Here is a 57,671-nt window from a genome sequence, read left to right on the forward strand (position 1 = left end):
AACGAATAAGGCACAGCCACTCAGTAAAAGGAAAGTACAAAACATCAGCCGGGCAGCGGATTTAAGCACCAAATTAGATCGTTTCATTTTTCACTCTCCGCGATACCCCATGATGGCAAACAGCGTTTCCCCTCCTTGTACACCGCTGGCAAGGAACCCGTCGGCGGTGAGCGCCAACGGGCGTCGTGTCACCGAATTACCAACATTACCGCCAATAATTTCAATCTCATTAGTGCCAACGGAAACAACTAAGTCGGTGTGACTGCTGTAGTTACCAAGATGCTGATGATCGTAATCAACGACCTTATCGGGATCGCGATCCCAACACACCAGGTCCCCAACCTGCGGTTTACGTTCGTTCAGTCGGTATCCCCAGTACAACGCCGTGGCGTTACCCTGATTTCGGTCGCGGATAGATTTGCTGATATACGTCGCATGCGAAGCAGAGTAGGAAAAACGCTCTCCCGCGCCAGCCTGACGCATGACCCATGAAATAAACGCCGCCGACCACGGCCAGTCATGATCTCGCCCGTCCAGGTCGTCCCGCCCGATTTTTGCCCAATACAGGCCAACACGTTGCCACCAGTCATCCTCACCTTCTTTGTGTCCGGAATGAATAAGGCCACCATTACGGTTGTAGCGCTGTTCGCCAAAAAAATGCCACTCTTCAGCTGCGAACGACGCGGCGTTATCCGCAAAACCAGAGACGGGTGCTTCCTCTCCAAAATACGGAACGCTGGGTTGTTCCACCGGAGGTATCGACGTCTGAGGGACTGATATATCGGGTGAGGGCCCGACGAGTATACCGTTGGCGTTAATGGGGACCTGCGAAAGATCCCAGTTGCCACGATCTATTTCAAATCGCAAACATTTTGTACGATAAACGGTAGGATGAAGTTCGGGGTTGCTATGGTTGGCTAACCATGAATTTCTCACTTCAACATACTGAGAAATCCAGGTGTGCTCATCACCGCCACTGGCTGGAGGCACCTCACGAAACTGGGCGCGCAAGAACGTCAAAATAGTGCCGCTATGAACAAACGAGTCATAGATAACCAGCAGTGAGAGCGCATCTTTAAAACCAAAGTCCTGTGCCCATTTCAGCGCAGGCAGATAATAGCGCTCATCAAAGAACCGATCCTGTACCGATTTCATTATCGGGTCATCGCGCCCTGCTCGTCGTAATAAGTCCTTAAACGGTTCATTGTCAACCAGTGCGATATTGCCTATCTTTGGAACAAACGGAGCAAGATCGGCACTGAATCGCCCGTTTGCATTAACGTAACGGGTCACCAGATCCTGCAATTTGCTGTATTCCGTAGTTTGTGAACGACCGTAAGTGATCTGCCTGATCCCGTGAGGACCATCATGGAATATTGCAATAGCCGAGTAATCGCCTTCGGCCGAGCCGGTTTCAAACGCATTCAAAACTCGTTCACAGAGACTTTTCTGTGCTGGCGTAAGTATCATGATGCCCTCTCTGTCGATAGTTAATCGTTACACTTCATTTACTTTTCGGGCTGTCGGATTTACCCGGCTCTGCGGGTTTTGGGCCTGTGGAACGGACTTGCATAACCCGTTGAAGAATATCGAACCAGAAAGGTCCGCCGAGTGAGACGGCGAAAATAGTCACCAGCAGTCCCACCACTTTTGCCAACCATTCAGCAGCCCCTTGCGGCCATCCTTTCCAGCCCAGTTCGAAGCCTGCAGACTGCATAACGGCAATCGCGTGGTTATATTTATCTTCAGCTGTCGTGATGCGGTCCTGGTCCTGAACCTGATTTTTCGCCTCATTGACTTCTTGCCGCGCGATCGCCACCATTTTTTCTCGAACATCAGGATTGGAGGCCAGCACCGTCGCAAGATTGAGGCTGTCAATATTCCCCCCCAGAACCAAAGCGGTGGCGACAATCAACGTGATGGTCTGCATTTTTCGCTTATACCAACCCGAGGCGCGATCCATTACCGCATCAAACTGTTTTGCGACCGCGTTGCGAAACGTGACCGCGTTATTGCCCGTTTGCGCCACCACTGTTTCGAGGATGCCTTTGATCCGATTATTTTTGGCATTTCCCGGCAGGGCGTTCACTCCAGCAGAGAGCGTTGCCATCGCACTTTTGCTGACAACTAACGCCTCCACGACTTGCGCGACAATGTCTGGGGGAATATAGGAAGGACGCCCCTGCTTTCCTTTACTTAGAGACTGAATTAACGGATGTTCAAAAAACTGAGTAATAAATTGCTGATTTTGCGCCAGATCGCCTGAAAGGAACTCGTTCAGCGCCACGTCAAGATTTTGACTACGAATACGGGTCCACGCAGAAATAGCTTCAACAATCGCGGTACACGCTATCCCAAACATGAAATACACAGTCATCATCCCAATTAATACATCAAGCGTCTCAAGTCCAAACATGGTGTCTCCCTCATGGTGAAGAACGTTTGGTCAGCCTCCAGCAGAACCATGCTGGTTGCTTCCTGAAAATATGAGTCAGAAGCAGTGAGTATTCGGTAAGAAGTTCGTAGTAATTACTGGTGCGGTATCAATCAGAAGTCGTATGTCCTTTGGCTAACCACATGCGTTATCTAATAAATAGACACTAATAAAATATTATTATTCTGTCGGCTCAAATTAAAACCATTTTATTAATGTTATTCCCTGCAGAAATACGTAAATCTTAATTACCCGTTTAATTTTAGGCGGTAATACTCAGAAAAACACCAATAAGGCAAAAACACTCCAACCAAATTTAAAGCAAGGTTAAGTCAAATGAAAACATTAAAATACATATGAAAACATTAAAATACATAGCACTCAGTATTTTTATAGCTATACTAAGTGGTTGCGGTGCGTCTAATACTGGCGTTACCAGTATGGCATCTAACAGCAATGAAATAAATATATTAGCTAAAAAACCAGATTATGCCATTGTCAAGGTATTGTATGCCACCGATAGAAATTATAACAGCGGCGCACCACCCAACCAATCATATGGAACCAATAGAGCCTCAATCTCCTATGGGTTATGTGAAGTTAGCATTCCTCGACACCACATTACAGGAATAACTGAACAACCTTCATTTTTTAAACTTGAGTTCAAAGAAGATCCCAAAAAACACGTAGCCTTACTTGGTGTAACACCTTTAGCTAAAAATATTTTTTTCAATTATCTTGCATCCACAGTAAAAAACACACCAGAGAAAAAGACTTTCATTTTTATTCATGGGTATAATGTTTCATTCGCCGAGGCAGCCAGAAAAACAGCTCAAATATACTATGATTTAAGTATCGATATGGTTCCTGTTTTTTATAGTTGGCCTTCACAGGCCAGAACCTCTGCTTATACTATTGATGAGCAAAATGCTGAGTGGACACAAACCAACCTAAAACATTTCCTTATCGATTTTCTTGAGAAATCCGATTCAAAAAATATCTACCTGATAGCCCACAGCATGGGTAATAGAGTTTTATCGCGGGCGGTTATTGATGTATTGAATACAAATCCAGATTATCGAAATCGTATAAAAGAGGTCATTCTAACTGCTCCTGACATAGATGCCGATGTTTTCAAACGAGACATTGCCCCTGCACTGGTGGCACAAGGAGAACCTGTTACTTTGTATGCTTCATCAACGGATAAGGCGTTAGCCGCATCCCAGGCGATACACCGTTATCCGCGAGCGGGTGATTCGTCTACTGGTTTGATTTATTATCCTGGAATAGAATCGATTGACGCAACCAGCGTTGATACTAGCTTTATAGGCCATAGTTATCCAAGCGAAGAACGTTCTGTGCTTTCAGATATTTTTTATCTTATTAATGATAACAAGCGGGCATCCCAACGCATCGGGCTAAGCTACGTTGAATCTGGACAATACTGGAAAATCAATAAATAGGTAATGAATTCAAACGTTCTGAATACCACAGGTATACCTTGTTCGGCGATAGTAGACTCCTGGAGACAAGAGTCTACTATCAGTACGAATGTCCATAGCCAGGAACGACCATGTAAAAGCTAATCCTCATGTATCGGGCCAAATTTAACTTTATGTATTTGCTATTTTTCCAGTTATGTTAAGGCATCGCCCCAAGGAAGAATATAACTATGCCCCACTTTCGTCTGGCCCTTATCCCATTACTTACCGCATTTTGTCTGCCCGCGTTTGCCCACCCGACAACGCTGAATAAAGTCAAAGAAGCAGAAAGCCAGCTCACCGCACGCGTCGGTTATGCCGAGCTGGATCTCACCAGCGGCGAGATTCTGGAAAGCTATCGCCTGCAAGAGCGTTTTCCGATGATGAGTACATTTAAGGTTTTACTCTGCGGCGCGGTGCTCGCACGCGTTGACGCAGGAAAAGAGCGGCTGGATCGTCGCATCCCGTTCAGCCAGCGTGATCTGGTCGAATACTCGCCAGTTACAGAAAAACACCTGACCGATGGCATGACCGTCGGCGAATTATGCGATGCCGCCATCACAATGAGCGATAACACGGCGGCAAATCTACTGCTTACGGCCATCGGCGGTCCGCAAGGATTAACCGCGTTTCTGCGCACAACCGGCGATCGGGTGACCCGACTCGACCGCTGGGAACCCGAATTGAACGAAGCGCTACCCGGCGATAAACGCGATACGACGACACCTGAAAATATGGCGCAAACGTTGCGCCAACTGCTCACCGGAAAAATCTTGACGACGACATCACAGCAGCAACTCACCCACTGGATGGTGACGGATAAAGTCGCGGGGCCACTGTTGCGCTCGGTACTTCCGGCAGGCTGGTTTATAGCCGATAAAACAGGTGCCGGGGCACGCGGTTCTCGCGGGATCGTCGCGGCGTTAGGGCCGGACGGTAAGCCTTCCCGTATCGTGGTGATTTACGTCACCGAAAGCCAGGCAACAATGGAGGAGCGAAACAGACAGATTGCGGGGATTGGGGCGACGCTGATCCAACACTGGGATGAGTAAAGTTGCCTCAAGACAACGGTACGTTGTTACGCGCGACAGCGGAAATATAAAAAATCAGGGAATTGAGTTGAGTCATCTGTAGTGCATCGCGCGATTCCCCGTTGTTCTGTCTGCTCTTAAGACATCATATTAACGGGGACGCGGAAGCGTTCAGACTCAGTGATGGCGCAGTTGTCCATCGCTATGTTTAGGTCCGATACGACCTGCTTCTATCAGAATTTCCTCTATGAGCTCTTCGAGGCACGCCTTACCATGATGATCGCAGACAAGATGCACCTGCCGGGAAATTTCTTCAGGTTTCATACCATCACATAATGCAGCCTTCAGCATTAAGGTGGCCCAGCGTTTTGCTTCAGAGTGAGTTAACATGACCCCTCCCGATATGTGATACCTGTATAAGCGTAGCTGCCTGAAGGTAATTCACCTGGCTTTTTATCCGCGTTACAGGCTTAACGAGCATGGAGGAGATCGACGTGTCGGATGCTGTTACGGCACGACAACACCACACGGTTTATTGGACTCGGCGGTGGGGTACTTAGGCCCCGTCCATGTCACCCTCACACATGATCAGCATGAATGGAGCACGGGCAACCAGCGACGGTAATCAAGCATATTGCGAAGCGGTAGAATCAGCAGCGTAAAAAGCCAAACTCCCAGCCTTTACCAATCCGGAACTATATCGAGAGTTTTAAAAATCCGGTTTCAATATGAGTGGATAACCACGTTAAGGCGATGAAAAGATGCGCCTCTCGCTCATCATTTCCGAATCTGCCCAACATACCCAAAGGTAGCAATGCTTAACGGCAGGACGCCCAAAAGAGTACATATACTAAGACGAGTGGTTTAAATCCAGCAATGTGCCCACATTAAGAAGAGATGCTCTAGAATTATTCATTATATCTATGACTATCAATTGTTTTTTGGATTTTGTAAAATAATTTGAATTGGATTAATGTGATTTCAGAATCACTGGAGAAAGTCTTATGAAACTCGCCATCTATAGTACAAAACAGTACGACAAGAAGTACCTGCAACAGGTTAACGAGGCTTTTGGTTTTGAACTTGAATTCTTTGACTTTCTGCTGACCGAGAAAACGGCCAAAACAGCCCATGGCTGCGAAGCCGTGTGCATCTTCGTCAACGACGATGGCAGCCGCCCGGTTCTGGAAGAACTGAAAAAGCACGGGGTGAAGTACATTGCCCTGCGCTGCGCCGGATTCAATAATGTCGATCTGGACGCCGCCAAAGAGCTAGGTTTGCAGGTTGTGCGCGTTCCGGCCTATTCGCCGGAAGCGGTCGCCGAGCATGCGATTGGTATGATGATGACGCTGAACCGTCGTATCCACCGCGCGTACCAACGCACTCGTGACGCCAACTTTTCTCTGGAAGGCCTGACTGGTTTTACCATGTACGGTAAAACCGCCGGGGTGATCGGTACCGGTAAAATTGGTATTGCCGCGCTGCGGATCCTGAAAGGCTTTGGTATGCGTTTGCTGGCGTTTGATCCCTATCCAAGCGCTGCTGCTCTTGAATTAGGCGTTGAGTATGTCGATCTCAACACGCTGTTTGCGGAGTCAGACGTCATTTCCCTGCACTGTCCGTTAACACCGGAAAACTATCATCTGCTCAATGAAGAAGCCTTCGCGCAAATGAAAAGCGGCGTAATGATCGTTAACACCAGTCGCGGGGCCCTTATCGACTCACAGGCTGCCATTGATGCCCTGAAAAACCAGAAAATTGGTTCTTTGGGTATGGACGTGTATGAAAATGAACGCGACCTGTTCTTTGAAGATAAGTCCAATGATGTTATCCAGGATGACGTATTCCGTCGCTTGTCTGCCTGTCATAACGTGTTGTTCACCGGGCACCAGGCATTTTTAACGGCCGAAGCGTTAACCAGCATTTCGGAAACAACCTTACAGAATTTGGCCCAGATTTCCAAAGGCGAAACCTGCCCGAACGCCCTCTTCTGAAAATGCCGCTCCCCTGCATTCGGGGGAGCATTTTCAGATAACCTCTGATGATAAATCCGACAGTATCATTATTATATTGATTGTATTCCCGTCACTAACGTAGAGAAATTCAATGAAGAAAATTGTCACGTTGATTGCGCTCAGCATGCTTATGGCTGGCTGTGTGAGCAATGGAAAAGTTTCCGTTAATCGCGAACAGTTACAGCACCACCGTTTCGTTCTGGAGAGCGTGAACGGCAAACCGGTCACCGTTGCGAAAAATCAACCCGAATTGAGTTTTGGTGAAAATATGACGGTGTCGGGAAAAATGTGTAATCAATTCACGGGCCAGGGCAAGCTGTCTGACGGCGAATTGAAGGTGAAAGACCTGGCGATGACCCGCATGATGTGCGCCGACCCACAGCTGAACGCACTTGATGGCGTTATCAGCGACGTGTTTAAGCAAGGCGCACAGGTCGATTTGACGGCTAACCAGTTAACACTGGCGACGGCAGAGCAAACACTGACGTATAAACTAGCAGACTTAATGTAATTAACGCGGAGACTTAATAGTTTCCGCAACTCCCGGCGGCAAGCGACTGTTCACTGCAGCGTTTGCCGTTAGGTAAAGCACACATCCCGATGGCGGAACCATCCAGTTGACGTGCAATCGACAACGAACCGCCAATCATAGCGCAGTTGGCCTCACCAGAACCCGACATTGCAGCCTTCATGCCCGGCGCGACGTGCGCGGCCGTTGCCTGCTGAACAGGTTCACTGCTGCAAGCCGATAATAATAACGCGGCACACCCTACCCAAAACGCTGCGCGCATCTCACTCCCCTCTAAAAAATACCCCAACGACACAGCCCTAAATAATAGGCAGCAGAAACACTGTCGTCGAGAGGTAAAGTGCGCATTTATGCGCCCTGTTTACATTTTCTGGCAATTTTTTGACGGCTCCTTTGATCAAACCATTCATTCTGTTTATTACAGGGACACAAATGCGAAAATGTGTCCAGATGGCTTTTGCTAAAATAGAAAGATAACTACAGGACTCGTCGTCGTTTTGCGGGTCCCTCTTTTTGCGCAATGTAAGGGTGTCAGTATGCAAACAATTGACGGTAATGGTGCGGTTGCTTCGGTTGCATTTCGTACCAGCGAGGTTATCGCCATCTACCCGATTACGCCGAGTTCGACGATGGCGGAGCAGGCCGATGCCTGGGCCGGGAACGGGCTAAAAAACGTCTGGGGCGATATACCTCGCGTTGTGGAGATGCAGTCGGAAGGCGGTGCCATTGCGACCGTCCATGGCGCGTTACAAACCGGGGCGCTGTCTACATCTTTTACCTCATCGCAAGGTTTATTGCTGATGATCCCGACGCTGTACAAACTGGCCGGTCAACTGACGCCGTTTGTATTGCATGTTGCGGCACGTACGATTGCCACCCATGCGCTGTCGATTTTTGGCGACCATTCCGACGTGATGGCCGTTCGCCAGACCGGCTGTGCAATGCTGTGCGCCAGCAGCGTTCAGGAAGCGCAGGATTTTGCCCTGATTTCGCATATCGCCACGCTGAAAAGCCGCGTCCCGTTTATTCATTTCTTTGATGGTTTCCGCACCTCACATGAAATCAATAAAATCGTACCGCTGGCCGATGACACCATTCTTGGACTGATGCCGCAGGCGGAGATCGACGCCCATCGTTCTCGCGCGCTGAATCCGGAGCATCCGGTGATTCGCGGCACCTCGGCTAACCCGGATACCTATTTCCAGTCACGCGAAGCGACAAACCCGTGGTACAACGCGGTTTACGAGCATGTCGAACAGGCGATGAACGATTTCGCCACCGCAACGGGTCGCCAGTACCAGCCGTTTGAATACTATGGACATCCGCAGGCAGAGCGCGTCATCATTCTGATGGGCTCCGCCATCGGCACCTGCGAAGAAGTCGTGGATGAGTTACTTACCCGTGGCGAAAAAGTCGGCGTACTGAAAGTCCGTCTGTTCCGTCCGTTCTCAGCCCGACATTTACTGCAGGCCTTGCCGGAAACCGCACGCAGCATCGCCGTTCTGGATCGCACCAAAGAACCCGGGGCACAGGCTGAGCCGTTGTATCTGGATGTCATGACCGCGCTGGCCGAAGCCTTTAACTGTGGCGAGCGTGAAACGCTACCGCGTGTAATTGGCGGGCGCTATGGCCTTTCCTCGAAAGAGTTTGGCCCGGACTGCGTGATGGCGGTGTTTAATGAGTTAAGCCATGCCAAACCAAAATCGCGCTTTACCGTCGGCATCTATGATGATGTCACCAATCTGTCACTCCCCCTGCCAGAAAACACCCTGCCCTCCACCGCAAAGCTCGAAGCCCTGTTTTACGGATTAGGCAGCGACGGCAGCGTGTCAGCGACCAAAAACAATATCAAGATTATTGGTAACTCGACGCCGTGGTATGCGCAGGGCTATTTCGTCTATGACTCGAAAAAAGCCGGCGGCCTGACGGTGTCCCATCTGCGCGTCAGCGAAAAACCGATCCGTTCGGCGTATCTGGTGTCGCAGGCGGATTTTGTTGGCTGCCATCAGCTGCAGTTTATCGATAAATATCAAATGGCAGAACGCCTGAAGCCAGGCGGTATCTTCCTGCTCAATACGCCGTACAGCGTGGATGAGGTGTGGTCACGTCTGCCGCAAGAAGTTCAGGCAGTTCTGAACCAGAAGAAGGCCCGTTTTTACGTGATTAACGCTGCCAAAATCGCCCGTGAATGCGGCCTGGCAGCACGTATTAACACCGTAATGCAAATGGCGTTTTTCCATCTGACACAAATTTTACCCGGTGATAGCGCACTGGTGGAACTGCAGGGCGCAATTGCAAAAAGCTACAGCAACAAAGGTCAGGATCTGGTTGAACGTAACTGGCAGGCGCTGGCGCTGGCACGTGAGTCGGTCGCCGAAGTGGCTCTTCAGCCGGTTGATCCGCACAGCGCCAACCGACCGCCAGTGGTCTCCGATGCCGCGCCTGATTTTGTGAAAACCGTGACGGCGGCGATGCTCGCGGGTCTGGGTGACGCACTGCCCGTCTCCGCACTGCCGCCAGACGGTACCTGGCCCATGGGCACCACGCGCTGGGAAAAACGCAATATCGCCGAAGAAATCCCTATCTGGAAAGAAGAACTGTGTACACAGTGCAACCACTGCGTTGCCGCCTGCCCGCACTCGGCAATTCGTGCCAAAGTGGTTTCCCCGGAAGCAATGGCAGACGCCCCGGCTAGTTTGCATTCGCTGGATGTGAAATCCCGCGATATGCGCGGTCAGAAATATGTTCTACAGGTCGCGCCTGAAGATTGCACAGGCTGTAATCTGTGCGTGGAAGTCTGCCCGGCGAAAGATCGTCAGAATCCAGAGATCAAGGCCATCAATATGATGTCCCGCCTGGAGCATGTCGAAGAAGAAAAAGTGAACTATGATTTCTTCCTCAACCTGCCAGAGATCGACCGCAGCAAACTGGAACGCATTGATATTCGCACCTCACAGCTGATCACCCCGCTGTTTGAATATTCCGGTGCCTGCTCAGGCTGTGGCGAAACGCCGTATATCAAGCTGCTTACCCAGCTGTACGGTGACCGCATGCTGATCGCCAACGCAACCGGGTGTTCATCGATTTATGGCGGAAACCTGCCCTCCACACCGTATACCACCGATGCAAACGGCCGTGGGCCAGCCTGGGCAAACTCTCTGTTTGAAGATAACGCCGAGTTTGGTCTGGGCTTCCGCCTGACGGTGGACCAACACCGCGTTCGCGTCATGCGCTTGCTGGAACAGTTTGCCGATAAGATCCCGGCTGAGCTGAATGATGCCTTGCACGCAGAAGCCACGCCGGAAGTTCGTCGCGAGCAGGTCGCCGCACTGCGCCAACATCTGCAAGGTGTTGATGGCGCACAGCAACTGTTAACCGATGCCGATGCACTGGTTGAGAAATCAATCTGGCTGATTGGCGGTGACGGTTGGGCCTACGATATTGGCTTTGGCGGGTTGGACCATGTCCTGAGCCTGACCGAGAACGTTAACATCCTGGTGCTGGATACCCAGTGTTATTCCAACACCGGCGGGCAAGCCTCGAAAGCGACACCGCTTGGCGCGGTCACCAAATTTGGCGAACACGGTAAGCGTAAAGCACGTAAAGATCTGGGCGTCAGTATGATGATGTACGGTCATGTTTACGTCGCACAGATCTCGCTGGGAGCGCAGTTAAACCAGACGGTGAAAGCGATTCAGGAAGCAGAATCTTACCCAGGTCCGTCGCTGATTATTGCCTACAGCCCGTGTGAAGAACACGGCTACGATCTCGCCCTGAGTCACGATCAGATGCGCCAGCTCACGGCCACCGGATTCTGGCCACTGTATCGCTTTGATCCGCGTCGCGCTGACGAAGGTAAACTGCCGCTGGCACTGGACTCTCGCCCGCCGTCAGATGCGCTGGCTGAGACTTTGATGAACGAACAGCGCTTCCGCCGCCTGAATGCACAGCAGCCGGAGGTGGCAGAGCAGTTGTGGAAGGATGCGACCGCAGATTTGCAAAAACGCTATGACTTCCTGGCGCAGTTGGCGGGAAAAGCCGAAAAAAGCAGTACCGATTAATACGTTCAGTTAAGTATTAATCTGGAATAAAAAAAGCCCGAACAGATGTTCGGGCTTGTCAATTTATTCGCTGGCTAATCAATTCTGGGACAACTCTCCAACGAAAAATAAAACGTGACAATAAAGGCATATAACCCGCGCAGAATATCCCAACAAAATTAACTTGTATAATATTTATTTTATATATTTAATCGCTAATTCATTCACCACAATTATCATCATTTCCGTGGAATTATTTGTTTAAGATTTTACTTAAGACGTAACAATTCATATTTATCTCTTTACGGAACTTCTCCTTTAGCATGCGTTAACACCCTACATGGGTCGTCGCAGGTAAATAAAAAAACTAAAGGATTATTTCAATGAACAGAAAAGTATTGGCCCTTGTAATTCCTGCTCTGTTAGCTGCAGGCGCTACTCACGCTGCTGAAGTTTATAATAAAGACGGCAACAAGTTAGACCTCTACGGAAAAGTAAACGCCCTGCGTTATTTTTCTGACACCCCAAGCAACGATGGTGATCAGACTTATTTCCGTGGTGGTTTCAAAGGCGAAACTCAGATCAACGATATGCTCACCGGTTATGGTCAGTGGGAATATCAGGTCAATGCTAACACCACCGAAAGCAATCGCAGCAACAACTTTACCCGTCTGGCCTTCGCGGGTCTGAAATTCGGCGACTACGGTTCTTTCGACTACGGTCGTAACTACGGCGTGATGTACGACGTTGAAGGCTGGACCGATATGCTGCCAGAATTCGGCGGTGACTCTTACACCAAAGCTGATAACTTCATGACCGGTCGTGCCAACGGTGTTGCAACTTACCGTAACACCGATTTCTTCGGCATGGTGAATGGTCTGAATGTGGCGTTGCAGTACCAGGGCGCGAACGAACAGAGCAGCGATGAGCTTGATAACTTCGACCAGGAAGGTACCGGCAACGGCGGCGATCGCAACGTTCAAAACTCTAACGGTGACGGCTTCGGTCTCTCCACTACCTACGATCTGGGTATGGGCGTTAGCCTCGGTGCAGCATACACCTCTTCTGACCGTACTAACGAGCAGACCACTGCCGGTGGCGACGTTGCTGGTGGCGACAAAGCTGACGCATGGACTGTCGGTATGAAATATGATGCAAACAACATCTATTTCGCAACCATGTACGCTGAAACACGTAACATGACCCCGTACGGTGATGCTGGCGTAGCTGACAAAACTCAGAACTTCGAAGTGACTGCACAGTACCAGTTCGACTTCGGTCTGCGTCCGTCCGTCTCTTTCCTGATGTCTAAAGGTCAGGATCTGGGCGCCAACGGTTCTGATGGCGACAAAGATCTGGTTAAATATGCTGACGTAGGTGCGACTTACTACTTCAACAAAAACTTCTCTACCTACGTTGATTACAAAATCAACCTGCTGGATGAAGACGACAGCTTCTACGCTAGCAAAGGTATTTCTACCGATGATATCGTAGCACTGGGTATGGTTTACCAGTTCTAATCTGTCAGCCCGCTGGAAACAGCGGGCTACTCCCCCCCCTGCGCCGTAATTGCGTTTTATCTAGATCAAAACATTATATCTGTTGCGTTAAAACACATCCCTGATAGATGATATATTGCCTTCACACTCGCCGCAGAGGATGCCTGCAATGAATCATCACCCCGTTAAATCATCCCGTATTGCATCCGTCGGTTATGACGAATCATCCCGCACGTTAGAAATTCGTTTTCACCATACGGAAATCCTGCAATATCACTCGGTCCCGGCGCGTATCTTTCGAGATTTCCTGACAGTGGTCTCAAAAGGCCGGTTTTACGATGGCGTAATAAAAGGCAAGTTCCCTGAACTCAAAATAAAGTGATGCCAAAATGTGATCTCTGTCATTGTACATAAAGTGCCATTACGCGGTAAGCTTTAGGAGGATACTTAAACAGGAGGTTTTATGAACAGAACGATTCTTGTACCCATCGATATTTCAGACTCAGAATTAACTCAACGTGTTATTGCCCATGTCGAAGCCGAGGCAAGAATTGACGATGCACAGGTCCATTTTCTGACCGTTATTCCGTCATTGCCCTATTATGCTTCGCTTGGACTGGCCTACTCGGCTGAGTTGCCGGCCATGGACGATCTTAAGGCCGAAGCGAAATCTCAACTGGAAGAGATGATCAAGAAGTTCAATATCCCGGCAGACAGAATTCACGTTCATGTCGTTGAAGGTTCGCCAAAAGATAAAATTCTGGAGCTTGCCAGGAAATTACCCGCAGATATGGTCATTATTGCCTCGCACCGACCTGACATCACCACTTATCTGCTTGGCTCCAACGCCGCAGCTGTAGTGCGGCATGCGGAGTGTTCGGTTCTGGTCGTCCGCTAAGCTTTCTGGCCCGCACATCGCTGCGGGCTTTTCATTTCTACCTCTTTTACCCCGCGATTCCTGACCTAAATGTGCTGACATTTTTCCCGCTTATCCGTACCATACACGCCACAGTTTTTATATCAGACTTCTTTTGCCGGACAATCCGGCGTGATGCATTCTCTTTTGATGCCACACTATGAATTGAGCCTCTATTAAATGTCGCAAAATCAAGATATTAGCAAGAAAGATCAGTATAACCTGAACAAATTACAAAAGCGTCTGCGTCGTAACGTGGGCGAAGCGATTGCCGACTTCAACATGATTGAAGATGGCGATCGCATTATGGTGTGCCTTTCCGGTGGGAAAGACAGCTACACCATGCTGGAGATCCTGCGCAATTTGCAGAAAAGTGCGCCGATCAGTTTTTCTCTGGTTGCGGTTAACCTGGATCAGAAACAGCCCGGTTTCCCGGAACACATTCTGCCGGAGTATCTGGAACAACTGGGCGTCGAGTACAAAATTGTCGAAGAGAACACCTACGGGATCGTCAAAGACAAAATCCCGGAAGGGAAAACTACCTGCTCACTGTGCTCTCGCCTGCGCCGCGGCATTCTGTACCGCACGGCAACCGAACTCGGTGCCACGAAAATTGCGCTGGGACACCACCGCGACGATATCCTGCAAACGCTGTTTTTAAACATGTTTTACGGCGGGAAAATGAAAGGTATGCCACCGAAACTGATGAGCGACGACGGAAAGCATATCGTCATTCGTCCGCTGGCCTATTGCCGTGAAAAAGACATTGAGCGTTTTGCAGAAGCCAAAGGCTACCCGATTATTCCGTGTAACCTGTGCGGTTCACAACCGAACCTGCAGCGTCAGGTGATTGCTGACATGCTGCGTGACTGGGATAAACGCTACCCGGGCCGTATTGAAACCATGTTCAGCGCAATGCAGAACGTGGTGCCTTCGCATCTTAGCGATATCAATCTGTTCGACTTTAAAGGTATTAAGCACGGCTCAGCGGTCGTTGACGGCGGTGACTTAGCGTTCGATCGCGAAGAGATCCCGCTGCAACCTGCTGGCTGGCAGCCGGAAGAAGATGAAAATCAGCTGGATGAGTTACGCCTGAACGTGGTTGAAGTGAAGTAATTTATCATGCCGGATGGCGACGTAAACGTCTTATCCGGCCTACGACGTGCATAAACGCCTGTAGGCCGGATAAGTAGAGCGCCATCAGGCACTCCAACGGACATTTATTTCAACAGACGAACCCGACAGGTTTTGCCTTTAATCTTACCGTTTTGTAACTGCTTCCACGCTTTATGCGCCACGGACTGACGAACGGCCACATAGACATGCATCGGATGCACGGCAATCTTGCCAATGTCGGCCCCATCCAGCCCCATATCACCAGTCAATGCCCCCAGAACATCACCCGGACGCATTTTTGCTTTTTTGCCGCCATCAATGCACAGTGTCACCATCTCGGCCTCAAGCGGCACAATTGAACCGTTGCCAGGTGCAGGTAGCCAGTTCAGCTTAAGTTGCAGCATTTCAGAAAGAATATTGGCACGCTGGGCTTCTTCTGGCGCACAGAAGCTGATGGCCAGGCCGCTGTTACCCGCACGCGCAGTACGTCCAATACGGTGTACATGCACCTCCGGATCCCATGCCAGTTCGTAGTTCACCACCAGCTCAAGCGATTTAATATCGAGGCCACGTGCTGCAACATCGGTTGCCACCAGCACGCGCGCGCTACCGTTAGCGAAACGAATCAGCGTCTGATCGCGATCGCGCTGCTCCAGGTCGCCATGTAGTGACAGCGCACTTTGCCCCGCGGCATTCAACGCGTCGCACACGGCCTGGCAATCTTTTTTGGTGTTACAGAAGACAACGCACGATGCCGGCTGATGTTGACTGAGCAACTTTTGCAGCAACGAAATTTTGCCGTGTGTGGAGGTTTCAAAAAACTGTTGTTCAATCGCCGGTAGCGCATCTACCGTATCGATTTCAATCGTTAACGGGTTTTGCTGCACCCGGCCACTGATTGCGGCAATCGCTTCCGGCCAGGTCGCCGAAAACAGCAGCGTTTGGCGTGACGCAGGCGCAAAGCGGATCACCTCATCAATGGCATCGCTAAAGCCCATATCCAGCATGCGATCGGCTTCATCCATTACCAGTGTATTCAGGGCTTCCAGCGACACGGTACCTTTTTGCAGGTGGTCGAGCAATCTGCCCGGCGTGGCGACAATAATATGTGGCGCATGTTGCAAAGAATCACGCTGTGCGCCAAAAGGTTGCCCACCGCACAACGTTAATATCTTGGTATTCGGCAGGAAACGCGCTAATCGACGCAGTTCGCCCGCGACCTGGTCAGCCAGTTCACGTGTGGGGCATAAGACCAGCGACTGCGTCTGAAACAGCGCGGCATCAATGTGCTGTAACAGTCCAAGACCAAACGCGGCCGTTTTGCCACTGCCGGTTTTTGCCTGCACGCGAACATCTTTTCCTGCCAGGATCGCCGGTAGCGCAGCGGCCTGAACAGGCGTCATTTCAAGATAACCCAGCTCGTTAAGATTCTCGAGTTGAGCGGCAGGTAAAACATTCAGAGTAGAAAAAGCGGTCACAATTTAATCTCGCGGTAAGAACTTATAATTAGCAGGCGCGTATCCTCGCAGATCTGCGCCCGTGATGCGACAATTTAATCGGTTCTTCATCCGGCGGTGGATCAGGCATCGGCTGCGGACGAGGTATCGGGTCAGGAATAGGTACCGGATCGGTCGGTACAGAGTCGGTGTTGAGTGTGGGCAACGGTAGCAATAGCGTGAGACGGGTCATATTCCCTCCAGTCATTCAGGTTGACTCTTTTAGGGTAGACGCTCATTTCCTGCAGGCAAAAAAAAGCCGACTAATCTAAGTCGGCGTCGTACGAATCAATTGTGCTATGCAGTAATTCAAAAAAGGAAGTAAGACAATATGGAGCGCAACGCCCATCGCTTGACGTTGCATTCACCTGCGAGAGAGATATTGCCCCGAATAGGTAGAGAGTTTATTGACCTCGCTCAAAATATTAAACGTTTTCGCCCATCAGAGGCGGTAAAAAACGTTGCTGTTACAACCATTTACTACGATGCAACCATAAAGTAACACCACCAATCAGGAGCACTAACAGAATACAGAACAATGAGAAACCAAACTGCCAGCCGCCACCGGGAATTCCCCCAAGGTTAACGCCAAACAATCCGGTTAAGAATGTGCTGGGCAGAAAGACCATCGCCATCAACGACATGGTATAGGTTCTGCGAGCCAACGATTCCTGCATCACCTGCGCAATTTCATCCGCCATGATACCGGTCCGGGCAATACAGGCGTCAATCTCATCCAACCCTCTTCCCAGCCTGTCGGCGATATCCTGCATCCGACGCCGCTGATCGTCGGTCATCCACGGCAGTCGTTCGCTCGCCAGACGTGCATAAGCATCTCTCTGTGGAGCCATATAGCGCCGCATGACGATCAGTTGCTTACGCAACAGTGCCAGAAAGCCACGCGGTGGGATTTGTTGATCGAGTAAATTGTCTTCCAGATCGATAATTTTGTCGTGCAACTGTTCAATAAACTCACTGGCATGATCGGTTAACGCGTCACAGACATCCACCAACCAACTGCCACAGTCATTCGGCCCCGTTCCTTCTTGCAAATCGCTGATCACATCATCCAACGCCAGCACTTTACGCTGACGCGTCGAGACAATCAGCCGCTCATCCATATATAAACGCATTGCCACCAGTTGGTCCGGACGCTCATCCGTGCTGCCATTAATACACCGCAGGGTGATCAGCGTGCCTTCCCCTATCCGGCTGACTCGTGGGCGCGTACTTTCACCGGCCAGCGCATCGCGCACAATATTAGGAAGCAGAGGCGTCGTCGCCAACCACTTCGCGCTATCAGAATGGGTATAATTAAGATGCAACCAGCAGGGATACTGAGCATCGATCACATCGTTATCTTCCAGCGGTTTTACTCCGCCCTGGCCATCCAGTAGCCAGGCAAACACGGCATCCGGCACATTAACGTCCGCTCCCTTAATGGCTTCCACAGCGCCTCCACAGTCATTCAGTCTTTTTCGTTAGTCTAGCCTGCAGATTATGTTAAGCAATATCTCATTATCCCATTGTGCTGAAATGATTCAGAAAAGTTAAATAAAAATGAAAACGCCGACGACGTCGGCGCGGGTGACGACAGGATTAGAATGAATGACCGTATTTATCCCGTCGGCTGAACCCCGAAGGTGTTACGGTGCCGTGAGGTTGTGGGAAAAATTCTTTTTCCGGAGTGTTACTTAAATGAAATTTATGTGTTCGTGACTGCAGGTCGTTTACCTGATTTTTCAGAATGGCAGATGAATCCGATAACTCATCGACCATGATGGCATTACTTTGAGTCACGTTTTCCAACTCTGCCAGGGCCTGGGTAATCTTAACGATACCCTTCTCCTGTTCCCGCGTGGTGGTTAATATCTCCCCCATCAATTGGTCCAATTGCCCGGCGCCGCCCACGATATCCTGCATATTTTTTTCGGCTTCGCGGACAATAGCCGCCCCTTCGCGCACGTTATAATGAGTTTCATCAATCAGCCGTTTAATACTCTTTGCTGCTTCAGCACTACGATGGGCCAGCGTCCTCACTTCTCCCGCTACCACGGAAAACCCCTTGCCGTGCTCACCTGCTCGTGCTGATTCCACAGCTGCGTTTAATGCCAGAATATTCGTCTGAAAAGCAATGCCATCGATCAGGGCGATGATTTCCGTCATCTGCTGCGCGCATTCGGTGATAGAGCGCATATTGGTCGCAACCTGTACCATTAATTCGCCCCCCTGACGGGCAGAGTGTGTAGCGATATTCGCCTGGGCACTGGCCAACTGCGTATTCTCAGCATTATTACGTGTACTGATGGCTATCTCATCCATATTGGCAGAGGTTTGCGTTAACGCCCCTGATTGCTGCTCCGTTTTAACCGACAGCGCTGCACTGCGGTCCGCAAGTTGTTCAGAGAGCATCATCGCCGTGCGTGAAGAAGTGCGGATTTCGCTGACTAACGCAGAAATATTACTCGATAAGCTATTGATACCCGGAATAAGTCGCCCGGCGCAATTATTTCCGAACTCAGGAATACTGATCGCCAAATTCCCTGACGTGACCTCTTCTATGCTTTTTTTGACGGTATTGATTGGTTCAACGAGATATTTTGTCATGTACCACCACAGACATAATATCGAGATCAGACTCACTACGTCAGTATAAATAATAATATCAATCTCTGTGGATAATAATAACTCCATCACATTGAGAATAAAAAGTGTTAATGTCACAAATGAAATAATAAATGTCCTGACGCTTATATTCTTCAACATTTCAGCTCTGCTCACCAAGAAATAATATAAATACGGGTAGTAATTTTTATAGCAGTTGCGATACAGATTACCATTCGCTTACGCAGAAACCTTAATTTTCAATTGGACCCTACCCCACTTTCACTTAAGGCGTATTATTACAGTTTAAATTTTCATTAATGCCGCATTTTTCTCTGCCAAAGCGGGTCACCGCACCAACGTTCAGATTATTGTGATGAGGAGCACACCACGAACACAAAATGCGCAAAAACATAAATATGGTGAATGTTTACATAAGCGAAAATAGAATATTTCCTATTTTGAGAGGTTCAAGCTAATACTCATGATGAAATATTAAGACTATTCCTGGTTTTATCGGGTTAACTTGACAAAACCTGCTAGATTTAACATCACGACTTTTTATCTATAGGTAGTACGATGTTGCACGTGTCGTGGGACCCTGTACTGATTGGGATTTCCTTTGTAGTCGCTTTTATTGCCTCTTTTATTGCTCTCGACAGTGCGGGAAAAGTGGCAATCTCCAGTCGACGAGAATCGACCTTCTGGCGGTTATCCGGTGGTGCGACGCTGGGTCTGGGGATCTGGTCAATGCATTTTATTGGTATGCTGGCCATGAAAATGAGCATGTCGATAAATTATCATTTCGTACTCACCGCGTGCTCTTTTCTCATTGCTCTTGTAAGTGCAACGTTTGCCATCAATATCGCCATATCGGGTCAGACGCTTTCAACAAAACGCCTGGTTGTCGCCACGAGTCTATTAAGCACTGGCGTAGTGGCAATGCACTACGTTGGCATGGCGGCCATTATTGAACATGTGGCAATTATCTGGGATCGCAGGCTTATTCTGCTTTCTGTGGTCATTGCCGTCGTGGCGTCGGGCGTGGGTTTATGGCTGGCGTTTCATTTACGCCAAAATACCCGGCGCGCGTTGATCAACCGCCTTATTGCCGCGCTCATTATGGCGCTGGCTATTGCGTCTATGCATTACACCGGGATGAGTGCTGCAACTTTCACTCACGTCACGCACACCGCGCACGAGGGGATCTCCACGCTGGAACTCTCCATTTGGGTCAGCGCCATAACGATGGTGATCCTGGGGATAATGCTGGTGATTTCGATGGTGGACGCCCAACTACGGACATCACGACTGGCAGATAATTTGCATCAATTAAACTGTCAGCTCGAACATCAGGTCCACTTTGACCCGCTGACTGGGCTTGCCAACCGCACCCAGATCGATGCCTGCCTACAGGCCTGCCTGCAGTATTCCAGGCTGCATCAACACCCTTTTGCGCTGGTCTTTATTGATCTCGATCGGTTCAAAGTGGTCAACGACACCTGGGGTCATCACATGGGTGATCAATTGCTGATCGCCAGCACTCAACGCATCTATACCTGTCTCGATGAGACCATGACCCTCGCAAGACTGGGTGGGGATGAATTTATGCTGCTGGTTCCGAATAGCGGCAGAGAGGCTATCTCCGACCTGCTGACCCGTGTTGCCAATGTTTTCAAAGAGCCGTTTTCGTTATGTGGACATTCTCTTCGGGTGTCGTTAAGCGCAGGAAGCAGTATTTACCCTGGGCATGGTACAACGCTGCATGAGTTAAAAGTGAAGGCCGATATAGCGATGTACCATGTCAAGCAGGCAGGCAGAAACGGTTGGGCAATATACACGCCAGAAATGGAGGCAATCGCAGATACGCCACCGACGTTTTTACAGGAACTGTCGCAGGCGATTGAGCGTAATCAATTCGAGCTATGGTATCAGCCTAAATATACCACAGGCGATCATACGCTGACCGGATTTGAAGCACTCCTTCGCTGGCACCACCCCGAGCGCGGCATGCTGCTGCCTGCTGAATTTCTTCCCGCGCTTGAGGAGACAGGTCTGATCATTCCAGTCGGTGACTGGGTTATTCATCAGGCCTGTTTTCAGTTACACCAATGGGCGTCGCAAGGTCATAGCCAGTGGACGCTCGCCGTAAATCTTTCATCCGCCCAGTTTGAACAGCATGATATCGTCGATATTGTCTGCAATGCTCTCGCGCAATATCAGCTATCACCGACACAATTAACGCTGGAACTGACTGAAAGTACAGCCCTTAAAAATTTAAAGCATAGCGTCGACGTTTTGAATGCATTTTCTGCACTCGGCATCACCATTTCTATTGATGATTTTGGCACCGGTTATTCAAATATCCTGATGTTAAAGTCACTCCCGGCGCGGGAATTAAAAATTGACAGAATATTTGTCAAAGATATTAGTGAGAACAGCAAAAATACAAAAATCGTGTCTACTATTATTGACATAGCCCACTCGATGAATATGTGCGTAGTGGCTGAGGGTATAGAGACACATGAGCAGGAAATACTCCTCACCCAAATGGGATGCAGAGTTTTACAAGGTTTTCTGTTTGCTAAGCCCCTGCCCGCACATCAGATCCATGAATTGATGCACACAGAAAACAGCGTAAAACCGATACTGGCCGCACAGGCATTGTCTCACCAGGAATCAATATCGTGTGAGACTGAAAAAGAAATATTAGTTGCCAGTCGGTCGGCAACATAGCCAATGAAGATAACGGGATTATCGATGAGCACAAACGAACTGCATTCACTGGATTTATTAACCATTCCGGTCTGGCTCGTTTCGCCCTATACCGAGGACCTGGTATTCGCCAATACCGTAGCGCGGGAAATCATGCAAGCTGCGGATTTCTCACGCCTCAGGAAGGGGGTGTTTTCGACCCATGCTCAGGCAGACTTAACCCAGTATCTCAGCGACCTGAAAAATCAGCATGACATTGTGGAAATTCTCACAGTTTGCCGGAACGGAGAGGAAATTGCCCAGGCCTGCCGTCTGTCGATCAGAGATCTGGCTAATTGCGGTGACGTCATTCTTTTTGAAGGTATTGAAACCCCGGCGGCACAAGGGCTTAAAGCCAGTCGTTCCGCCAATTACCAACGTAAGAAACAGGGATTTTACGCGCGTTTTTTCCTGACAAACTCAGCGCCGATGCTGCTCATCGATCCGTCTCGCGATGGGCTGATTGTCGACGCCAACCTCAGTGCACTGAATTTTTATGGTTACAGCCATGACGTGATGTGCCAGAAACATACCTGGGAAATTAACATGCTGGGGCGTCACGTCTTACCGGTGATGCATAAAATTGCGCATCTGCCTGGCGGCCATAAGCCCTTACATTTTGTCCACAAACTGGCCGACGGCAGCACTCGTCACGTGCAAACCTACGCTGGCCCCATCGAGATTTACGGTAATAAACTGATGCTGTGCATTATTCACGATATTACCGAGCAAAAACGCCTTGAGCAGGAACTGGAACGGGCTGCACTGCGTGACGCCTTAACCGGATTATTCAATCGCAGGCATTTTTATCACATCACTGAAGCTGAACAAACGCACGCTATGCCGCTGACGCAGGACTATAGCTTGTTACTGATCGACACCGATCGTTTTAAAAGCATTAACGATCTCTTCGGTCATTTGAAGGGCGATGAGGTGCTTTGCGCGCTGGCCCGCACGCTGGAAGCCTGCGCGCGTAAAGACGATCTGGTCTTTCGTTGGGGAGGTGAAGAATTTTTACTGCTCCTGCCACGTACATCTCTCGATGTTGCACTTAATCTGGCAGAAACCCTACGTGCGACGGTTGCCCGTGTCAGCCTGCCGGGCCTCCCCCGCTTTACCGTCAGCATCGGCGTGGCACGACACGAAGCGAATGAAAGCATTGATGAATTGTTCAAACGCGTGGACGACGCGTTATACAAAGCCAAGAACGAAGGCAGAAACCGGGTGCTGGCAGCCTGAGATCGCAGCCGTTAACGACTGCGTTTTGCATGGCGCTCCCAGTTTTCCTGTTTGGCCTGCGCTGTTTTGCGAAGTGCAACATAACATGCCCCGCTACCACCATGGTGCGGCAGTGCACTGCAGTACGCCTGCACGTCGTCAAACTCCGTCAACCAACGCGCCACGTAGCTGCGCACGATATTGGCATGGGAATTATCGTCTCGTCCCTTGCCATGAATAATGAGAACGTTGCGCAGCCCCTCCTGTAGGGCCTGATGGATAAAACTGAATAACATCTGACGACATGTTTCGACCGGCTGACGCAAAAGATTGAGACTCGCCTGCTGGGGATACTTTCCGCTCCTCAGCTTATCGGTAACGCCCTGCTGTAACCCCTCGCGATGAAATGCCAGCGGTTCGTTCAACGGTATGATCTCCAGAAAACCCGTCGAGAGAAAATTATCCAACTGCAGCGTATCAATACGCGCTGGCGCACGAGGATTGCGCGAAGGCTGCCAGTGGATATCAGTACAGCCTTTCAGAGGTTCAACATCCCCCATAGCGTCCAGAAACAATGATGCGTCATCAGGGTTCATGTTTCATCCTCCAGCATTTTGCGACGGTCATTATCATAACTGCGCACTATTATACCGACAACTATACCGACAACGGTTTACAGCTATTTCCAATAATCAGGCGATTCTACTCGGTGGTTTAAGTCGTGGATCTTAGGGGGTATAGCTGTGAATATCCTTGGCGTGATAAGGTGTAAGCCCGCCAGATGACACGGGTATTGTCCCGCCGGTATTGAGAGAAACGGATGCTTAATTTACTTGAAGACACCATTGCAACACCGCTAGGTCCACTGTGGGTGATTTGCGATGAACAATTTCGCCTGCGCGCCATCGAATGGGATCAGCACAGCGATCGTATGGAACAGCTGCTGGATATTCATTATCGCGCTGAAGGCTACCAGCGCATTGCCGCAAAAAACCCCGGGGGGTTAAGCGATAAGTTGTCTGAATATTTCGCGGGGAATCTGGGCATTATTGACACACTGGAAACGGCCACCGCAGGTACCCCGTTTCAGCGGGAAGTCTGGCAAGCACTACGCGCGATCCCCTGTGGTCAGGTGATGCACTATGGGCAACTGGCCGAACAACTGGGGCGTCCCGGTGCCGCCAGGGCCGTGGGTGCGGCAAACGGTTCTAACCCAGTCAGCATCGTTGTTCCCTGCCATCGCGTGATTGGACGCAACGGTACCATGACCGGATATGCAGGTGGCGTGCAGCGAAAAGAGTGGTTATTGCGCCATGAAGGCTATTTGCTACTCTAGAATCCAGGCAATTAATGCCTTATTCATCACACTTCCACATAAAGCAACCGCAGATAAAGTGCGGTTAATCAAACAGATACAAACATTCAACTCGCTTATGCCTGAATTATTCTCTCTTAGGGGTAGGTCAGGCTTACGTGCTCACCAAAAAGATGTTAAAATTGACAAATATCAATTACGGCTTGAGCAGACCTATGATCCCGGAAAAGCGAATTATACGGCGCATTCAGTCTGGCGGTTGTGCTATCCATTGCCAGGATTGCAGCATCAGCCAGCTTTGCATCCCGTTCACACTTAACGAGCACGAGCTTGACCAGCTCGATAATATCATTGAGCGCAAAAAGCCTATCCAAAAGGGGCAGACGCTCTTTAAAGCAGGCGATGAACTTAAATCACTCTATGCTATCCGCTCCGGAACGATTAAAAGCTATACCATTACCGAACAAGGCGATGAGCAAATTACCGGTTTCCATCTGGCCGGCGATTTAGTCGGTTTTGACGCCATCGGTAGCGGTCATCATCCGAGCTTTGCACAGGCGCTGGAAACCTCAATGGTCTGTGAAATCCCATTCGAGACCCTGGACGATCTGTCCGGTAAGATGCCGAATCTGCGTCAGCAGATGATGCGTCTGATGAGCGGCGAGATCAAAGGCGATCAGGACATGATCCTGTTGCTGTCTAAGAAGAACGCAGAAGAACGTTTAGCGGCCTTCATCTACAATTTGTCCCGTCGTTTTGCCCAACGTGGATTCTCGCCTCGCGAATTCCGCCTGACCATGACTCGCGGAGATATTGGTAACTATCTCGGCCTCACGGTAGAAACCATCAGTCGTCTGCTGGGTCGATTCCAGAAAAGCGGCATGCTGGCGGTGAAAGGCAAATATATCACTATCGAGAATAGCGACGCGCTGGCTGTTCTTGCTGGCCATTCGCGCAACGTAGCGTAATCGTTCTGCAAGCATCGCTATTACCCTTCTGTCACATCGCTAAATGTTCCCAATTTAACGATCTGGCAGAAGGTTCTCTTCTGCTCTAATCATCATTCATCGACTCTTTTCCGCTTTGCCCGTCTGGTATCCGTTTCCGCTTACACCAAGTGCATCCGCTATGAGTCAGTCACAATACAAAGGAATGTTATGAATTATATTCAAAGGGAAAAGCAGTGCTCAGCTCTGCAATTACATACAAGTCTGGACGCTGACCTGAAGGGCTATCAATGGGCGCGTGATCATGTCGGTCAATCTGGCGCAGCCATTTATCGATTGTATATTGTATAGTAAAGCTGGTGCGCCGGAATTGTACCTGAAGCAAGGTAGAGGGACCGTTGCCGATGATATTACAGATGAAATGATCCGACTTAATTGGCTGAAGGCTTATTTACCACTTCCGGCTATCAAGCATTTTACCCGCACAGGTGATGACGCGCTGCTACTCACAACAGCGATACCCGGCAAGACTGCGTTCCAGATGTTAGAAGAATACCCTGCTGCACAGAATAGTATTGTTGATGCACTTGCTGTATTCCTGCAGCGGTTACACCAGATCCCTGTAAGCCACTGTCCTTTTAACAGCGATCATTTGTTTCGGCTCGCATTGGCGCAAACACGAATGAATAGCGGTCTGGTTGATGCTGATGATTTTGATGATGAGCGCAAGGGGTGGTCTGTTGAACACGTCTGGAATGAGATGCAGTCCCTTTTACCCTTCTCGCCCGACTCCGTGGTGACGCACGGAGACTTCTCACTGGATAACCTTATTATTAGCCAGGGTGAAGTGGTGGGTTGTATTGATGTTGGTCGCGTTGATATCGCCGATCGATACCAGGATCTTGCCATTATCTGGAACTGTCTCGGTGATTTTTCACCGTCTTTACAGAATAGACTTTTTCATACATATGGCATCGCAACCCCTGATCTGAAAAAGTTGCAGTTTCATTTGATGCTCGATGAGTTTTTTTAAATTGACGAGAAATCTCAACCCGTTCTGGCATCAAAGGGTTACAACGGCTAAGAACAGTTGCTCTCATTTCGTGGGATACGGACAAAAAACCGGGATTCTCCCGATTTATTGATCTGGCAGGAGGGTCTCCCCTGTTTCAATCCACATTATTGGGTTACTCTTTTAATGACAAACTGCGGTGACAGTTGTAAGGAGACCCTGTATGGCTATGTATCAAAACATGCTGGTGGTCATCGATCCGAACCAGGACGATCAACCTGCATTACGGCGAGCTGTTTATTTGCATCAACGGATTGGTGGCAAAATTAAAGCCTTTTTGCCGATCTATGACTTTTCCTATGAGATGACTACCCTGTTGTCGCCCGATGAGCGGACGGCAATGCGTCAAGGCGTTATCAGTCAGCGAACGGCATGGATACGCGAGCAAGCGAAATACTATATTGATGCAGGTATTCCTCTTGATATTAAAGTGGTCTGGCACAACCGTCCCTTCGAAGCCATCATCCAGGAAGTCATCAGTGCTAAGCATGACCTGGTCCTTAAAATGGCGCACCAGCACGACCGCCTGGAGGCGGTGATTTTCACCCCAACCGACTGGCATTTATTACGTAAATGCCCAAGTCCGGTGTGGATGGTCAAAGACCAACCATGGCCGGAAGGCGGGAAGGCGCTGGTTGCCGTCAACCTGGCCAGCGAAGAAGCGTATCACAACGCGCTTAACGAAAAGCTGGTCAAAGAAACGCTGATGCTCGCAGATCAGGTTAACCATACCGAAGTACATTTGGTGGGGGCTTACCCTGTTACCCCAATCAACATCGCCATTGAACTGCCTGAGTTTGACCCTAGCGTTTATAACGACGCGATTCGCGGACAGCACCTGCTGGCCATGAAGGCATTGCGTCAGAAATTCAGCATCGATGAGAAAGTCACGCACGTTGAAAAAGGATTGCCTGAAGAGGTCATTCCTGATTTGGCAGAGCATTTACAGGCGGGTATCGTAGTACTGGGTACCGTGGGGCGCACCGGCATTTCTGCCGCATTCCTTGGCAATACGGCGGAACAGGTCATCGACCATCTACGCTGCGATCTGCTGGTCATTAAGCCCGATCAGTATCAGACGCCGGTTGAACTGGACGACGAAGACGATTGATCACGCAGCAACCTGCCGGATGACGATGTCATCCGGCATCATAAGCGCTTAGTGCTTATCCTCGCCGCCAAGGAAATAGATCCCAAGCGGGATTGCCAGCAGAATAGTAAACACCATACTGTAGACGCCAATCATTGCCGATTGGATGGCATACATGGAAGCCGTCCAGTCAGACAGCGGGATATTGTACTGTTCAATCACCCCACCTATAGTGGCACGCGTCACCACCGATGCGGCGATGATAAACACCCCAAGCAGACACAACAGAAATTTTCTTCCCTTAGCTGTCTTCAGCTTAGCCATGATCATAGTCTCGTCCTTTTCTTGTGTAGATGAAAACATTGTCACTTTGCAATAACAATACCATGACATCAACTCACTGTCTGCTACATAAACTGCCTACGGGGTTGACACCCGCGTTATTCAACTGAAAATAGCGCTAATTGTATTATTTCTATCTCCTCATGATGAATGATATGACAGCCTGTTACAGGTAAAATACCTGAGGATCAGGATGTCAGATGATATTTTGCTAACACGGAGTAGCCAGGGAGAATCATGATCGCTAAATTGTTTATGAATAATGCCTTTAATCTGACGGTCATTCTCAGTTGCTGTGCAGCATTAGTGCTGATGAGCGTCTGGTTTCATCGTAGTGAAAAACACTGCAAAGGATTTATATTCCACGCGGCGCAGTTTTTCGTCTATGCCATTATTATCGGTACGTTTGGCAGCATCGCCAATAACGTTATCGACAGCTATAAACTGACATTTGTCTCGCCCAGCGTGGTCGATTTTCTTTGTACCTCGTTGATTGCATTGATTTTAACCACAAAGCTCTTTCTGGTGATTAACCAGTTTGAAAAAACGCAGATCAACAAAGGCCGGGACATTACCAGTGCGCGGATTCTGTCGCGTATTATTAAGATTACGATCGTCGTCGCCATCGTTTTACTGTATGGCGAGCATTTTGGTATGAGCCTGTCTGGCCTGTTAACCTTCGGCGGTATCGGTGGTATTGCTGTCGGTATGGCGGGGAAAGATATTCTGAGCAATTTCTTCTCAGGTATCATGCTGTATTTTGACAGACCGTTCAGCATCGGTGACTGGATCCGCTCCCCGGACAGAAACATCGAAGGTACGGTGACCGAAATTGGCTGGCGGATGACCAAAATAAACACCTTCGATCATCGTCCCCTGTATGTGCCCAATTCGATTTTCTCATCAATTAGCGTAGAAAACCCGGGCAGGATGAGCAATCGACGGATAAAAACGGTGATCGGGTTGCGGTATGAGGATGCCGATAAAATAAGCACGATTGTCGATGCGATCAGACAAATGCTGCAAAATCACCCTGGAATTGACCAGAAGCAGACCCTACTGGTCTACTTTAATGAGTTTGCCGATTCGTCGCTGAATATTATGGTTTACTGCTTCACCAAGACAACCGTGTGGCAGGAGTGGCTTGCCGTACAGCAAGATGTTTATTTGAAAATTATCACCCTGGTCCAGGAAAACGGCGCTGACTTTGCTTTCCCCAGCCAGACGCTGTATATGGACAATCCTCAGCCTCAGGCTTCTGCTCATTAAAAGGCATAAGGCGCGGAACCCCGCGTCTTATTAGTCTATCAATCAGGGAAGTTGGTTGTATTCTTCGTCGGCCACGGGTTCCAGGCATTCGTTCGAGGCGCCTGGAGCCGGGATTTCCACCGCGATATGCGCAAACCAACTCGCGTTATGCAACAATCTCAATTAAATTGCCGTCGGGATCGTGAATGACCGCTTCGTAATAGCCATCTCCAGTGGTACGCGGACCGGAGACGAGGATCCCCTGCTGTTTGGCGCACATTGATATTGAGTCGACGTTCTCTACCCCACCAACAGAGATCGCCAGATGTACCCACCCGGTGGTGTTATTGTCGGGCACCACCTGGCTCAGGCTGGGTTTAGTCATTAACTCAATCGCAATACTCTCGCCAATTTTGACAAAATAGGATTCAAACCCGGGATTAGTTTTACTGGCGTATTTTTCGTTAATCTCACCGCCAAAAAAGGTGACCCAGAAACGGGCCTGCAGCTCGAGATCCTGTGTCCACAGCGCCATATGTGCAATCTTCATCACCTGCCTCTCTCAAACACGCCCATTAAGGGACATTGACAATACCAGTCATAATGCACGATCATGATTATTGTTGCTCGATATTTATTTTACCAGGAGTTTTGATGCTCGATTATGCTGCATTCCCGGAACAACGTCAGTCGCTGATTTATCAAATCCTGCAGGAAAACGGTAGGGTTGTCTGTTCCGAGCTTGCCGGTCGACTCGGCGTGTCAGAACACACAATTCGTCGGGATTTGCATGAGCTAAGTAAAGAAGGTGTCTGCAAAAAAGTGTACGGTGGCGCCGTCATTTCTTTGCCGGAATCTGATGATATGTCGGTGAGGAAAACGAAAAATACGGCGAAAAAGAGTAGCCTCGCGCAACGCTGTGCCCGACTGGTCAAATCCGGCAGCTGTATCTTTATTGATAGCGGAACCACCAATCTGGCGATGGCTGAAGCGTTACCCGCCGAGCTTGCTTTGACCGTCGTGACTAATTCTCCGGAAATTGCCACCGCTCTGCTCAAGAAACCGTTGTACGATGTCATAATCCTCGGTGGCCCGATACAGCGCTCATCCGGTGGAAGTGTAGGCACCACCGCGATAACCCAGGTGCAGGGCATTTTGTTTGACCAGGGATTTATTGGCGGCTGCGCAATGGCACCGGAATCCGGTTTAACCGGGTTTGATTATGCCGACTGTGAGTTCAAGAAAGCGGTGATTAAGCAGTGCAATGAAACCATTGTCGCGCTGACGGCGGATAAGATCCCCGCAGTGGCCCGATATGTGGTCGCTCAGAGCAGCGAAATCGATGTGATAGTGGTAGAGGAAAACATAAGCAAACAGTATGGCACCGCTTTTCAGGCGCACGACATCCGGATTTATACCGTGTAACGCTCTCTCTGTGACGTCAACGAGTCACAGAGGCAAATAGCACAGTGCTAAATTTCGCCCCTGCCGTTAACGCAGTGATGGCTGACAGGTAATCCAGACGAATGTTTTGCGGACTTTCCTGCCTTTCAACCACCAAATACTCCTCTTTACCTGCCGTTGTTCGTGTCGTCACGGCTCTGGCATCAAAGACTGTGCCGTCGGTGAGCACAATACGCAGCATATAGCGGTATAAGCAGGCGATCTCCAGATAATCATGAAGGTCGCAATCAACAGGGTGATACTTTTCTGTGGAATACATAACGGCCCCTGACCATTCGATCGGATGTTCGGGAAATTGCCCACGCAACGCCCCGAACGCTTGTGTTATTTCAAGGCTTCGATAGGTGCGCCGAAGTTGATATGCAGCACATTGCCATCGATGACCAACGCCGGAACAGACTTCACGCCAGCCAACTCAGCCTCTGCCACCCGAGCAGGCTGTTCTCCCAGGTGAATGACATCAACCTCCACATCAGGGGACAGATGTTGTAGCAGCGTTTGTTCTGCGGATACGCACACCGGGCAACCAGCATGATAAAACCGGGCTTTGCTCATAATATCTCTCCTGTAAATTATAGTATCGATTCGATACTATAATTTATACTACGATAGATTTAGACTTTGTCAATATAGTTTTTAGTCGATACTATATGTCGAGGAGGATTTTGTTATGCACGATATGTCACTTTTCGACGTTATGGACAGGCTTTCTAGCCTGATGCGGATGTGGTTTCGCCAGCATCCATTACTGTCGGAGCTGCAACCAGTACAGCTCAGCGCGTTAATGTATCTGGCGCGCTGCAACCGCTATTCCAATACGCCGCTCGGCGTGACGGATTACCTCGGTCTCACCAAAGGTACGGTATCCCAGTCGCTTAAGCTTCTGGAAACCAAAGGGTTGATCGTGCGCAAGCAGGATGATCGCGATAAACGCAGCGTTCATCTGCAGTTAACTGAGTCAGCCAACACCTTACTGGATGCGCTGCTTCCCCCCACATTTTTAGTGGCAGGCGAATCGGCAATGGGTGAACGCGCGACGCAGCTAAAAGAACTGTTGTTCGAACTACTAAGAGAAATTCAGCGGACCCACAATGTGCCAGGCTTTGGTCTGTGCCATAGCTGTCGGTTTCACCAAAAAATAAAGGGTCAGGGATTTTGTAATCTGACGAAAGAGGTGTTGAGTGAAGATGATTCAATGCTGATTTGCCGGGAGCACCAGCCCCCGGAATAACAGGAAAAGGCTGGCACGAAAATTCCCCAGCCGATACCAGATTTAATGCTTCTCAATATACATGCTGCGGCTGTATGCCACATCTTCAGGGTTGGTAATCGGATACCCCTTCAGCCATGGCTTAATTAAACGACCATTGGTGTACTGATAAATCGGAGCAATTGGCGCCTGCTCCATCAGTATTTTTTCTGCCGCATTATAGTCCGCATTACGGGCTTTTTCGGTGCTTTCCATCGTGGCCTGGGTCAACACTTTATCGTACGCGGGATTATTAAACCGCGAAATATTGCCCGTGTGAGTCGAGGTTAATAACGACAGGAAGGTAGACGGCTCATTGTAATCCCCCACCCAGGAAGCACGGATAACATCGAAATTACCGGTATTACGACTGTCGATGTAGGTTTTCCACTCCTGGTTTTGCAACTTCACATCAACGCCCAAGTTTTTTTTCCACATTGACGCGACGGCGATGGCAATCTTCTGATGGTTTTCTGACGTATTATACAACAGCGTCAGATTTAGCGGTTTTTGTGGTCCATAGCCTGCCGCACGCAGCAGCGTCTTCGCCTGCGCGTTCAGCTCTTCCTGACTCATTTGCTCAAACGGTGAAGGTTCAGGCGTAAATCCCGCCGTGACATCCGGGGTAAAATGCCAGGCTGGTTTTTCGCCGGTTCCGAGGACTTTTTCCGCCATCAGACGACGATCGATAGTCATGCTGAGCGCCAGACGCACGCGTGAATCAGCCGTCGGGCCTTTCTGGGTGTTAAACGCATAATAATAGGTGCCGAGCTGCGGCGGGGTATAAACCTGTCCCGGAATATCCTTCAGTAGTTTCTGATACATGTTTTTCGGGAAGGATTCCGTAATATCAATATCGCCAGCCAGATAACGTTTTGTTGCCGCAGATTCCTGGTTAATCGGCAGGAAGGTGACTTTTTGCAGCACGGTATTGGCGTTATCCCAATAATGCGTATTCGGTACCACCACCAATTTTTCGTTAACCACGCGGTCTTTTAATACATACGCGCCGTTACCGATTAAATGACCCGGTCTCGTCCACTCTTTACCGCTTTCAACATTGGCTTTCTGTACCGGATAAAACGCAAAGTTAGCCGTTAAATTTGCAAACCACGGCAGCGGTTTATCCAGCTGAATTCTTAAGGTGCGGGCATCTACCGCGCTAACGCCCAGCGTATCGGGAGTGGCTTTACCATCGATAATCGACTGCGCATTATTGATCCCGGCTAGCGCCGCAAACCAGGCAAACGGAGACAGTGTTTTCGGATCAACCAGACGCTGCCAGCTGTAAACAAAATCTTGTGCCGTTACCGGCGTACCGTCGGCCCATTTGGCATTATCACGCAGCGTAAACGTCCAGACACGGTTATCGTTACTCTTCCACTGGGTGGCAACGCCAGGCACAATTTCGCCCTTTTCGTTTTGGTTAACCAGCCCTTCAAATAAATCACGAATGACCTGAATTTCTGGTAACCCCACGGCCTTGGCCGGATCGAGCGAGGCCGGTTCATCTTTGATATGACGCACCAGTTCTTGTTTCTCTGCCAGTACCGTACCGCTGGGTACATCCGCAGCCCAGGACAAGGAAATGCTGCTAACCAACAGCGCACAACAGGTTACTGGAACAGAATGCCGCATAAGATACCCTCAAATCTGGCCATTAAGTGAATGTGTAATTATTTGTATCGCCAGCAGGAAATGCAATTAACTTCGGACAAGAAAGTGATATTACACCTGAAAAGATAAGTGTGTGAAAACGATTTGATTATCCATACATTTTGCACAACACTGCGAATAACAATTTATGCATTCAGAGATGACTATGACCGTTACCCGTCCCCGTGCCGAGCGCGGCGCATTTCCGCCAGGAACCGAACATTACGGACGTTCACTCTTAGGTGCCCCGTTAATTTGGTTTCCCGCGCCGGCAGCCGATCGTGATAGTGGACTCATTCTGGCGGGTACCCACGGTGACGAAAACGCATCAATTGTCACGCTGTCCTGCGCCTTGCGTACGCTTACCCCTTCCCTGCGCCGTCACCACGTGGTACTGGCGGTAAACCCTGACGGGTGTCAGCTCGGCCTGCGCGCCAATGCTAACGGGGTTGATCTCAATCGTAATTTCCCGGCAGCAAACTGGAAAGCAGGTGAAACTGTCTACCGCTGGAATAGCAGTGCAGAACAACGTGATGTCGTGCTGTTGACGGGGGATCATCCGGGCTCCGAACCGGAAACCCAGGCGCTGTGTCAGTTGATTCACCGCATTCATCCCGCCTGGGTGGTCTCATTTCACGACCCGCTGGCATGCATTGAGGATCCGAGGCACAGCGAACTGGGCGAGTGGCTGGCACGAGGGTTTGAACTCCCCCTCGTCACCAGCGTGGGTTATGAAACACCGGGGTCTTTCGGCAGTTGGTGTGCCGATCTGAACTTGCACTGCATTACCGCAGAGTTCCCGCCCATCTCCTCAGATGAAGCCAGCGAAAAATACCTGCTGGCGATGTCCAATTTGCTGCGCTGGCACCCTAAAGATGGAGTTGCCCGGTCGTAAAATGCAGGGCGGGCTGCACATCGTTCGCAAGCCAGGTCGGGCCATCGAGATCGGCAAAGCAGACCTGCGGCGTAAGCGGCAAGGCGGCGTTAATCGCGCGCGATGTGCACAGCATGCATCCCAGCATCAATGCAAAACCCTGTTCTCGGGCTTCGGTCGCCAGCGCCAGTGCTTCCGTCAGGCCACCGGTTTTATCCAGCTTAATGTTCACCATCTCATAGCGTCCGTGCAACGCTTTCAGGCTACTGCGGGTATGGCAGCTTTCATCCGCACAGATGGGCAGCGGATGCACAAAATTCTCCAGCGCGGCATCATCCTGAGCAGGCAGCGGCTGCTCCAGCATGGCAACACCTAAGTCAGCCAGCAGCTGACAGCGTGCAGCCAGACCTTCGGCACGCCAGGACTCATTGGCATCAACAATCAACGTCGCATCAGGAACAGCCGAACGAATAGCGACCATACGTTCGCTGATTAAGCGCGCATCCAGTTTGACTTTCAGCAGCGTCGCCCCGTTCTCCCACAGTGCGGCAGCGCTTGCCGCCATCTGTTCCGGCGTGCCGATCACCACCGTCTGAGCCGTCGTTACCGTTGCATCGAGTTCGACACCGACCTGCTCGGTCAGGGTTTGCTGCTGTTGCCGGGCACTTAAATCCCAAAGCGCGCAGTCGACAGCATTACGTGCGGCACCGGCAGGCAGTAGCTTTTGTAAATCTTCGCGCGTCAGTCCGTTTTCCAGCTGTGGGGCGATACCCATAATTTGCGCCAGTACCGAGGCATCGCTCTCGCCATAGCGAGGATAAGGCGTACACTCGCCGATCCCCTTCACGCCGTTTTCTTCCAGTTCGACCACCACCACGTGCGCTTCGGTCCTGCTGCCACGGGCAATTACAAACGGGGTGTGTAACGGCCAGGCTTCCTCATATACCTTCACTGTTCTCATTTGTTTTCCTTATGCAGTCCCGGAAGTGGATATCCGCAAATAGCGTTTGCCGTGTTAACTGTTGATGGCATAAACTAACCTCGACGTTAACTATATGTAAACAGGAAGATAACCATGTCACAAACCGTTCATTTCCAGGGCAACCCGGTTGCCGTTGCCGGCTCCATTCCTCAGGCAGGTAGCAAAGCGCAGGCTTTTACCCTTGTGGCTAAAGACCTGTCTGACGTTACGCTGGGCCAGTTTGCCGGCAAGCGCAAAGTGCTGAATATTTTCCCAAGCATCGATACCGGCGTCTGTGCGGCATCGGTACGTAAGTTTAACCAACTGGCGACAGAAATCGACAATACTGTCGTACTGTGTATTTCAGCCGACCTGCCATTCGCCCATTCTCGCTTTTGTGGCGCGGAAGGTCTGAGCAACGTGATCACTCTGTCCACCCTGCGTAACGCGGAATTCCTGAAAAACTACGGCGTTGAAATCGCCGAAGGCCCACTGAAGGGCCTGGCCGCGCGTGCCGTGGTGGTTATCGACGAGAATGACAACGTCATTTTCAGCCAGCTGGTGAATGAAATCACCAACGAGCCAGACTATGCTGCCGCTCTGGACGTACTGAAAGCCTAAGTCGCCCTAAAGCAAAAAGCCTCCATTCGGAGGCTTTTTCATCTACGTATTACTCTTCGCTTTTTTTCTGCTGACTCAGACCGTATTCACGTAACTTATTGGCGATTGCCGTATGCGAAACACCAAGTCGTTTGGCCAGTTTGCGCGTACTGGGATAATTCATATACAGCTGCGTCAGGACAGAGCGCTCAAAGCGGCTGGTAATTTCATCCAGCGACCCTTCCATCACCTCTTCCCCCACAGCTACCGTCGCCGCATCATAATCCGGTAATAAGATATCCTGTGGCCGCAGTTCGTACCCTTCAAGCTGGGTTAATGCCCGGTAGATAGCATTTTTCAACTGGCGCACGTTACCCGGCCAACCGTAGCGGGTTAACACCGTACTGAGATCGGCGGACAGTTTCGGGCGCGGCACGCCCTGTTCGTCGGCAAAACGCGCCACAAACAGCTCGGTGAGCGGCATAATGTCTTGCGGGCAATCACGCAGCGGCGGCAGGTTGAGCGTCAGTACATTCAGACGATAATAGAGATCTTCACGGAACAAGCCTTTCTGTACCAGCTCCACCAGATTTTTTTGCGTGGCGCAAATCACACGGACATCAACGTGAACCTCATGATCTTCGCCGACGCGGCGGAAGGTCCCGTCATTAAGAAAACGCAGCAATTTGGTCTGCATGCTCGGCGACATTTCGCCAATTTCATCCAACAGTACTGAACCACCGTTAGCCTGCTCAAAGAAACCTTTTTTACCTTCCCCCGCATGACCAAACAGCTCGCTTTCTACCGCATCTTCAGGGATCGACGCACAATTCAGCGCCAGATAAGGTTTCGCCGCTCGCGGGCTTGCCAGATGGCAGGCATGGGCAAACAGATCTTTCCCCGTCCCGGTATTGCCGGTAATCAGCAGCGGCGCACTCAGCATGGCCAGTTTACGCGCCTGTTCTACCACGTGTTTCATTTTGGCGCTGACAGCAATAATCTGGCTAAAGGCGCTCAGGTCCTGGGTGGTCATGTTTTGCAACTGACGCCCCATGCGGATGGTGGAACGCAGCATCACCACCGCGCCGGTTAACATCTGTTCCTGATTTTCGCCCTGCAAATGGACAGGGGTTATTTCCATCAGGAAATTCTGTCCATTAATGACGACATGCTCGCTGTGGGAATCCTGCGGATTGCTCTCCAGCCAGCGCTGGAAGTTAAAGCCATTGATGAGTTGCGCCGCCGTGTGGTTGCGCATACGATCCTGAGTGTGGGCAAAAAGCTGGCAGCTCGCCGGGTTCGCCATCTCCACTTTGCTTTTCATGTCCAGTGAAAGGACCGGTTCAGGCAGCGCCTCAAGCAGCGCGCTCAGCGCCAGGTGTTCGCGTTCAGAAGGCATCCAGGGCACGGTGCGCACATCCGTAACACCGGCAATACGGCGGATTTCAGCCATCAGGCTGCTGAAGTTGGTGAACTCCAGTTCCGCAAAATTAAGGTAGATTCGCCCGATGGGGTCGATCTCGATACCGCGTAAGTCAATGCCTCGAAGCACCAGTAAATCGAGTAATTCGCGGGTCAGACCAAGTCGGTCTTCACAAAACACTTCCAGACGCATGGGAACCTTCACCTAAACAAGGGATCATGTGATAGATGATAAGCCAGTATTTCGTTAGCAGGAAGGACTCTGTCAACAAATATTGACAGCACGCTGGAAAATTAGGCGCCGGGGCGTAAAGTTATACGATCGGCGCCCATTTTTACTCAGCTTTCACGCGCAGGTTTATTCTTTTGTACGGTCTCTTTGACCTGAGTGATCAACTGGCGACGGAAATCACCGAGACGCGGTTTATCATCGTCAATCCACGGCAGCGGACGACACAGTTCCATCGCTTTAATCCCCAGACGCGCCGTTAACAACCCGGCGCCAATGCCCTGGGCAGCACGCGTGGATAAACGTGCCGCCAGATCCTGCGACATCCAGTCCATACCGACTTCGCGAACCAGTTCACTGGCCCCGGCAAAGGCAATATTCAGCAACACCAGGCGGAACAGGCGCAAGCGGCTGTAATAGCCCAGTTCGATGCCGTATAGCGTCGCAATACGGTTAATCAATCGCAGATTTCGCCAGGCGATAAATGCCATGTCCACCAGCGCCAGCGGGCTGACCGCGATCATCAACGTAGATTCTGCCGCTGAGCGGCTGATTTCACGTCGCGCCTGCGCATCCAGCACAGGCTGCACCAGATGAGCATACAGACTCACCACTTCACGATCGTTTTGCGTTTCGTGTATAGAGGCATACCAGCGCTGTAGCGCCGGATGAGACTGGTCGATACCCGCCTGCTGTGCCAGCTTTTCACAAAACGCGCGCCCTTTGCCGGCGCCATGGCTATGCAACAAATCCCGCGCTTCATCACGCTCGTGCGCGCGCTGGCGTAAACGCCACAGCCGACGCCACTCCGTTGCCACCGAACCGACACCGGCGCCAACGATCAGCGCCCCGGCGACACACCCGCCCAGCGCAACCCAGTCCTGCGTTTGCCAGGCATTCATCGTCCACTGCACACCCTGTGCGACCACGCTGACGCCAAACAATGCCAGTCCGCTCATCACCATTTTGCGCCACAGGCTACGCTTAGGACGTAAAGCAGCATCAATGACCGCTTCAGCTTGTCCTTCATCTGCCAGCGGCTCGTCAAGTTGAGCCGGAGAAAAAGTCTGCGCTTGCGTATCGTCGAACATCTGCTGCGCTTTAAAGGCCGGACGTTGATCAACGTCCAACGGTCCTGAGAAATCGATACGCGGTTTTAACGGCTCGCTCATCGCAATTTATCTCCTATTAAAAACTCCAGCGCGGCGTCAAGACGAATGTGCGGTAAGGGCTTATCCACATCCATGACCTGCGGACGAAACGCTTCAAACTGAAAGCCCTGACTGTCCCAAAACGCCTGACCCGGTAAGCGTGCTGGCACCTCTCCCGGATAGACGGTTAGCGGCGCGCCGTCGCTCAGGCGGTTCCCCCGCAGTGCCGGGATCTTCTCGCCTTTCACATCGATCAATCCGCTGGTAGTGGCCTGTACCGACGCCAGCCCCAGACAATCCATGCTGATGCCTTCAAAGGCGGCATTTTGCCAGGCGTCCTGGATCAGTTGCTGCAGTAGCGACACCATGTTGGCATGCTGATCGACCGTCACGTGGTCGGCTTTGGTAGCGGCAAACAGTAACTTGTCGATCACCGGTGAGAACAACCGCCGGAACAATGTACGCTGACCATAATGGAAGCTTTGCATCAACTGCGTGAGCGCCAGACGCATATCGTTAAACGCCTGTGGTCCGCTATTGAGCGGTTGCAGGCAGTCAACCAGCACAATCTGACGGTCAAAGCGCAGGAAGTGATTCTTATAAAACCCCTTCACCACTTTCTCGCAGTAGTAATTGAACCGATCGCGCAGCATGCCAGCGTTGGTGTGTTTATCAGCCTGCGCCAGTTTCGATTCGCCATACGCGTCAACATCCGGCCACGGGAAAAACTGCAGCGCGGGTGCGCCCGCCATATCGCCCGGCAGAACAAAGCGCCCCGGCTGAATAAAATGCAGGCCCTGCTGCTTACACTGATGCAAATAATCCGTCCAGGCGGCGGCAATCTCCGCCAAACGATTTTCATCGGCGGGCGCTAAGGGATCTAACCCCTGACTTAACTGCCGCCATTTTGCCGACCATTCTGCCCGCTGGCCCTGCAATAATCCGGTCATTTGCCGCGACCAGCTCAGGTAATCCTGTGCCAGCATCGGCAAATCAAGCAGCCATTCGCCCGGATAATCGACGATCTCCAGATATAACGTGGAGGTGTCTTTAAAGTGGCGCAGCAATGAGTCATTGGACTTATAACGCAGCGCCAGACGAATCTCACTCACGCCGCGCGTCGGTGTCGGCCAGGTCGGCGGGGCGCCGTACAGCTGGGCCAGCCCTTCATCATAGGTAAAGCGCGGAATGCCAAAGTCGCGTTGTGGAACCCGTTTAACGCCGAGCAGACGCTCTTCGCGCACCGCGCTGAGCAGCGGCAGACGAGCGCCGGCATGAATATTGAGTAATTGGTTCACCATCGCGGTGATAAACGCGGTCTTACCACTGCGGCTAAGCCCGGTGACAGCCAGACGCAGATGCCTGTCCACGCCGCGATTCACCAGCGAATTGAGTTCATTTTTGAGTCGCTTCATCGCCATCCCGTTATGCTGAAGGAACCGTAGAAAATATAACAAACTGGAAGTAAAGATAGGGGGTAATTCTTATTTATCAACTACCTGAGGTCTAGCAGGCGACAAAAAATAATGCCGCCCGAAATAGATGTACATTGTGCGATTATTTGTTTTCTACTTTCGGAAGATCAATGCTTTTGATCCCCCCTTCATTTGTGACCTGCGTGTATCCCATCTCGGTAAGCATATCTTTCGCCTGTCCCGATTGCCGCCCGGAGTTGCAGTACAGTTTCACGGTGTCGGTCTTATCCGGAACCTCGGACGCGATGTGCGCTTTGAGATCTTTTAAGGGAATGTTGACGGCTCCCTGAACATGCTCCTGCTGGTATTGCTCAGGTACGCGGACATCAATCCAATGTTCCGCGGCAAAAACCGGCATACCGATGAGCAACGCTAGCGCGAATACCCCTTTTCTCAACATAGTATCGTCCTGTTAAATGACCTAATTTCATCTAACACTATATAACTGATCTTAAGAAAATATTGCGAGCGCACTATCACTGACCATAACGGCGGGATATTTTTTTGGCGACCTTGTTCAATAAAGGTTCAAGCATCAAAACCAGCAACATTTTTAGCGGGCGACGGGCGACGGATTTTACCGCCCACCCGGCGACGCCCGCCGGGCCGTAGCGAAGTGCCGTAAACAGAACCAGCTTACCTGCTAATTTAACGCCAGGCTTTACCCTCTGCCCGGCACGTTGCCAGCGATTGTTCATCTCATTCCTCACAGTTGACGGAAGCGGCTACGCAATGTGAAGGTATCTGACGTCACATAACGCTCCATATCCCGCAAACGATTTTCACTGGCCGCCAGTTCGCGGTCGACGGCATCCAACAGTTCCCCGCTGGACGGTTGCTGTTCACCGGTTGCGACATTGTCCGGCATTGGGTCCAGCACAAAAGTCAGTACGATATAGGCCACCAGGGTGAAAAAAGCCAGGCCGAAGAAAATCGACAGTACTACCAGAATCCGTACAAGCTTCACCGGCACGTCGAGATACTGCGCGATACCTGCGCAGACCCCCTTCACCATGCCCTGCTGCGGAATACGCCACAACTTTTTGTTCAGGTTAACGCCTCCCATTAGCGGTCCCTCCAGTTAGGATGTTCAGCATCCAGAATGTCTTCCAGCGTCTGAATACGCTCACGCATGCGCTGCGCTTCAGCGTTCAGCTCCACTAAACGCTGCTGTTCGTTCTGCGACAATTCGCCACGACTGGAACGGTTGCTGTAATGCAGCCATAACCAAATCGGTAAAACAAACAGCACAAAGATGGTTAACGGGATGGCCAGAAATAGCGCGCTCATGAGTACTCCTTACAGGTGATGAGCGGCGGCGCGTTCGGGCGCCGCCAGATATTATTATTGCTTGTCTTGCTGCATTTTGGCTTTCAGTTGCGCCAACTGCTCGCTAATTTCATCATCCGCTTTCAGGTCGGCGAATTGCTGATCCAGCGATTTTTGCTTACCAAAGTTATGGCTTTCAGCTTCAGCTTCCATATGGTCGATACGACGCTCAAAAGACTCAAAACGCGCCATGGCTTCATCGAGCTTACCGCTGTCCAGTTGACGACGAACGTCACGTGAAGAACTGGCGGCCTGATGACGCAGGGTCAATGCCTGCTGACGAGCACGGGTTTCACTGAGTTTATTTTCCAGCTCGCCAATCTCTTTTTTCATGCGTGACAGCGTGTCATCAACCAGCGTCACTTCATGTTCCAGCGAGGCGATCAGATCGGTAAGCTTCTGCTTTTCAATTAAGGCAGAGCGCGCCAAATCTTCTTTCTCTTTACGCAGCGCCAGTTCTGCTTTTTCCTGCCACTCAACCTGTTGCGCTGTGGCCTGTTCAATACGGCGGGATAGCTGTTTCTTTTCCGCCAGCGCACGTGCCGAGTTCGAACGCACCTCAACCAACGTGTCTTCCATTTCCTGAATCATTAACCGCACCAGCTTCTGCGGATCTTCAGCCTTTTCCAGCAACGCATTGATGTTGGCGTTCACGATGTCGGCAAAACGAGAAAAAATACCCATAATGTAATCCTCACTGATAGTTCTGATATCGGGCGATGCCCTGCTGCTAGATTAATGCAGATTGCGTGCCAACTTTATAACCATTTGATTATAAAAATAATAGTTAATTTTACCTGATAGCGAAATTAGGGTACATTGGTGAATAACACTAACAAATAGTGAATTTCATCATGACCGGATACAAAGACAACCTTCTCGGCGAAGCCAACAGTTTCATCGAGGTGCTTGAGCAAGTTTCTCAGTTGGCACCGCTGGATAAACCGGTACTGGTGATCGGTGAGCGCGGCACGGGCAAAGAGCTGATCGCTAACCGCCTGCATTACCTCTCTTCGCGCTGGCAAGGGCCGTTTATTTCGCTGAACTGTGCGGCGCTCAATGAAAACTTACTCGATTCAGAACTGTTCGGTCACGAAGCCGGCGCCTTTACCGGCGCACAAAAACGTCATCCCGGACGCTTTGAACGCGCTGATGGCGGGACGCTGTTTCTTGATGAACTGGCCACCGCCCCGATGCTGGTACAGGAAAAACTGCTACGGGTGATTGAATACGGGGAACTCGAACGTGTTGGCGGCAGCCAACCGCTGCAGGTTAACGTGCGCCTGGTCTGCGCCACCAACGCCGATTTACCGCGGATGGTTAATGAAGGGACGTTTCGCGCGGACCTGCTCGACAGGCTGGCCTTCGATGTGGTGCAACTTCCCCCGTTGCGGGAGCGTCAAAGCGACATCATGCTAATGGCCGAGCACTTTGCCATTCAAATGTGCCGGGAAATTGGCTTACCACTGTTTCCAGGCTTTAGCGCACAGGCCAGGGATACTCTGCTGCACTACCGTTGGCCGGGCAATATTCGTGAGCTGAAAAACGTCGTCGAGCGCTCTGTTTACCGCCACGGCACCAGCGAATTTCCACTGGATGAAGTCGTGATTGACCCTTTCAAACGCCACACCGTACAACCTTCGGAGCAGGAAACTCACTCCGCGCCGGTGACACTGCCGCTGGATCTACGTGAATTCCAGCAGCAACAAGAAAAAGCATTTCTGCAAACCAGCTTGCAGCAGGCAAAGTTTAATCAGAAAAAGGCGGCAGAATTACTCGGGCTGACCTACCACCAGCTGCGGGCATTGCTCAAAAAACATCAGATTTAGCGGTTCCTTGACCTGAATCGCACACATTTACGCCAGTTACCTGCAGACATTTTTACCTGACGGGCCGTTGTGCGATACACTTTGCAGATCGACTCTAAAAACCTTAAAAATTATGCGCCTGGTTTTATCATCTCTGATTGTGATGGCTGGACTTCTGAGTGGTCAGGCTGCTGCCGCGCCTGAGCAGACCACGCACGCTGATATTCGTGACAGCGGCTTTGTCTATTGCGTCAGCGGACAGGTCAATACGTTCAACCCACAGAAAGCGAGCAGTGGACTGATCGTCGACACGCTTGCCGCCCAACTTTATGACCGTCTGCTTGATGTGGATCCTTACACCTATCGCCTGGTGCCAGAACTGGCCGAAAGCTGGGAGGTGCTGGATAACGGCGCAACGTACCGCTTCCACCTGCGTCGTGACGTGCCATTTCAAAAAACCACCTGGTTCACCCCTACTCGTAAACTGAATGCAGACGATGTGGTGTTTACCTTCGAGCGAATCTTTGACCGCCAGCATCCGTGGCACAATGTTAACGGCAGCAACTTCCCCTACTTTGATAGCCTCCAGTTCGCCGATAATGTGCAAAGCGTGCGCAAGCTGGACAGCCATACCGTTGAATTTCGCCTGACTCAACCGGATGCGTCTTTCCTGTGGCATCTGGCCACGCATTACGCGTCGGTTATGTCAGCGGAATACGCGGGGCAGTTGGCAAAACAGGATCGCAAGGAATTACTGGACCGACAGCCTGTCGGTACCGGTCCGTATCAGCTTTCGGAAAATCGTGGCGGGCAATATATTCGCCTGCAGCGTCACGACGCGTTCTGGCGCGGGAAACCCTTAATGCCGCAGGTCGTCGTTGATCTCGGTTCTGGTGGAACCGGGCGCTTATCAAAACTGCTCACCGGTGAATGCGACGTGCTGGCCTGGCCTGCTGCCAGTCAGCTCAGCATCTTACGTGATGACCCACGTTTGCGCCTGACGCTGCGCCCTGGGATGAACATTGCTTACCTGGCTTTCAATACCAATAAACCCCCGTTGAACAACCCGGCAGTGCGTCATGCACTGGCGCTGGCAATCAACAACCAGCGGCTGATGCAGTCGATCTATTACGGTACAGCAGAAACCGCCGCATCTATTTTGCCGCGCGCCTCGTGGGCGTATGACAACGAAGCTAAAATTACAGAATACAATCCGGCAAAATCTCGCGAGCAGTTAAAAGCGCTGGGGCTGGAGAACCTGACGTTACAGCTTTGGGTACCAACCAGCTCCCAGGCCTGGAACCCCAGCCCGCTGAAAACCGCCGAGCTTATTCAAGCGGACATGGCGCAGGTTGGCGTGAAAGTGAAGATTATTCCGGTGGAAGGTCGTTTTCAGGAGGCGAGATTAATGGATATGAACCATGATCTGACGTTGTCCGGTTGGGCAACAGACAGTAACGATCCTGACAGTTTTTTCCGTCCGCTGCTTAGCTGTGCCGCCATCAACTCGCAGACCAACTTTGCCCATTGGTGTGATCCGGAGTTTGACAGCGTTCTGCGCAAAGCGCTGTCATCGCAGCAGCTCTCGTCACGCATTGATGCCTATGACGAAGCGCAAACGATCCTGGCACGAGAGCTACCCATCCTGCCGCTGGCCTCTTCACTGCGTTTGCAGGCCTATCGCTATGACATCAAAGGCCTGGTACTCAGCCCATTCGGTAATGCCTCCTTTGCCGGCGTATCCAGGGAAAAGAAAGATGAGGTGAAAAAACCATGATTATCTTTACCCTGCGTCGCTTTCTATTGCTCCTGGTCACCCTGTTCTTCCTGACGTTTATCGGGTTCAGCCTGAGTTATTTTACCCCCCATGCTCCTCTGCAGGGTGCGTCGCTGTGGAATGCGTGGGTATTCTGGTTCAATGGCCTCATCCACTGGGATTTCGGTGTATCCAGCATTAACGGACAACTGATCTCGGAACAGTTGAAAGAAGTGTTCCCTGCCACAATGGAATTGTGCGTTCTCGCCTTCGGTTTTGCGCTAATGGTCGGTATCCCGATTGGCATGCTAGCGGGGATCACACGCAATAAATGGCCGGATCGATGCATTAGTGCCTTTGCCCTGATGGGTTTTTCCATCCCGGTTTTTTGGTTAGCACTGTTGCTGACGCTGTTCTTCTCGTTAACGCTCGGGTGGCTGCCCGTGTCTGGCCGTTTTGATCTGCTTTATGAAGTCAAACCTGTTACCGGTCTTGCCATCGTCGACGCGTGGCTTTCCGACTCGCCGTGGCGCGATGAAATGCTGGTCAGCGCAATACGCCACATGGTGCTGCCGGTGTTAACGCTCTCCGTTGCGCCAACGACCGAAGTCATTCGCCTGATGCGTATCAGTACCATCGAGGTGTTCGATCAAAATTACGTAAAAGCGGCGGCTACTCGCGGCCTGTCACGGCTGACCATTTTGCGTCGCCACGTACTGCATAATGCCCTGCCGCCGGTGATCCCGCGGCTTGGTCTCCAGTTTTCCACCATGCTGACGCTGGCGATGATCACCGAAATGGTCTTTAGCTGGCCAGGCCTTGGCCGCTGGCTGATCAACGCCATTCGCCAGCAGGATTACGCCGCAATTTCAGCCGGCGTGATGGTGATTGGCTCACTGGTCATTATCGTAAACGTGATCTCTGATATTTTGGGTGCCATGGCTAACCCTCTGAAACATAAGGAATGGTATGCCTTACGATAGCGTATACAGCGAAAAGCGCCCACCTGGCACGCTGCGTACCGCGTGGCGCAATTTTTATGGCGATGCGTCTGCAATGGTCGGTCTGTATGGCTGTGCGGGACTGGCCATACTGTGTGTTTTCGGTGGCTGGTTTGCGCCTTATGGTATCGATCAGCAATTCCTGGGTTATCAACTGCTCCCGCCTTCCTGGTCGCGTTATGGCGAGGTGTCATTCTTCCTTGGGACCGACGATCTGGGACGTGACGTATTAAGCCGCCTGCTGAGCGGTGCAGCTCCCACTGTCGGCGGCGCATTTGTTGTCACGCTCGCCGCCACGATATGTGGTCTGGTATTGGGGGTTTTAGCCGGGGCAACCCACGGTTTACGCTCGGCAGTGTTGAACCATATTCTCGATACCCTGCTCTCGATCCCGTCGCTGCTGCTGGCGATCATTGTGGTGGCGTTTGCTGGCCCCCATCTGACGCACGCGATGTTTGCCGTCTGGCTGGCGCTGTTGCCACGCATGGTGCGCTCTGTCTATAGCATGGTGCATGACGAGCTGGAAAAAGAGTATGTCATTGCTGCCCGACTGGATGGTGCCTCCACGCTCAACATTCTGTGGTTTGCGATTTTGCCCAATATTACCGCTGGGCTTATCACTGAAATCACCCGCGCTTTGTCGATGGCGATTCTGGATATTGCCGCACTGGGCTTTCTCGACCTCGGCGCACAGCTTCCGTCGCCGGAATGGGGAGCCATGCTGGGCGACGCGTTGGAGTTAATTTACGTTGCCCCATGGACCGTGATGTTGCCCGGGGCGGCGATCATGATTAGCGTGCTGCTGGTAAACCTGTTAGGTGACGGTGTACGCCGCGCAATTATCGCGGGGGTGGAATAATGCCATTACTGGATATTCGTAACCTGACCATTGAGTTCAGAACCGGCGACGACTGGGTAAAGGCCGTTGACCGCGTCAGTATGACACTCAATGAAGGCGAGATCCGTGGACTGGTCGGTGAATCGGGCTCCGGTAAAAGTTTAATCGCCAAGGCTATTTGCGGCGTGGCAAAAGACAACTGGCGCGTGACCGCTGACCGCATGCGCTTTGATGATATCGATCTGCTACGACTGTCTGCCCGCGAGCGGCGTAAACTGGTCGGTCATAATGTGTCCATGATCTTTCAGGAACCGCAGTCCTGTCTCGATCCGTCTGAACGCGTCGGACGGCAGCTGATGCAAAATATTCCCGCCTGGACCTATAAAGGGCGCTGGTGGCAACGCATTGGCTGGCGCAAACGCCGCGCGATTGAACTGCTGCACCGCGTCGGGATAAAAGACCATAAAGATGCGATGCGCAGCTTCCCGTATGAGTTGACGGACGGCGAGTGCCAGAAAGTCATGATTGCCATCGCCCTGGCGAATCAGCCACGTTTGCTGATTGCCGATGAGCCGACCAATGCGATGGAGCCCACCACTCAGGCGCAAATTTTCCGTCTACTGACCCGGCTCAATCAAAACAGCAACACCACCATTTTGTTGATCAGCCATGACCTGCAAATGCTCAGCCAGTGGGCGGATAAAATCAACGTCATGTACTGCGGACAAACGGTGGAAACCGCGCCAAGTAAAGATTTGGTGACGATTCCGCACCATCCTTATACACAGGCGTTGATCCGTGCCATTCCAGATTTTGGTAGCCCAATGCCGCATAAAAGCCGCCTGAATACGATGCCTGGTGCGATCCCTTTATTGGAACAGTTACCAATGGGGTGCCGTTTGGGGCCGCGCTGCCCTTACGCTCAACGTGAGTGCATTGAAACCCCACGACTGACCGGAGCAAAGAATCATCTCTATGCCTGTCATTTCCCGCTGAACATGGAGAGAGAGTGAGATGGTAGAAACACTGCTCGAAGTACGTAACCTGAGCAAAACCTTTCGCTACCGGACGGGCTTGTTTCGTCGCCAGACCGTAGAAGCCGTCAAGCCACTGAGCTTTACACTGCGTGAGCGCCAGACGCTTGCCGTCATTGGCGAAAACGGCTCCGGTAAATCGACGCTGGCAAAAATGCTGGCCGGAATGGTTGAGCCGACCAGCGGTGAGCTGCTGATTGACGATCATCCGCTAAAATACGGTGATTATTCTTTTCGCAGCCAGCGCATTCGTATGATTTTCCAGGACCCGTCAACATCGTTGAACCCGCGTCAACGTATCTCGCAGATCCTCGATTTTCCGCTACGTCTGAATACCGATCTTGAGCCGGAGCAACGCCGCAAGCAGATCGTCGAAACCATGCGCATGGTCGGTCTGCTGCCCGATCACGTTAGCTACTACCCGCATATGTTGGCACCAGGACAAAAACAGCGCTTGGGGTTAGCTCGCGCCCTGATTTTACGTCCCAAAGTGATTATCGCGGACGAAGCGCTGGCCTCTCTGGATATGTCGATGCGCTCGCAGCTGATTAACCTGATGCTCGAGCTACAGGAAAAACAGGGTATTTCATATATCTATGTGACGCAGCATATTGGGATGATGAAACACATCAGCGATCAGGTGTTGGTGATGCACCAGGGCGAGGTCGTCGAGCGCGGCAGTACGGCGGATGTGCTGGCCTCGCCGCTGCATGAACTGACCCGCCGCCTGATATCCGGGCATTTCGGTGAGGCGCTCACCGCCGATGCCTGGCGCAAAGATCGCTAACTGACATCCTCTTCAGGCAACAGGAATCTGATGTTTCCTGTTGCCTGAATGGCCGTCACCGCTTGACTGATTAATTTTACTATTCCTAAACAGTAGGTTAGCAAAAATACCTATGTTAGTATTGCCTCATCATTCGGAGGTGTAGACGACCTTAACTGGACATAATTACTCTCTTAGTTAAGCATGCGCCATTCAGTTTTTAGTTTCATCTGGTCACCTCCAGCATACTTTTAGATAACCACAGCGGCATGCTTTGGGATTTAATTTCATGAGGGATTTATGGCCAGTGAGATAATACTTGATCTTGATTTACCTGAATACCGTGATGATTTTTGTGGCGATGGCGCCAAAGGCGAGAAAAATAACCTGTGGCAACAGCAGGCGAATAAAAAAATGCTTGAGAACCTGGCTCGTATGGGGCTGGAAGCTCGACAATATAAAAATGATTTACAAGATCCCAAAACGGCCCGGCTCACCAGTTACCATCATGCCATTTTTATCAATGGTGCTCGGGGGGCAGGAAAAACCGTCTTCTTACGCAATGCCAGCGCCGCATGGGCAAATTACAGCACCAAATATTCACAATTACCCGACTTACACTTTATCGATGTCATCGACCCAACATTACTGAACATTGATGACCGCTTCTCCGAGGTCATCATTGCCTCTATTTATGCTTCCGTTGAAGGTCAACTGAACCAGCCAGAGATTAGCCAGACGATAAAAGAGGCTTTTTTCCAGGCTTTGCGAACATTAGCCGGAGCATTAGGAAAGTCGCAAGAAATCGATGAGCTACGGGGTATTGATAGAATTCAAAAGTACCGTTCCGGTATTCATCTCGAGCGTGATTTTCATCGTTTCTTGATTGCTACTGTAAATCTGATGGGCTGTGATGCGTTAGTATTGCCCATTGATGATGTTGACATGAAAATTGATAATGGTTTCGCCGTACTGGATGACATCCGTTGTTTACTCTCCTGTCCGCTAATCCTCCCGTTAGTCAGCGGTGACGATGCGCTCTATCGCCACATTACGCAAAAAGCATTTTCTAATGGTCCTAATAATAAATTTGGGGTTGGCAGTATGGCTGAGAGTTTGTCAGAGGCCTATTTGACCAAAGTTTTTCCAGATCATATTCGATTACCGCTGCAACCAGTAGAACAACTTCTCCCCAAGTTAGAGATCCGCTACAAAACATCAGAGACAGAAAACACTGCTGAAATATCAAAACTGACTTTTCCACAATACGTAAATTTATTGAAAGAAACTTTCTATACTTTATGTAATGGACAAGAACGCAGCACTGATTGGACTCAACCGGTGAGTGCCAGAGAAGTCACCCAGTTGATCAGAAGCTTACCACCTTCATTATTAAAGGGACAACTGCATATCACCCCTGATATTTGTCAAAAATATGCTCACTGGGCGGAAAGACATCATGATGGTGTTGCTCTGACTAATATGGAGACGTATCTAAATATTCAGGTAGCACAGCAAGCAGAACAGCTAAACTTTAGCCAATTAATCGCCTTTAATCCTGTCTTACAAGTGAATCGACACACTTGGGCAAGTAAAGAGTTTTTTAGTCAGCAATACAGCACTATTATTGATATGAAGGCCCACGACACTAACCATAGTATTTTAAACTCAGTAGCAAACAGTTCAGATATTTTGCGCAGCATGCCTGCTTTAGAATTTATTATGGAGCCAATGTTTATAAGTAAATCCGTAGCAGAGGCTAAAAATGGGAATCCGTTACTGTTGGCACTGTATACTCACCATGATTATTATAGTAGACAGCTAAATCGGCGTCATCATATTTTCTTTAGCAGGGCATTTGAAATTATTGGTTGGTCCCTACTGGCTATAACCGGAAACTTACCAGACACCTTTTATCAAAAAGATAAATTCACGGCCATTTTTCAGGATATTTTCTTACGCGCCCCCTTCTATTCAATTTTTGCGATGAATCACACCCGGGAAATAGAAGAAGCGGACGATAACTTTAACCAACCGGATAATCCCGTCGACTATTCCAGCCATATTAACAAGTTGATAGAAAAAATTTATGACTGGTGTAAAAAAAGAAAAATAACAGAGCTTAAAGGTAAAAACCTGATTCCGCTGCTCAGCGTTATTTTTAATAAGGCTTTTTCTCAACTTGCTGTACTCAGAATGAATTTGTTAGACAAAAAGAAAGCACGAGAAGAACTTCTCTCCGATCTGGTGCGACGTTTTGAGTATATATTTATCAATTCTTTATTAACATTCACTAAAGATGGACTTGTTGTTAATACTAACGTCGCGACCGGCGCCAGAGCATCTGTAGTCAGAGATTACGTTGAATTCACAAAATACGATCGTACCTTATCCCGCAATCTTAGTGGCGTTATTGATCTGACCGTTGATGATGATAACAGTCTGAATCTAAAAAACATCAATAAAAGTGAGTATGCTGAACTTGTTATTGCCATGTGGTGCCATCCCATATTCAATATCGAAGCTCCCGAATGTTATCCTATTGGGGATAACAACGCGGCGGATCTCTTTAATGAAAACTATTTTTCAAAAATGACCTTTACTGATATTCGCGATTTTTACTATAAACAGACGGGCAATACGACAATCAAAACACAGGAAGTTAAACAGTGGGCAAGTAGCAATACCGAAATTGCCCATAATATCCTCAAATGCCTGCTTTCCTCACGCGTAATGCAGTCGCAACTTAAAGAAAATAATCAAGTTTCCTGGTTCTATCGTGGTCTTGCGCAGGGTATTGGAGAAGAGGTCAATAGTTAAATCATGTATAACCAAGATCCTCACTGGCTGATACCTTCCGTATTGCTGGCGTCTGACCGGGTGTTTTATCACCAACTCATGCGCCACCGCGGCGAGGAGGACGTCACAAAAAGTCCGACAGTTACAGAGGAAAAAATTGTTTCTCAAGCTGCGCTGGACTACCAGTTCTACTTCGGCGGACGTCTTCGTAAAGAAGATATTCAGAACAATATGCGCTTTTGGCACATCCCCTGTGCAGATGGCGACTATCTCAAACTCATTGCCAGGTTAGCGGATGATTTCTTAGTCTGGCGCGGCAATTGTTTTGAGGTTCGCCGTGAACGTTTAGAAGCGTGGTCGATGCTTTGTTCGGTGATTGATCCTGCATGGATCATTGCTAAAGCCTATGCGCAATTACACGATCAGAAGATATTATCAGAACAAGATATTGTTATACTGCTGACGGAAAATCAATGCCCCTTTGCTTTCCCCGGCGAGCCCAATGGAATTGCTTACGCGGATAACCATGTTCACTTCAATGGGCATGGCTATACGTCAATGTCGATGTTGAGTTTCATTGATAATGATTACACTCTCGGGAAAAAGGTTAAATGGCCTTATCGCCAGGAATATACCTTTTTTGAAAGTCAGAGACTGGAAAAAAACGATCTGCCTGAGTGGATGAAAAAGTATTCATCATGTTTGCTCAGCAGCATTTTCAATACTTCAACCTCGATAAACTATGCTCACCTTTCCAATGGTGAAGGTTTGTCGCTACATGATCTGCCTTACACTCAACAACCGACGACGCCCCAACAAAGAATCTTACAAACGGCCACGCAAACACACCCTTTTGGCCATCAGCGGTGGTTATTATTCTGCTGTGGACTAATGATGAACACGTCAACAAGCCACTACCCGTCAGTTCTCATTAATTTGATCCGAGTTTGTAATATCTTACGCAATTACATGGTGGTTTCTGCTGTCGGCTTGGGCCAGTTCGTTGATTATTTCGACGTTGGCAGACTAGGTGCCAGTAAAGATAACAGTAAAAGTGATACCGTTGATTTTGACAACAGCATCAATATTAATCGTGAGTATCGAGTCAGTCCCACTTTCTTATTAGGCAATAAAAATAATATTTACCACCATAAGCTCACTGACTTCTTTATGCGCCACGATCAGCGGGCGATGTCTGAGCAAGCACATATCGTTGTGCATTTTCGTCGGGGATACGGTAAGCACCCGCGTAACGATCGTCGATTAGAAACACTGCGCAGTGAGTTATTGACGCAGGTACGCGCACTAGAGAGTTTTTCCACATCGGTCACGATTCAGGAGACGGATTACCAGACGACTCTCGGTGGTCCCGAACAAAGGATTGATGTGCGTAAACTGATTCGTGGTTACGATGTCGCGGGTAATGAAAACGACCTACCTGTTGAAGTATTTGCTCCGGCGTTACGCGTATTACGCGCCGCAAAGTATCGTGCCGGAGAACACTGGTCAGTGAGATTACCCAGACCATTTATTACCGTTCATGCGGGAGAAGATTACAGCCACCTGTTATGCGGGCTACGCTCAATGGATGAAGCTGTCGAATTTTGTCAGCTCACTGAAGGAGATCGACTGGGGCATGGATTAGCATTAGGAGTAGATGTTTACGATTGGGCAAAACGGCAACGTCGCGCCTATATTACCGCAGGACAACATCTCGATAATCTTGTCTGGGCATATCACCAGGCTGTTTTACTTTCGCAGCATACCGTTGAACATATCCCGGTGATGCATGAATTAAGAGATAAGATCCACTATTGGTCTCAATTGCTGTATGAAGATGTTTATACTCCCGACCTTTTGTACCGGGCATGGTTACTCCGCCGAAACTGGCCCGACTATTCTTTCCTGGAAACTGAAATCGCCACCCGACAAGAATGGGTTCCGGACTGGAACATGGTTGCCGGCGAAGATCAAAACCCGTTGACTAAACGGACAGCAAAAAAGCTATGGGAACGTTATTTAGATAGCGATAAAAATCCGTCCGTTAATCGTATTATTTCCGTCAACTGTCTACCGGGTGGCACTGAAAGTTTTGTTGCGCATACCTGCGACGATGAGGACATTATTTCTCCAGGTGAACTCCGGTTATACGAAGCCATCCAGGACTATCTCATTGAGAAATACAGTCGAATCGGACTGGTCATTGAAGCCTGTCCAACATCAAATATTTATATCGGACGGTTTGAAAAATACCATGAGCATCCCCTGTTTCGCTGGAACCCACCCAATCCAGAATGGTTAAAACCTGGTGATAAATTCAACAAATATGGTCTGCGCTCCGGCCCGCTTTCGGTGTGTCTGAATACTGATGACAGTGCGTTGATGCCGACAACAATAGCGAACGAACACCGGCTTATGCGTGAATGTACCATTCAGCATTTTGCTATTGGCGCATGGATGGCAGATTTGTGGATTGATTCAATCCGCCAGAAAGGGATTTCAATATTTAAGGCTAACCATATAAAGCAGGATAGCCGTTAACCAGAGGTTCTATTTCCCTTGACTGGATGAAGTGAGGCACTGACCGCCGATGCCTGGCGCAAAGATCGCTAACTGTTATTGACGCCCTCCTCTGATGGAGGGCCTTTTATATCGTCAGTGAACAATATCTGCAGGTAGCAATGCTTCAATGTCGCTAAATGCAACCGGCTGGAAAATATCACCCTGCACGGCCCAGATACCCGCATGGCTTAGTTCATCAATAAGCCGCGCGTCCTCCAGCCCCTCGACGACCACTCGGTCACAATATTCCCTGATATTCTTAATCAGAACCGGAAACATCGGCTTTTCGACCTGCGACAAAAAGAAGCCGCGATCCATTTTCACTACATCAAAATTACCGCTGACCAGCGGGTTTGCCCCCACGCTACCAGAGCCAAGATTGTTCAACCACAAGGCATTAGGCCCGTCACGCAGAGAATTAATCAGCAGGTTATTCAGGCAAGCAGTATTCGACAGGAAACGTTCTGAGAGTTGAAGTGCAATAAACGGCATAGCGTGTAAGGCCGAGGTTATAGCAGGGTCGCCTATCGCGAGAAGCGCCATTTCATCAATCAGATTAAGTGTACAAAAAAGGTTATTGCTCTCAAACCAGGCGCGCTTTCGGGTGATTAACGCGATTTGTTCAAGCATGAAATGGCGTTTTTGTGCACTATTCCACGCGGCAATGATGAAATCTGAATGTAACGGGTGAACCGTCTCTGAGGTAAACCGGGCGATCATCTCAACACCCAGCAACTTTTCCGTTGTGTCTCTCATCGGTTCCGCGATGAAATGATAGCGCATAAGACCACTCCAATTGATCATAACATACTGATAATGCGCTTTTAATTATAATCAATCAATAATATCGATCAATGATTCATTATTGATCGATAAAAACAATATATGATAACAGGATGAATATAGCCGATTTTTTAGTTTTAAGAATCTTCTGACATTGATATGTTCATCAACATCGACTAGCGCTAAATCATACCATTTTACGCCGTTGAGTCCTCGTGTTTTCTGCCCTCGCCCCTGCTCCGGTCTGGTTGGAGGAGGCAGAACCTAGGGGGAGTGATATACTCCTCACGTGCAACGAATAGTGACAGGCCACTGATACTGACAACGATGCCACGGTTCCCGAAATCCCTTTTACTGTCGTTAACCGTATGGTGACTCGCAGAGAAAGATCGTGACACAAGGGGCAGAGAGTGGGATATAATTTCAGACCAATTTCGAGTGACCTTGAAATTGCAATCATAACGCATTGATTGCTAAAAAAATAAGTAATGACTATAAGGATTAAAGCTATGGGTTTTCTTTCCGGTAAGCGCATTCTGGTGACCGGTCTTGCCAGTAAATTGTCCATCGCCTACGGTATCGCTCAAGCGATGCACCGCGAGGGAGCTGAACTGGCGTTCACCTACCAGAACGACAAACTGAAAGGCCGCGTGGAAGAATTTGCAGCTCAACTGGGTTCCAACATCGTCCTGCAGTGCGATGTGGCTGAAGACGCCAGCATCGACACCATGTTCGCTGAACTGGGCAAAACCTGGGAAAAATTCGACGGTTTCGTACACTCCATCGGTTTCGCACCGGCAGACCAGCTGGATGGCGACTATGTGAATGCGGTAACCCGCGAAGGCTTTAAAATCGCTCATGACATCAGCGCCTACAGCTTTGTAGCGATGGCAAAAGCCTGCCGCTCGATGCTGAACCCAGGCTCTGCACTGCTGACGCTGTCCTACCTGGGCGCAGAGCGCGCTATCCCGAACTACAACGTAATGGGTCTGGCGAAAGCGTCTCTGGAAGCAAACGTCCGCTATATGGCTAACGCGATGGGTCCAGAAGGTGTGCGTGTCAACGCAATCTCCGCAGGTCCAATCCGTACTCTGGCGGCTTCTGGCATCAAAGATTTCCGTAAAATGCTGGCCCATTGCGAAGCGGTTACCCCGATTCGTCGTACCGTGACCATTGAAGATGTGGGCAACTCAGCAGCATTCCTGTGTTCTGACCTGTCTGCCGGCATCTCTGGCGAAGTCGTTCACGTTGATGGTGGCTTCAGCATCGCGGCAATGAACGAGCTGGAACTGAAATAATCTTTCAGACCTCCTCTGTGGGCGGCGCGATGTCGCCCATGATTTTTTCCCCCTCCCGTCAGCTACTCCCTGTCATATATACTTTTCTGATATTTATTATCACGTAACAATCTTTCATCCCCTCATCAGCTTACGCCAGGATATTGCAGCGCAAACGATCCGGCGGACGAACATAACGACGTATCCGGGTCGCCACTTTTTTGACCAAGGAACGCCCATGGAACAACGCCGAATTGAAGGCAAAAGCCACTGGTATCATGAAACGCAGTCCAGCACCTATCCGCAAGACGTTCTTCCGCTGGTGCCAGAAGCAGCAGACGTCGAAGACAGTTTTTTGCTGGACCTGGCGATACCGGAAGTCGCGCTGTTACCCTTTCAGTCCTGGTTAGAACCTGCCCGTGAACTTGCTCACCTTATCTTCCCTGCTGATGTTGACCTAAATTCGTTACATACGTTCAGCGCCTATGAACGAATGAGTACCGCCTTAACTGTCGCTCAGGTTTACGGCATCCAACGATTGTGTAACCACTACGCAGCGCGTTTGACCCCGCTACCAGGCCCGGATTCCTCCCGTGAGAGTAATCACCGGCTGGCACAAATTACCCAGTATGCTCGCCAACTTGCCAGTTCTCCTGCCGTGATTGGCGCACGCGATCGCCAGCATCTTGATGATGTTGGATTAACAACCTGCGATATCATCTTGATTAATCAGGTCATCGGCTTTGTCGGTTTTCAGGCCCGTGTCGTGGCGGTCCTTCAGGCTTATTTTGGCCATCCCTTGCGTCGCATACCGGGCCTTGATGTTCAGCAATACGCGCAGGCCGCTATTTTTAACAACGCCGATGCACAATGGCATATTGCCGCATTCCCGGTAGACGTCATCCCGCCTCGCGAGGCTTCACCAGGCAGCGTTGACCAAAACGGGCGCATCCCGGATTTACAAACGCTCGCGCCGCTGCTGGCACATTCACCGACGATACTGGCTTTACTCAGATCATTGCTGACCAGTACGCTATGTACAGATACACCGTCGAGGGCGTTTTCTCTCGCCACACTGCTGACATCACGCATTAACGGCAGCGTGGCATGCTTTAATGAACAGGCCCTCACAGCTCATCAACTGGCGGACTTCATCACGATACTGCGTCTGGATGAACGCGAATTGCAGCGCTGGGAACAACGACATCCGGTTGAGCGCGCTACCCTGCAAGCGGTACAATGGTTAACCCGGGCGCCCGACCGTTTTAGCGCCGCACTGTTAACCCCGTTATTTGAACAGGGTACCTCATCGGAACAGGCTATTAACTTACTGGCCTGGAGTGGATTGTGCGGATGGTTGAATCGCTTGAAAATCGCGCTGGGCGAGACTCACTAACCACTCCGCTCATTGAAAGAGCGCTTGCTGCGACTGGCAGTTTCGCGTAAAACTGTCAGCCGCTCTTTTGGCCACGAAAATAGACAATTATGCT

General features: G+C 50.2%; 55 protein-coding genes and 2 pseudogenes (2 of these 57 running past the window's edge). 31 read left to right on the forward strand and 26 right to left on the reverse strand.

The annotated features are described in order from the left end of the window. The 3 genes from FDX22_RS06175 to FDX22_RS06185 all read right to left on the reverse strand — a co-directional run. Window positions 1–87: the 5' portion of a hypothetical protein gene (locus FDX22_RS06175; protein ID WP_135911979.1), read on the reverse strand. 366 nt of this gene lie to the left of the window's left edge; only the first 87 of its 453 coding nucleotides appear in the window; its start codon is at window positions 85–87; its stop codon lies off the left edge, out of view. A gap of 3 nt (window positions 88–90) precedes the next feature. Then, window positions 91–1,428, reverse strand: coding sequence for a DUF2272 domain-containing protein (locus FDX22_RS06180; RefSeq protein WP_222592514.1), 1,338 nt, complete (start codon window positions 1,426–1,428; stop codon window positions 91–93). A 76-nt stretch (window positions 1,429–1,504) separates the two neighbouring features. Continuing rightward, entirely contained in the window at window positions 1,505–2,416 is a 912-nt protein-coding gene (locus tag FDX22_RS06185; protein WP_135911977.1) for a hypothetical protein, read from the reverse strand. A 374-nt stretch (window positions 2,417–2,790) separates the two neighbouring features. Here FDX22_RS06185 and FDX22_RS06190 point away from each other — a divergent pair, with 374 nt between their 5' ends. Together FDX22_RS06190 and blaGIL are read left to right on the forward strand one after the other, a co-directional pair. Continuing rightward, the gene (locus tag FDX22_RS06190) at window positions 2,791–3,897 is read left to right on the forward strand and encodes an alpha/beta hydrolase (RefSeq protein ID WP_146716882.1); all 1,107 of its coding nucleotides are present in this window, start codon (window positions 2,791–2,793) and stop codon (window positions 3,895–3,897) included. 209 nt (window positions 3,898–4,106) lie between these two features. Continuing rightward, entirely contained in the window at window positions 4,107–4,967 is an 861-nt protein-coding gene (gene blaGIL, locus FDX22_RS06195) for a GIL family class A beta-lactamase (RefSeq protein WP_346342210.1), read from the forward strand. Window positions 4,968–5,123: 156 nt separating this feature from the next. Here the strand turns inward: blaGIL and FDX22_RS06200 are convergent, their stop codons facing one another. Next, window positions 5,124–5,336, reverse strand: coding sequence for a hypothetical protein (locus FDX22_RS06200; RefSeq protein WP_096756927.1), 213 nt, complete (start codon window positions 5,334–5,336; stop codon window positions 5,124–5,126). 614 nt (window positions 5,337–5,950) lie between these two features. Here FDX22_RS06200 and ldhA point away from each other — a divergent pair. Then, entirely contained in the window at window positions 5,951–6,940 is a 990-nt protein-coding gene (gene ldhA / locus FDX22_RS06205; RefSeq protein WP_096756925.1) for a D-lactate dehydrogenase, read from the forward strand. A gap of 112 nt (window positions 6,941–7,052) precedes the next feature. Further along, a complete protein-coding gene (hslJ, locus tag FDX22_RS06210) occupies window positions 7,053–7,472 on the forward strand; it encodes a heat shock protein HslJ (protein WP_115258361.1) in 420 nt (139 codons plus the stop codon). Between the two features lie 13 nt (window positions 7,473–7,485). On the opposite strand, the gene FDX22_RS06215 is transcribed toward hslJ, so the two are convergent. Continuing rightward, window positions 7,486–7,752, reverse strand: a complete 267-nt coding sequence (locus FDX22_RS06215; protein WP_096756923.1) for a DUF333 domain-containing protein — start codon at window positions 7,750–7,752, stop codon at window positions 7,486–7,488. Between the two features lie 274 nt (window positions 7,753–8,026). On the opposite strand from FDX22_RS06215, the gene nifJ reads away from it, so the two are divergent. The 5 genes from nifJ (at window position 8,027) to ttcA (ending at window position 15,061) form a co-directional block, all read left to right on the forward strand. Then, window positions 8,027–11,551 (forward strand): pyruvate:ferredoxin (flavodoxin) oxidoreductase, encoded by a 3,525-nt coding sequence (gene nifJ, locus FDX22_RS06225; RefSeq protein ID WP_135911974.1) that lies wholly within the window; start codon window positions 8,027–8,029, stop codon window positions 11,549–11,551. A 362-nt stretch (window positions 11,552–11,913) separates the two neighbouring features. Next, entirely contained in the window at window positions 11,914–13,050 is a 1,137-nt protein-coding gene (gene ompC, locus FDX22_RS06230) for a porin OmpC (protein ID WP_115258359.1), read from the forward strand. 148 nt (window positions 13,051–13,198) lie between these two features. Further along, window positions 13,199–13,411 (forward strand): KTSC domain-containing protein, encoded by a 213-nt coding sequence (locus tag FDX22_RS06235; protein ID WP_096756920.1) that lies wholly within the window; start codon window positions 13,199–13,201, stop codon window positions 13,409–13,411. A gap of 81 nt (window positions 13,412–13,492) precedes the next feature. Further along, a complete protein-coding gene (gene uspF / locus FDX22_RS06240) occupies window positions 13,493–13,927 on the forward strand; it encodes a universal stress protein UspF (RefSeq protein WP_115258358.1) in 435 nt (144 codons plus the stop codon). A gap of 198 nt (window positions 13,928–14,125) precedes the next feature. Next, a complete protein-coding gene (ttcA, locus tag FDX22_RS06245; protein ID WP_115258357.1) occupies window positions 14,126–15,061 on the forward strand; it encodes a tRNA 2-thiocytidine(32) synthetase TtcA in 936 nt (311 codons plus the stop codon). Between the two features lie 104 nt (window positions 15,062–15,165). On the opposite strand, the gene dbpA is transcribed toward ttcA, so the two are convergent. The 4 genes from dbpA to FDX22_RS06265 all read right to left on the reverse strand — a co-directional run bounded on the left by dbpA (window position 15,166) and on the right by FDX22_RS06265 (window position 19,323). After that, window positions 15,166–16,539: an ATP-dependent RNA helicase DbpA gene (gene dbpA, locus FDX22_RS06250; RefSeq protein WP_146716883.1), complete on the reverse strand. Its 1,374-nt coding sequence runs from the start codon at window positions 16,537–16,539 to the stop codon at window positions 15,166–15,168. A gap of 28 nt (window positions 16,540–16,567) precedes the next feature. Further along, window positions 16,568–16,750 (reverse strand): hypothetical protein, encoded by a 183-nt coding sequence (locus FDX22_RS06255; protein WP_096756916.1) that lies wholly within the window; start codon window positions 16,748–16,750, stop codon window positions 16,568–16,570. Window positions 16,751–17,024: 274 nt separating this feature from the next. Continuing rightward, on the reverse strand, window positions 17,025–18,008 hold the full coding sequence (gene zntB / locus FDX22_RS06260) for a zinc transporter ZntB (RefSeq protein ID WP_146716884.1): 984 nt from the start codon (window positions 18,006–18,008) through the stop codon (window positions 17,025–17,027). 148 nt (window positions 18,009–18,156) lie between these two features. Further along, entirely contained in the window at window positions 18,157–19,323 is a 1,167-nt protein-coding gene (locus tag FDX22_RS06265; RefSeq protein ID WP_146716885.1) for a methyl-accepting chemotaxis protein, read from the reverse strand. A 417-nt stretch (window positions 19,324–19,740) separates the two neighbouring features. Here FDX22_RS06265 and FDX22_RS06270 point away from each other — a divergent pair, with 417 nt between their 5' ends. Together FDX22_RS06270 and FDX22_RS06275 are read left to right on the forward strand one after the other, a co-directional pair. Continuing rightward, complete coding sequence (locus FDX22_RS06270) at window positions 19,741–21,897, forward strand: bifunctional diguanylate cyclase/phosphodiesterase (RefSeq protein WP_146716886.1); 2,157 nt, start codon at window positions 19,741–19,743, stop codon at window positions 21,895–21,897. Between the two features lie 24 nt (window positions 21,898–21,921). After that, window positions 21,922–23,154 carry a sensor domain-containing diguanylate cyclase gene (locus FDX22_RS06275; protein WP_137361790.1) on the forward strand — a complete coding sequence of 411 codons (1,233 nt, stop codon included), beginning with the start codon at window positions 21,922–21,924 and terminating at the stop codon, window positions 23,152–23,154. 11 nt (window positions 23,155–23,165) lie between these two features. Here FDX22_RS06275 and smrA read toward each other — a convergent pair whose 3' ends face one another. Then, entirely contained in the window at window positions 23,166–23,729 is a 564-nt protein-coding gene (gene smrA, locus FDX22_RS06280; RefSeq protein ID WP_146716887.1) for a DNA endonuclease SmrA, read from the reverse strand. 224 nt (window positions 23,730–23,953) lie between these two features. Between smrA and ogt the strand changes: the two genes are divergently transcribed. From ogt to uspE, 4 genes and pseudogenes are all read left to right on the forward strand, one after another. Next, complete coding sequence (gene ogt, locus FDX22_RS06285) at window positions 23,954–24,469, forward strand: methylated-DNA--[protein]-cysteine S-methyltransferase (RefSeq protein ID WP_137361792.1); 516 nt, start codon at window positions 23,954–23,956, stop codon at window positions 24,467–24,469. Between the two features lie 194 nt (window positions 24,470–24,663). Next, window positions 24,664–25,416 carry a fumarate/nitrate reduction transcriptional regulator Fnr gene (gene fnr, locus FDX22_RS06290; RefSeq protein WP_135911931.1) on the forward strand — a complete coding sequence of 251 codons (753 nt, stop codon included), beginning with the start codon at window positions 24,664–24,666 and terminating at the stop codon, window positions 25,414–25,416. 189 nt (window positions 25,417–25,605) lie between these two features. Continuing rightward, window positions 25,606–26,428, forward strand: a pseudogene (locus FDX22_RS06295) (APH(3')-I family aminoglycoside O-phosphotransferase). Between the two features lie 202 nt (window positions 26,429–26,630). Then, window positions 26,631–27,578 carry a universal stress protein UspE gene (uspE, locus tag FDX22_RS06300; protein ID WP_096756907.1) on the forward strand — a complete coding sequence of 316 codons (948 nt, stop codon included), beginning with the start codon at window positions 26,631–26,633 and terminating at the stop codon, window positions 27,576–27,578. Window positions 27,579–27,626: 48 nt separating this feature from the next. On the opposite strand, the gene FDX22_RS06305 is transcribed toward uspE, so the two are convergent. Continuing rightward, window positions 27,627–27,887, reverse strand: coding sequence for a DUF2534 family protein (locus FDX22_RS06305; protein WP_096756906.1), 261 nt, complete (start codon window positions 27,885–27,887; stop codon window positions 27,627–27,629). A gap of 249 nt (window positions 27,888–28,136) precedes the next feature. Between FDX22_RS06305 and FDX22_RS06310 the strand changes: the two genes are divergently transcribed. Continuing rightward, window positions 28,137–29,168, forward strand: a complete 1,032-nt coding sequence (locus FDX22_RS06310) for a mechanosensitive ion channel family protein (protein ID WP_115258348.1) — start codon at window positions 28,137–28,139, stop codon at window positions 29,166–29,168. A 42-nt stretch (window positions 29,169–29,210) separates the two neighbouring features. Here the strand turns inward: FDX22_RS06310 and FDX22_RS32555 are convergent. After that, window positions 29,211–29,309: pseudogene (locus FDX22_RS32555) on the reverse strand (cupin domain-containing protein); the annotation flags it as partial. 4 nt (window positions 29,310–29,313) lie between these two features. Continuing rightward, the gene (locus tag FDX22_RS06320; protein ID WP_146716888.1) at window positions 29,314–29,697 is read right to left on the reverse strand and encodes a VOC family protein; all 384 of its coding nucleotides are present in this window, start codon (window positions 29,695–29,697) and stop codon (window positions 29,314–29,316) included. A gap of 104 nt (window positions 29,698–29,801) precedes the next feature. Between FDX22_RS06320 and FDX22_RS06325 the strand changes: the two genes are divergently transcribed. Next, entirely contained in the window at window positions 29,802–30,572 is a 771-nt protein-coding gene (locus tag FDX22_RS06325; RefSeq protein WP_146716889.1) for a DeoR/GlpR family DNA-binding transcription regulator, read from the forward strand. A gap of 16 nt (window positions 30,573–30,588) precedes the next feature. Here the strand turns inward: FDX22_RS06325 and FDX22_RS06330 are convergent, their stop codons facing one another. Next, on the reverse strand, window positions 30,589–30,870 hold the full coding sequence (locus FDX22_RS06330; protein ID WP_115258345.1) for a Rho-binding antiterminator: 282 nt from the start codon (window positions 30,868–30,870) through the stop codon (window positions 30,589–30,591). 65 nt (window positions 30,871–30,935) lie between these two features. Next, window positions 30,936–31,166: a glutaredoxin domain-containing protein gene (locus FDX22_RS06335; protein WP_096756901.1), complete on the reverse strand. Its 231-nt coding sequence runs from the start codon at window positions 31,164–31,166 to the stop codon at window positions 30,936–30,938. A gap of 115 nt (window positions 31,167–31,281) precedes the next feature. Here FDX22_RS06335 and FDX22_RS06340 point away from each other — a divergent pair, with 115 nt between their 5' ends. After that, the gene (locus tag FDX22_RS06340; RefSeq protein ID WP_115258344.1) at window positions 31,282–31,842 is read left to right on the forward strand and encodes a MarR family winged helix-turn-helix transcriptional regulator; all 561 of its coding nucleotides are present in this window, start codon (window positions 31,282–31,284) and stop codon (window positions 31,840–31,842) included. Between the two features lie 42 nt (window positions 31,843–31,884). Here the strand turns inward: FDX22_RS06340 and mppA are convergent, their stop codons facing one another. Next, the gene (gene mppA, locus FDX22_RS06345; RefSeq protein ID WP_115258343.1) at window positions 31,885–33,498 is read right to left on the reverse strand and encodes a murein tripeptide ABC transporter substrate-binding protein MppA; all 1,614 of its coding nucleotides are present in this window, start codon (window positions 33,496–33,498) and stop codon (window positions 31,885–31,887) included. 184 nt (window positions 33,499–33,682) lie between these two features. On the opposite strand from mppA, the gene mpaA reads away from it, so the two are divergent. After that, complete coding sequence (mpaA, locus tag FDX22_RS06350) at window positions 33,683–34,411, forward strand: murein tripeptide amidase MpaA (RefSeq protein WP_115258342.1); 729 nt, start codon at window positions 33,683–33,685, stop codon at window positions 34,409–34,411. On the opposite strand, the gene ycjG is transcribed toward mpaA, so the two are convergent. Next, window positions 34,386–35,351 carry an L-Ala-D/L-Glu epimerase gene (gene ycjG, locus FDX22_RS06355; RefSeq protein WP_115258341.1) on the reverse strand — a complete coding sequence of 322 codons (966 nt, stop codon included), beginning with the start codon at window positions 35,349–35,351 and terminating at the stop codon, window positions 34,386–34,388. The two genes, mpaA and ycjG, sit on opposite strands and share 26 nt — an antisense overlap. A gap of 114 nt (window positions 35,352–35,465) precedes the next feature. Between ycjG and tpx the strand changes: the two genes are divergently transcribed. After that, complete coding sequence (gene tpx / locus FDX22_RS06360) at window positions 35,466–35,972, forward strand: thiol peroxidase (RefSeq protein WP_096756896.1); 507 nt, start codon at window positions 35,466–35,468, stop codon at window positions 35,970–35,972. Window positions 35,973–36,021: 49 nt separating this feature from the next. Here the strand turns inward: tpx and tyrR are convergent, their stop codons facing one another. From tyrR to pspA, 8 genes are all read right to left on the reverse strand, one after another. Continuing rightward, entirely contained in the window at window positions 36,022–37,566 is a 1,545-nt protein-coding gene (gene tyrR / locus FDX22_RS06365; RefSeq protein ID WP_115258340.1) for a transcriptional regulator TyrR, read from the reverse strand. 146 nt (window positions 37,567–37,712) lie between these two features. After that, the gene (locus FDX22_RS06370; protein ID WP_096756894.1) at window positions 37,713–38,774 is read right to left on the reverse strand and encodes a YcjF family protein; all 1,062 of its coding nucleotides are present in this window, start codon (window positions 38,772–38,774) and stop codon (window positions 37,713–37,715) included. After that, window positions 38,771–40,168, reverse strand: coding sequence for a YcjX family protein (locus tag FDX22_RS06375; protein ID WP_135911928.1), 1,398 nt, complete (start codon window positions 40,166–40,168; stop codon window positions 38,771–38,773). The genes FDX22_RS06370 and FDX22_RS06375 overlap by 4 nt, the downstream gene beginning before the upstream one ends. A 142-nt stretch (window positions 40,169–40,310) precedes the next feature. Beyond that, the gene (gene pspE / locus FDX22_RS06380; RefSeq protein WP_115258338.1) at window positions 40,311–40,628 is read right to left on the reverse strand and encodes a thiosulfate sulfurtransferase PspE; all 318 of its coding nucleotides are present in this window, start codon (window positions 40,626–40,628) and stop codon (window positions 40,311–40,313) included. A 76-nt stretch (window positions 40,629–40,704) separates the two neighbouring features. Continuing rightward, window positions 40,705–40,926, reverse strand: coding sequence for a phage shock protein PspD (gene pspD / locus FDX22_RS06385; RefSeq protein ID WP_096756892.1), 222 nt, complete (start codon window positions 40,924–40,926; stop codon window positions 40,705–40,707). 8 nt (window positions 40,927–40,934) lie between these two features. Continuing rightward, window positions 40,935–41,294 carry an envelope stress response membrane protein PspC gene (gene pspC, locus FDX22_RS06390; RefSeq protein WP_096756891.1) on the reverse strand — a complete coding sequence of 120 codons (360 nt, stop codon included), beginning with the start codon at window positions 41,292–41,294 and terminating at the stop codon, window positions 40,935–40,937. Beyond that, window positions 41,294–41,518 (reverse strand): envelope stress response membrane protein PspB, encoded by a 225-nt coding sequence (gene pspB, locus FDX22_RS06395; protein ID WP_115258337.1) that lies wholly within the window; start codon window positions 41,516–41,518, stop codon window positions 41,294–41,296. Before pspB ends, pspC begins: the two co-directional genes overlap by 1 nt. 54 nt (window positions 41,519–41,572) lie before the next feature. Then, window positions 41,573–42,241 (reverse strand): phage shock protein PspA, encoded by a 669-nt coding sequence (gene pspA, locus FDX22_RS06400; RefSeq protein ID WP_096756889.1) that lies wholly within the window; start codon window positions 42,239–42,241, stop codon window positions 41,573–41,575. A gap of 155 nt (window positions 42,242–42,396) precedes the next feature. On the opposite strand from pspA, the gene pspF reads away from it, so the two are divergent. The 8 genes from pspF (at window position 42,397) to rdrB (ending at window position 54,100) form a co-directional block, all read left to right on the forward strand. Next, window positions 42,397–43,386, forward strand: coding sequence for a phage shock protein operon transcriptional activator (gene pspF / locus FDX22_RS06405; RefSeq protein WP_170973006.1), 990 nt, complete (start codon window positions 42,397–42,399; stop codon window positions 43,384–43,386). A gap of 112 nt (window positions 43,387–43,498) precedes the next feature. Further along, window positions 43,499–45,142 (forward strand): ABC transporter substrate-binding protein SapA, encoded by a 1,644-nt coding sequence (gene sapA / locus FDX22_RS06410; RefSeq protein ID WP_115258335.1) that lies wholly within the window; start codon window positions 43,499–43,501, stop codon window positions 45,140–45,142. Further along, window positions 45,139–46,104: a peptide ABC transporter permease SapB gene (sapB, locus tag FDX22_RS06415; protein ID WP_096756886.1), complete on the forward strand. Its 966-nt coding sequence runs from the start codon at window positions 45,139–45,141 to the stop codon at window positions 46,102–46,104. The genes sapA and sapB overlap by 4 nt, the downstream gene beginning before the upstream one ends. Continuing rightward, window positions 46,091–46,981, forward strand: coding sequence for a peptide ABC transporter permease SapC (gene sapC, locus FDX22_RS06420; RefSeq protein ID WP_096756844.1), 891 nt, complete (start codon window positions 46,091–46,093; stop codon window positions 46,979–46,981). The genes sapB and sapC overlap by 14 nt, the downstream gene beginning before the upstream one ends. Further along, window positions 46,981–47,973, forward strand: a complete 993-nt coding sequence (sapD, locus tag FDX22_RS06425) for a peptide ABC transporter ATP-binding protein SapD (RefSeq protein ID WP_096756843.1) — start codon at window positions 46,981–46,983, stop codon at window positions 47,971–47,973. Before sapC ends, sapD begins: the two co-directional genes overlap by 1 nt. Window position 47,974: 1 nt before the next feature. After that, window positions 47,975–48,781 carry a peptide ABC transporter ATP-binding protein SapF gene (gene sapF, locus FDX22_RS06430; protein WP_096756842.1) on the forward strand — a complete coding sequence of 269 codons (807 nt, stop codon included), beginning with the start codon at window positions 47,975–47,977 and terminating at the stop codon, window positions 48,779–48,781. Between the two features lie 279 nt (window positions 48,782–49,060). Further along, on the forward strand, window positions 49,061–51,580 hold the full coding sequence (rdrA, locus tag FDX22_RS06435; RefSeq protein WP_146716890.1) for an antiviral RADAR system adenosine triphosphatase RdrA: 2,520 nt from the start codon (window positions 49,061–49,063) through the stop codon (window positions 51,578–51,580). Between the two features lie 3 nt (window positions 51,581–51,583). Continuing rightward, window positions 51,584–54,100 carry an antiviral RADAR system adenosine deaminase RdrB gene (gene rdrB, locus FDX22_RS06440; protein ID WP_137399623.1) on the forward strand — a complete coding sequence of 839 codons (2,517 nt, stop codon included), beginning with the start codon at window positions 51,584–51,586 and terminating at the stop codon, window positions 54,098–54,100. A 114-nt stretch (window positions 54,101–54,214) separates the two neighbouring features. Here rdrB and FDX22_RS06445 read toward each other — a convergent pair whose 3' ends face one another. Beyond that, a complete protein-coding gene (locus FDX22_RS06445) occupies window positions 54,215–54,904 on the reverse strand; it encodes an EAL domain-containing protein (protein ID WP_146716891.1) in 690 nt (229 codons plus the stop codon). Window positions 54,905–55,413: 509 nt separating this feature from the next. Between FDX22_RS06445 and fabI the strand changes: the two genes are divergently transcribed. The 3 genes from fabI to FDX22_RS06460 form a co-directional block, all read left to right on the forward strand. Then, on the forward strand, window positions 55,414–56,202 hold the full coding sequence (fabI, locus tag FDX22_RS06450) for an enoyl-ACP reductase FabI (RefSeq protein ID WP_115258333.1): 789 nt from the start codon (window positions 55,414–55,416) through the stop codon (window positions 56,200–56,202). Window positions 56,203–56,419: 217 nt separating this feature from the next. Further along, on the forward strand, window positions 56,420–57,577 hold the full coding sequence (locus FDX22_RS06455) for a carboxymuconolactone decarboxylase family protein (protein ID WP_146716892.1): 1,158 nt from the start codon (window positions 56,420–56,422) through the stop codon (window positions 57,575–57,577). An 89-nt stretch (window positions 57,578–57,666) separates the two neighbouring features. Continuing rightward, on the forward strand, window positions 57,667–57,671 hold the beginning of the coding sequence (locus FDX22_RS06460; RefSeq protein WP_146716893.1) for an exoribonuclease II. The gene runs 1,930 nt beyond the window's last position; 5 of the gene's 1,935 nt are visible here — the first part of the coding sequence; the start codon lies at window positions 57,667–57,669; the stop codon falls past the right edge of the window.

It is taken from the genome of Citrobacter sp. TBCS-14 (assembly GCF_005280805.1).
In the GTDB taxonomy this organism is placed as follows: Bacteria; Pseudomonadota; Gammaproteobacteria; order Enterobacterales; family Enterobacteriaceae; genus Citrobacter; species Citrobacter gillenii.

Coding starts and splice junctions, on each gene's coding strand:
- nifJ (WP_135911974.1), top strand. CDS start 8,027: ATGCAAACAATTGACGGTAATGGTGCGGTTGCTTCGGTTGCATTTCGT.
- FDX22_RS06275 (WP_137361790.1), top strand. CDS start 21,922: ATGAGCACAAACGAACTGCATTCACTGGATTTATTAACCATTCCGGTC.
- pspA (WP_096756889.1), bottom strand. CDS start 42,241: ATGGGTATTTTTTCTCGTTTTGCCGACATCGTGAACGCCAACATCAAT.
- FDX22_RS06185 (WP_135911977.1), bottom strand. CDS start 2,416: ATGTTTGGACTTGAGACGCTTGATGTATTAATTGGGATGATGACTGTG.
- sapB (WP_096756886.1), top strand. CDS start 45,139: ATGATTATCTTTACCCTGCGTCGCTTTCTATTGCTCCTGGTCACCCTG.
- FDX22_RS06235 (WP_096756920.1), top strand. CDS start 13,199: ATGAATCATCACCCCGTTAAATCATCCCGTATTGCATCCGTCGGTTAT.
- FDX22_RS06200 (WP_096756927.1), bottom strand. CDS start 5,336: ATGTTAACTCACTCTGAAGCAAAACGCTGGGCCACCTTAATGCTGAAG.
- pspC (WP_096756891.1), bottom strand. CDS start 41,294: ATGGGAGGCGTTAACCTGAACAAAAAGTTGTGGCGTATTCCGCAGCAG.
- FDX22_RS06375 (WP_135911928.1), bottom strand. CDS start 40,168: ATGAAGCGACTCAAAAATGAACTCAATTCGCTGGTGAATCGCGGCGTG.
- rdrA (WP_146716890.1), top strand. CDS start 49,061: ATGGCCAGTGAGATAATACTTGATCTTGATTTACCTGAATACCGTGAT.
- ttcA (WP_115258357.1), top strand. CDS start 14,126: ATGTCGCAAAATCAAGATATTAGCAAGAAAGATCAGTATAACCTGAAC.
- blaGIL (WP_346342210.1), top strand. CDS start 4,107: ATGCCCCACTTTCGTCTGGCCCTTATCCCATTACTTACCGCATTTTGT.
- uspF (WP_115258358.1), top strand. CDS start 13,493: ATGAACAGAACGATTCTTGTACCCATCGATATTTCAGACTCAGAATTA.
- mpaA (WP_115258342.1), top strand. CDS start 33,683: ATGACCGTTACCCGTCCCCGTGCCGAGCGCGGCGCATTTCCGCCAGGA.
- FDX22_RS06270 (WP_146716886.1), top strand. CDS start 19,741: ATGTTGCACGTGTCGTGGGACCCTGTACTGATTGGGATTTCCTTTGTA.
- sapD (WP_096756843.1), top strand. CDS start 46,981: ATGCCATTACTGGATATTCGTAACCTGACCATTGAGTTCAGAACCGGC.
- sapC (WP_096756844.1), top strand. CDS start 46,091: ATGCCTTACGATAGCGTATACAGCGAAAAGCGCCCACCTGGCACGCTG.
- FDX22_RS06370 (WP_096756894.1), bottom strand. CDS start 38,774: ATGAGCGAGCCGTTAAAACCGCGTATCGATTTCTCAGGACCGTTGGAC.
- tyrR (WP_115258340.1), bottom strand. CDS start 37,566: ATGCGTCTGGAAGTGTTTTGTGAAGACCGACTTGGTCTGACCCGCGAA.
- ycjG (WP_115258341.1), bottom strand. CDS start 35,351: ATGAGAACAGTGAAGGTATATGAGGAAGCCTGGCCGTTACACACCCCG.
- sapF (WP_096756842.1), top strand. CDS start 47,975: ATGGTAGAAACACTGCTCGAAGTACGTAACCTGAGCAAAACCTTTCGC.
- pspB (WP_115258337.1), bottom strand. CDS start 41,518: ATGAGCGCGCTATTTCTGGCCATCCCGTTAACCATCTTTGTGCTGTTT.
- FDX22_RS06340 (WP_115258344.1), top strand. CDS start 31,282: ATGCACGATATGTCACTTTTCGACGTTATGGACAGGCTTTCTAGCCTG.
- sapA (WP_115258335.1), top strand. CDS start 43,499: ATGCGCCTGGTTTTATCATCTCTGATTGTGATGGCTGGACTTCTGAGT.
- pspD (WP_096756892.1), bottom strand. CDS start 40,926: ATGAACAATCGCTGGCAACGTGCCGGGCAGAGGGTAAAGCCTGGCGTT.
- FDX22_RS06305 (WP_096756906.1), bottom strand. CDS start 27,887: ATGATCATGGCTAAGCTGAAGACAGCTAAGGGAAGAAAATTTCTGTTG.
- FDX22_RS06330 (WP_115258345.1), bottom strand. CDS start 30,870: ATGTATTCCACAGAAAAGTATCACCCTGTTGATTGCGACCTTCATGAT.
- ldhA (WP_096756925.1), top strand. CDS start 5,951: ATGAAACTCGCCATCTATAGTACAAAACAGTACGACAAGAAGTACCTG.
- fabI (WP_115258333.1), top strand. CDS start 55,414: ATGGGTTTTCTTTCCGGTAAGCGCATTCTGGTGACCGGTCTTGCCAGT.
- FDX22_RS06445 (WP_146716891.1), bottom strand. CDS start 54,904: ATGCGCTATCATTTCATCGCGGAACCGATGAGAGACACAACGGAAAAG.
- ogt (WP_137361792.1), top strand. CDS start 23,954: ATGCTTAATTTACTTGAAGACACCATTGCAACACCGCTAGGTCCACTG.
- uspE (WP_096756907.1), top strand. CDS start 26,631: ATGGCTATGTATCAAAACATGCTGGTGGTCATCGATCCGAACCAGGAC.
- FDX22_RS06215 (WP_096756923.1), bottom strand. CDS start 7,752: ATGCGCGCAGCGTTTTGGGTAGGGTGTGCCGCGTTATTATTATCGGCT.
- FDX22_RS06265 (WP_146716885.1), bottom strand. CDS start 19,323: ATGTTGAAGAATATAAGCGTCAGGACATTTATTATTTCATTTGTGACA.
- hslJ (WP_115258361.1), top strand. CDS start 7,053: ATGAAGAAAATTGTCACGTTGATTGCGCTCAGCATGCTTATGGCTGGC.
- FDX22_RS06325 (WP_146716889.1), top strand. CDS start 29,802: ATGCTCGATTATGCTGCATTCCCGGAACAACGTCAGTCGCTGATTTAT.
- smrA (WP_146716887.1), bottom strand. CDS start 23,729: ATGAACCCTGATGACGCATCATTGTTTCTGGACGCTATGGGGGATGTT.
- mppA (WP_115258343.1), bottom strand. CDS start 33,498: ATGCGGCATTCTGTTCCAGTAACCTGTTGTGCGCTGTTGGTTAGCAGC.
- FDX22_RS06190 (WP_146716882.1), top strand. CDS start 2,791: ATGAAAACATTAAAATACATAGCACTCAGTATTTTTATAGCTATACTA.
- FDX22_RS06255 (WP_096756916.1), bottom strand. CDS start 16,750: ATGACCCGTCTCACGCTATTGCTACCGTTGCCCACACTCAACACCGAC.
- FDX22_RS06320 (WP_146716888.1), bottom strand. CDS start 29,697: ATGAAGATTGCACATATGGCGCTGTGGACACAGGATCTCGAGCTGCAG.
- FDX22_RS06455 (WP_146716892.1), top strand. CDS start 56,420: ATGGAACAACGCCGAATTGAAGGCAAAAGCCACTGGTATCATGAAACG.
- FDX22_RS06335 (WP_096756901.1), bottom strand. CDS start 31,166: ATGAGCAAAGCCCGGTTTTATCATGCTGGTTGCCCGGTGTGCGTATCC.
- ompC (WP_115258359.1), top strand. CDS start 11,914: ATGAACAGAAAAGTATTGGCCCTTGTAATTCCTGCTCTGTTAGCTGCA.
- tpx (WP_096756896.1), top strand. CDS start 35,466: ATGTCACAAACCGTTCATTTCCAGGGCAACCCGGTTGCCGTTGCCGGC.
- rdrB (WP_137399623.1), top strand. CDS start 51,584: ATGTATAACCAAGATCCTCACTGGCTGATACCTTCCGTATTGCTGGCG.
- fnr (WP_135911931.1), top strand. CDS start 24,664: ATGATCCCGGAAAAGCGAATTATACGGCGCATTCAGTCTGGCGGTTGT.
- pspE (WP_115258338.1), bottom strand. CDS start 40,628: ATGTTGAGAAAAGGGGTATTCGCGCTAGCGTTGCTCATCGGTATGCCG.
- FDX22_RS06310 (WP_115258348.1), top strand. CDS start 28,137: ATGATCGCTAAATTGTTTATGAATAATGCCTTTAATCTGACGGTCATT.